57 protein-coding genes (1 of these 57 running past the window's edge) are annotated in these 55475 nt (G+C 67.3%); 24 read left to right on the top strand and 33 right to left on the bottom strand.

Features of this window, described 5'->3' with window-relative positions; all coding sequences use genetic code 11:
- The 3 genes in view from hemW to rph are tightly spaced (at most 4 nt apart) and all read right to left on the bottom strand, a layout consistent with a single transcriptional unit that may run on beyond the window.
- Nucleotides 1-882 carry the 5' portion of a radical SAM family heme chaperone HemW gene (gene hemW / locus BMZ69_RS19985; protein ID WP_244543448.1) on the bottom strand. The gene continues 321 nt to the left of window position 1, outside the view, so 882 of the gene's 1203 nt are visible here — the first part of the coding sequence; its start codon is at nt 880-882; its stop codon lies beyond the left edge, outside the window.
- Entirely contained in the window at nt 879-1526 is a 648-nt protein-coding gene (gene rdgB / locus BMZ69_RS19990; RefSeq protein ID WP_092159891.1) for an RdgB/HAM1 family non-canonical purine NTP pyrophosphatase, read from the bottom strand. The genes hemW and rdgB overlap by 4 nt, the downstream gene beginning before the upstream one ends.
- A 4-nt stretch (nt 1527-1530) precedes the next feature.
- Nucleotides 1531-2247 carry a ribonuclease PH gene (gene rph / locus BMZ69_RS19995; RefSeq protein WP_092159893.1) on the bottom strand — a complete coding sequence of 239 codons (717 nt, stop codon included), beginning with the start codon at nt 2245-2247 and terminating at the stop codon, nt 1531-1533.
- A 139-nt stretch (nt 2248-2386) separates the two neighbouring features.
- On the opposite strand from rph, the gene hrcA reads away from it, so the two are divergent.
- Both hrcA and BMZ69_RS20005 read left to right on the top strand, forming a co-directional pair.
- A complete protein-coding gene (gene hrcA / locus BMZ69_RS20000) occupies nt 2387-3469 on the top strand; it encodes a heat-inducible transcriptional repressor HrcA (RefSeq protein WP_092159895.1) in 1083 nt (360 codons plus the stop codon).
- A 93-nt stretch (nt 3470-3562) separates the two neighbouring features.
- On the top strand, nt 3563-4120 hold the full coding sequence (locus BMZ69_RS20005; RefSeq protein WP_092159900.1) for an ankyrin repeat domain-containing protein: 558 nt from the start codon (nt 3563-3565) through the stop codon (nt 4118-4120).
- 170 nt (nt 4121-4290) lie between these two features.
- Here BMZ69_RS20005 and BMZ69_RS20010 read toward each other — a convergent pair whose 3' ends face one another.
- The 9 genes from BMZ69_RS20010 to BMZ69_RS20050 all read right to left on the bottom strand — a co-directional run bounded on the left by BMZ69_RS20010 (nt 4291) and on the right by BMZ69_RS20050 (nt 12931).
- On the bottom strand, nt 4291-4635 hold the full coding sequence (locus BMZ69_RS20010) for a cupin domain-containing protein (RefSeq protein WP_092160054.1): 345 nt from the start codon (nt 4633-4635) through the stop codon (nt 4291-4293).
- Nucleotides 4636-4645: 10 nt separating this feature from the next.
- Entirely contained in the window at nt 4646-5260 is a 615-nt protein-coding gene (locus BMZ69_RS20015) for a LysE family translocator (RefSeq protein ID WP_092159912.1), read from the bottom strand.
- A gap of 121 nt (nt 5261-5381) precedes the next feature.
- Nucleotides 5382-6509, bottom strand: a complete 1128-nt coding sequence (gene recF / locus BMZ69_RS20020; RefSeq protein ID WP_244543449.1) for a DNA replication/repair protein RecF — start codon at nt 6507-6509, stop codon at nt 5382-5384.
- A 15-nt stretch (nt 6510-6524) separates the two neighbouring features.
- Nucleotides 6525-7643 (bottom strand): DNA polymerase III subunit beta, encoded by a 1119-nt coding sequence (dnaN, locus tag BMZ69_RS20025; RefSeq protein ID WP_092159918.1) that lies wholly within the window; start codon nt 7641-7643, stop codon nt 6525-6527.
- Between the two features lie 137 nt (nt 7644-7780).
- A complete protein-coding gene (dnaA, locus tag BMZ69_RS20030) occupies nt 7781-9295 on the bottom strand; it encodes a chromosomal replication initiator protein DnaA (protein WP_092159921.1) in 1515 nt (504 codons plus the stop codon).
- A 785-nt stretch (nt 9296-10080) separates the two neighbouring features.
- Entirely contained in the window at nt 10081-10347 is a 267-nt protein-coding gene (gene rpsT, locus BMZ69_RS20035; protein ID WP_092159923.1) for a 30S ribosomal protein S20, read from the bottom strand.
- Nucleotides 10348-10515: 168 nt separating this feature from the next.
- Nucleotides 10516-10911 (bottom strand): RidA family protein, encoded by a 396-nt coding sequence (locus tag BMZ69_RS20040; protein WP_175506891.1) that lies wholly within the window; start codon nt 10909-10911, stop codon nt 10516-10518.
- On the bottom strand, nt 10908-11903 hold the full coding sequence (locus BMZ69_RS20045) for a threo-3-hydroxy-L-aspartate ammonia-lyase (RefSeq protein ID WP_092159925.1): 996 nt from the start codon (nt 11901-11903) through the stop codon (nt 10908-10910). The genes BMZ69_RS20040 and BMZ69_RS20045 overlap by 4 nt, the downstream gene beginning before the upstream one ends.
- 254 nt (nt 11904-12157) lie before the next feature.
- A complete protein-coding gene (locus BMZ69_RS20050) occupies nt 12158-12931 on the bottom strand; it encodes an enoyl-CoA hydratase (RefSeq protein WP_092159927.1) in 774 nt (257 codons plus the stop codon).
- A 180-nt stretch (nt 12932-13111) separates the two neighbouring features.
- On the opposite strand from BMZ69_RS20050, the gene BMZ69_RS20055 reads away from it, so the two are divergent.
- The gene (locus BMZ69_RS20055; RefSeq protein WP_092159929.1) at nt 13112-13585 is read left to right on the top strand and encodes an SRPBCC family protein; all 474 of its coding nucleotides are present in this window, start codon (nt 13112-13114) and stop codon (nt 13583-13585) included.
- Here the strand turns inward: BMZ69_RS20055 and BMZ69_RS20060 are convergent, their stop codons facing one another.
- The 4 genes from BMZ69_RS20060 to BMZ69_RS20070 are packed head-to-tail and all read right to left on the bottom strand — an operon-like array spanning nt 13586 to nt 16170.
- Complete coding sequence (locus BMZ69_RS20060; RefSeq protein ID WP_092160057.1) at nt 13586-14167, bottom strand: chloramphenicol phosphotransferase CPT family protein; 582 nt, start codon at nt 14165-14167, stop codon at nt 13586-13588.
- A 7-nt stretch (nt 14168-14174) separates the two neighbouring features.
- Nucleotides 14175-15065, bottom strand: a complete 891-nt coding sequence (gene mutM / locus BMZ69_RS20065) for a bifunctional DNA-formamidopyrimidine glycosylase/DNA-(apurinic or apyrimidinic site) lyase (protein ID WP_092159931.1) — start codon at nt 15063-15065, stop codon at nt 14175-14177.
- Entirely contained in the window at nt 15065-15487 is a 423-nt protein-coding gene (locus BMZ69_RS31255) for a PIN-like domain-containing protein (RefSeq protein WP_139219120.1), read from the bottom strand. Before BMZ69_RS31255 ends, mutM begins: the two co-directional genes overlap by 1 nt.
- Nucleotides 15484-16170 (bottom strand): hypothetical protein, encoded by a 687-nt coding sequence (locus BMZ69_RS20070; RefSeq protein ID WP_092159933.1) that lies wholly within the window; start codon nt 16168-16170, stop codon nt 15484-15486. Before BMZ69_RS20070 ends, BMZ69_RS31255 begins: the two co-directional genes overlap by 4 nt.
- 130 nt (nt 16171-16300) lie before the next feature.
- Here BMZ69_RS20070 and ubiE point away from each other — a divergent pair, with 130 nt between their 5' ends.
- From ubiE to BMZ69_RS20085, 3 genes are all read left to right on the top strand, one after another.
- Entirely contained in the window at nt 16301-17062 is a 762-nt protein-coding gene (gene ubiE / locus BMZ69_RS20075) for a bifunctional demethylmenaquinone methyltransferase/2-methoxy-6-polyprenyl-1,4-benzoquinol methylase UbiE (protein WP_092159936.1), read from the top strand.
- A gap of 148 nt (nt 17063-17210) precedes the next feature.
- Nucleotides 17211-18770 (top strand): 2-polyprenylphenol 6-hydroxylase, encoded by a 1560-nt coding sequence (ubiB, locus tag BMZ69_RS20080; RefSeq protein ID WP_092160058.1) that lies wholly within the window; start codon nt 17211-17213, stop codon nt 18768-18770.
- A 180-nt stretch (nt 18771-18950) separates the two neighbouring features.
- A complete protein-coding gene (locus BMZ69_RS20085; RefSeq protein WP_092159938.1) occupies nt 18951-19589 on the top strand; it encodes a L,D-transpeptidase in 639 nt (212 codons plus the stop codon).
- On the opposite strand, the gene BMZ69_RS31260 is transcribed toward BMZ69_RS20085, so the two are convergent.
- Nucleotides 19586-20470: an aldose epimerase family protein gene (locus tag BMZ69_RS31260; protein ID WP_139219122.1), complete on the bottom strand. Its 885-nt coding sequence runs from the start codon at nt 20468-20470 to the stop codon at nt 19586-19588. The two genes, BMZ69_RS20085 and BMZ69_RS31260, sit on opposite strands and share 4 nt — an antisense overlap.
- Before the next feature lie 183 nt (nt 20471-20653).
- Between BMZ69_RS31260 and BMZ69_RS31265 the strand changes: the two genes are divergently transcribed.
- The 3 genes from BMZ69_RS31265 (at nt 20654) to BMZ69_RS20100 (ending at nt 24144) form a co-directional block, all read left to right on the top strand.
- A complete protein-coding gene (locus BMZ69_RS31265; RefSeq protein WP_175506892.1) occupies nt 20654-21550 on the top strand; it encodes a 2-dehydro-3-deoxygalactonokinase in 897 nt (298 codons plus the stop codon).
- On the top strand, nt 21547-22455 hold the full coding sequence (locus tag BMZ69_RS20095) for a ribokinase (protein WP_092159942.1): 909 nt from the start codon (nt 21547-21549) through the stop codon (nt 22453-22455). The genes BMZ69_RS31265 and BMZ69_RS20095 overlap by 4 nt, the downstream gene beginning before the upstream one ends.
- Nucleotides 22456-22644: 189 nt before the next feature.
- Complete coding sequence (locus BMZ69_RS20100; RefSeq protein WP_092159944.1) at nt 22645-24144, top strand: phosphomannomutase/phosphoglucomutase; 1500 nt, start codon at nt 22645-22647, stop codon at nt 24142-24144.
- A 34-nt stretch (nt 24145-24178) separates the two neighbouring features.
- Here the strand turns inward: BMZ69_RS20100 and BMZ69_RS20105 are convergent, their stop codons facing one another.
- Nucleotides 24179-24724, bottom strand: coding sequence for a pilus assembly protein N-terminal domain-containing protein (locus BMZ69_RS20105; RefSeq protein ID WP_092159946.1), 546 nt, complete (start codon nt 24722-24724; stop codon nt 24179-24181).
- 427 nt (nt 24725-25151) lie between these two features.
- Here BMZ69_RS20105 and BMZ69_RS20110 point away from each other — a divergent pair, with 427 nt between their 5' ends.
- The 10 genes from BMZ69_RS20110 (at nt 25152) to BMZ69_RS20155 (ending at nt 34258) form a co-directional block, all read left to right on the top strand.
- The gene (locus BMZ69_RS20110) at nt 25152-25316 is read left to right on the top strand and encodes a Flp family type IVb pilin (RefSeq protein ID WP_092159947.1); all 165 of its coding nucleotides are present in this window, start codon (nt 25152-25154) and stop codon (nt 25314-25316) included.
- 242 nt (nt 25317-25558) lie between these two features.
- Nucleotides 25559-25723: a Flp family type IVb pilin gene (locus BMZ69_RS20115; RefSeq protein WP_092160059.1), complete on the top strand. Its 165-nt coding sequence runs from the start codon at nt 25559-25561 to the stop codon at nt 25721-25723.
- Nucleotides 25724-25900: 177 nt separating this feature from the next.
- Complete coding sequence (locus tag BMZ69_RS20120) at nt 25901-26413, top strand: A24 family peptidase (RefSeq protein WP_092159948.1); 513 nt, start codon at nt 25901-25903, stop codon at nt 26411-26413.
- Nucleotides 26414-26538: 125 nt separating this feature from the next.
- On the top strand, nt 26539-27315 hold the full coding sequence (cpaB, locus tag BMZ69_RS20125; RefSeq protein WP_092159949.1) for a Flp pilus assembly protein CpaB: 777 nt from the start codon (nt 26539-26541) through the stop codon (nt 27313-27315).
- Nucleotides 27312-28802, top strand: coding sequence for a type II and III secretion system protein family protein (locus BMZ69_RS20130; RefSeq protein WP_244543450.1), 1491 nt, complete (start codon nt 27312-27314; stop codon nt 28800-28802). The genes cpaB and BMZ69_RS20130 overlap by 4 nt, the downstream gene beginning before the upstream one ends.
- 28 nt (nt 28803-28830) lie before the next feature.
- Nucleotides 28831-29565 (top strand): CpaD family pilus assembly protein, encoded by a 735-nt coding sequence (locus BMZ69_RS20135; RefSeq protein WP_244543451.1) that lies wholly within the window; start codon nt 28831-28833, stop codon nt 29563-29565.
- Entirely contained in the window at nt 29562-30815 is a 1254-nt protein-coding gene (locus BMZ69_RS20140) for a CpaE/TadZ family protein (protein WP_092159956.1), read from the top strand. The genes BMZ69_RS20135 and BMZ69_RS20140 overlap by 4 nt, the downstream gene beginning before the upstream one ends.
- Before the next feature lies 1 nt (nt 30816).
- Nucleotides 30817-32271 carry a CpaF family protein gene (locus BMZ69_RS20145; protein WP_092159958.1) on the top strand — a complete coding sequence of 485 codons (1455 nt, stop codon included), beginning with the start codon at nt 30817-30819 and terminating at the stop codon, nt 32269-32271.
- Between the two features lie 16 nt (nt 32272-32287).
- Entirely contained in the window at nt 32288-33268 is a 981-nt protein-coding gene (locus BMZ69_RS20150) for a type II secretion system F family protein (RefSeq protein WP_092159960.1), read from the top strand.
- Nucleotides 33269-33280: 12 nt separating this feature from the next.
- A complete protein-coding gene (locus BMZ69_RS20155; protein ID WP_092159962.1) occupies nt 33281-34258 on the top strand; it encodes a type II secretion system F family protein in 978 nt (325 codons plus the stop codon).
- Between the two features lie 123 nt (nt 34259-34381).
- Here the strand turns inward: BMZ69_RS20155 and BMZ69_RS20160 are convergent, their stop codons facing one another.
- Nucleotides 34382-35227 (bottom strand): tetratricopeptide repeat protein, encoded by an 846-nt coding sequence (locus BMZ69_RS20160; protein ID WP_210188051.1) that lies wholly within the window; start codon nt 35225-35227, stop codon nt 34382-34384.
- A gap of 139 nt (nt 35228-35366) precedes the next feature.
- On the opposite strand from BMZ69_RS20160, the gene BMZ69_RS20165 reads away from it, so the two are divergent.
- From BMZ69_RS20165 to BMZ69_RS20175, 3 genes are all read left to right on the top strand, one after another.
- A complete protein-coding gene (locus BMZ69_RS20165; protein WP_210188055.1) occupies nt 35367-36755 on the top strand; it encodes a leucyl aminopeptidase family protein in 1389 nt (462 codons plus the stop codon).
- 190 nt (nt 36756-36945) lie between these two features.
- Nucleotides 36946-37296 carry a MarR family transcriptional regulator gene (locus BMZ69_RS20170; RefSeq protein WP_092159964.1) on the top strand — a complete coding sequence of 117 codons (351 nt, stop codon included), beginning with the start codon at nt 36946-36948 and terminating at the stop codon, nt 37294-37296.
- 39 nt (nt 37297-37335) lie between these two features.
- Nucleotides 37336-38193, top strand: a complete 858-nt coding sequence (locus BMZ69_RS20175) for a C40 family peptidase (protein ID WP_092159966.1) — start codon at nt 37336-37338, stop codon at nt 38191-38193.
- A 57-nt stretch (nt 38194-38250) separates the two neighbouring features.
- On the opposite strand, the gene BMZ69_RS20180 is transcribed toward BMZ69_RS20175, so the two are convergent.
- The 10 genes from BMZ69_RS20180 to BMZ69_RS20225 all read right to left on the bottom strand — a co-directional run bounded on the left by BMZ69_RS20180 (nt 38251) and on the right by BMZ69_RS20225 (nt 48309).
- Nucleotides 38251-39195 (bottom strand): 2-hydroxyacid dehydrogenase, encoded by a 945-nt coding sequence (locus BMZ69_RS20180; protein WP_092159968.1) that lies wholly within the window; start codon nt 39193-39195, stop codon nt 38251-38253.
- Between the two features lie 14 nt (nt 39196-39209).
- The gene (gene deoA, locus BMZ69_RS20185; RefSeq protein WP_092159970.1) at nt 39210-40517 is read right to left on the bottom strand and encodes a thymidine phosphorylase; all 1308 of its coding nucleotides are present in this window, start codon (nt 40515-40517) and stop codon (nt 39210-39212) included.
- Complete coding sequence (deoC, locus tag BMZ69_RS20190; protein ID WP_092159972.1) at nt 40517-41278, bottom strand: deoxyribose-phosphate aldolase; 762 nt, start codon at nt 41276-41278, stop codon at nt 40517-40519. The genes deoA and deoC overlap by 1 nt, the downstream gene beginning before the upstream one ends.
- A 2-nt stretch (nt 41279-41280) precedes the next feature.
- Nucleotides 41281-42093 carry a purine-nucleoside phosphorylase gene (locus BMZ69_RS20195; protein ID WP_092159974.1) on the bottom strand — a complete coding sequence of 271 codons (813 nt, stop codon included), beginning with the start codon at nt 42091-42093 and terminating at the stop codon, nt 41281-41283.
- A 61-nt stretch (nt 42094-42154) separates the two neighbouring features.
- Entirely contained in the window at nt 42155-42565 is a 411-nt protein-coding gene (locus tag BMZ69_RS20200) for a cytidine deaminase (protein WP_092159976.1), read from the bottom strand.
- Complete coding sequence (locus BMZ69_RS20205; RefSeq protein WP_092159979.1) at nt 42566-43537, bottom strand: ABC transporter permease; 972 nt, start codon at nt 43535-43537, stop codon at nt 42566-42568.
- 3 nt (nt 43538-43540) lie between these two features.
- On the bottom strand, nt 43541-44641 hold the full coding sequence (locus BMZ69_RS20210; protein WP_092159981.1) for an ABC transporter permease: 1101 nt from the start codon (nt 44639-44641) through the stop codon (nt 43541-43543).
- A 217-nt stretch (nt 44642-44858) separates the two neighbouring features.
- On the bottom strand, nt 44859-46391 hold the full coding sequence (locus BMZ69_RS20215; RefSeq protein ID WP_092159982.1) for an ABC transporter ATP-binding protein: 1533 nt from the start codon (nt 46389-46391) through the stop codon (nt 44859-44861).
- Between the two features lie 13 nt (nt 46392-46404).
- Complete coding sequence (locus BMZ69_RS20220) at nt 46405-47406, bottom strand: BMP family lipoprotein (RefSeq protein WP_092159983.1); 1002 nt, start codon at nt 47404-47406, stop codon at nt 46405-46407.
- 132 nt (nt 47407-47538) lie between these two features.
- The gene (locus BMZ69_RS20225; RefSeq protein WP_092159984.1) at nt 47539-48309 is read right to left on the bottom strand and encodes an SDR family oxidoreductase; all 771 of its coding nucleotides are present in this window, start codon (nt 48307-48309) and stop codon (nt 47539-47541) included.
- A gap of 128 nt (nt 48310-48437) precedes the next feature.
- On the opposite strand from BMZ69_RS20225, the gene BMZ69_RS20230 reads away from it, so the two are divergent.
- The gene (locus tag BMZ69_RS20230; protein WP_092159985.1) at nt 48438-49223 is read left to right on the top strand and encodes a HesA/MoeB/ThiF family protein; all 786 of its coding nucleotides are present in this window, start codon (nt 48438-48440) and stop codon (nt 49221-49223) included.
- A gap of 1 nt (nt 49224) precedes the next feature.
- On the opposite strand, the gene gshB is transcribed toward BMZ69_RS20230, so the two are convergent.
- The 3 genes from gshB to rsmI all read right to left on the bottom strand — a co-directional run bounded on the left by gshB (nt 49225) and on the right by rsmI (nt 51546).
- Nucleotides 49225-50172, bottom strand: a complete 948-nt coding sequence (gshB, locus tag BMZ69_RS20235; protein WP_092159986.1) for a glutathione synthase — start codon at nt 50170-50172, stop codon at nt 49225-49227.
- Between the two features lie 70 nt (nt 50173-50242).
- The gene (locus BMZ69_RS20240) at nt 50243-50623 is read right to left on the bottom strand and encodes a YraN family protein (RefSeq protein WP_092159987.1); all 381 of its coding nucleotides are present in this window, start codon (nt 50621-50623) and stop codon (nt 50243-50245) included.
- Nucleotides 50620-51546 (bottom strand): 16S rRNA (cytidine(1402)-2'-O)-methyltransferase, encoded by a 927-nt coding sequence (rsmI, locus tag BMZ69_RS20245; protein ID WP_092159989.1) that lies wholly within the window; start codon nt 51544-51546, stop codon nt 50620-50622. The genes BMZ69_RS20240 and rsmI overlap by 4 nt, the downstream gene beginning before the upstream one ends.
- A gap of 170 nt (nt 51547-51716) precedes the next feature.
- On the opposite strand from rsmI, the gene BMZ69_RS20250 reads away from it, so the two are divergent.
- Nucleotides 51717-52928 carry a penicillin-binding protein activator gene (locus tag BMZ69_RS20250; RefSeq protein ID WP_092160064.1) on the top strand — a complete coding sequence of 404 codons (1212 nt, stop codon included), beginning with the start codon at nt 51717-51719 and terminating at the stop codon, nt 52926-52928.
- 134 nt (nt 52929-53062) lie between these two features.
- On the opposite strand, the gene BMZ69_RS20255 is transcribed toward BMZ69_RS20250, so the two are convergent.
- On the bottom strand, nt 53063-55351 hold the full coding sequence (locus BMZ69_RS20255; RefSeq protein WP_092160066.1) for an NADP-dependent malic enzyme: 2289 nt from the start codon (nt 55349-55351) through the stop codon (nt 53063-53065).
- Nucleotides 55352-55475 lie beyond the last annotated feature (124 nt).

Raw genomic sequence — 55475 nt, forward strand, 5'->3', positions numbered from 1 at the left:
CGCCGTCACCAGCCGGCCATGGGCGCCAGGGCCGATGCCGGCATATTCGCCATAGTGCCAGTAGATCAGGTTGTGCCGGCATTCCGCGCCGGGCCGGGCATGGTTCGAGATCTCGTAGACCGGCAGGCCGTGCTTGCTCGTGATCTCCTGCGTCAGCTCGTAGAGCGCCGCGCCCGCATCGGGATCGGGAATGGCGAGCTTGCCGGCCTTGTAGAGCTGCTCGAACGCGGTGCCGGGCTCGATGGTGAGCTGGTAGAGCGAAAGATGCTCCGCCGCATGGCTGATCGCCAGCTCCAGCTCGGCCTGCCACAGCGCCGGTGTCTGGTTCGGCGAGCGGGCATAGATCAGGTCGAAGGAATAGCGCTCGAAATAGCGCCGCGCGATCGCGACGGCCTCGAGCGCCTCCTGGGCCGAATGCATCCGGCCGAGCGCCTTGAGGTCGGCATCGTTCAGCGCCTGCACGCCGAGCGAGACACGGTTGACGCCGGCGGCGCGAAAATCGCGGAAGCGCCCGGCCTCGACGCTGGTCGGATTGGCCTCCAGCGAGACCTCGCAGTTCGGGTCGACGCTCCAATGCTCGCCGATCGCGTCGAGGATCGCCCCGACCGTCGCGCCCTCCATCAGCGAGGGCGTGCCGCCGCCGAAGAAGATCGAGGAGACCGTGCGTCCCGGCGCCAGTTCGGCCCGCTGGGCGATCTCGCGGCGGAAGGCGGCGATGTAGCGGGCCTGGTCCGGCGGCTGGTGCCGGACATGGGAGTTGAAGTCGCAATAAGGGCATTTGGCCAGGCAGAACGGCCAATGCACATAGACGGCAAAGCCGGCATCCGCCGTCGGATGCCTGGGCACGCCGGGCCGCGCGGCAAGGGCGGCCGAAGGGCTCAAGCGGGCGCCCTCAGGCAGGCGGCGGCGAGCACATGGAAGGCGCGGGCGCGGTGCGACAGGCCGGGGGAGCCGTCCTGCGGGATGCCGTGCTTTTCTTCCGCGCTCATCTCGCCAAAGGTCTTGGCGTGGCCGGCCGGCTGGAAAATCGGGTCGTAGCCAAAGCCGGAGCTGCCACGCGGAGCCTCGACGATCGTGCCGAAGACGCGTCCCTCGAACAGTTCCTGATGACCGTCCGGCCAGGCGATCACCAGAGCCGAGACGAAATGCGCCTTGCGCTGCTCGGGCGTGGTCGCGCCACGCTTTGCCAGCTCAGCCTGCACACGGGCCAGGGCTGGCGTGAAATCCTTGCCCGGCCCGGCCCAATTGGCCGAGAACAGGCCGGGCGCGCCATCGAGCGCGTCGATGCAGACGCCGGAATCATCGGCGAGCGCCGGCAGGCCGGAGGCCTTCGCCGCCGCGACCGCCTTGATCGCAGCGTTCTCGGCGAACATGTGGCCGTCCTCGACCGGCTCGGGCAGGCCGAGCTCGCCGGCCGAGACCAGCTTGATCCCATAGGGCGCCATCAGCTCGCGCATTTCGCGCAGCTTGCCTTGATTGTGGGTCGCGATCACGACCTTGCCGGTGAGGAGGCGGGGTTCGCTCATGGCGTCAGGCCACCGCAGCCTTCTGCAGGGCGACCAGCTTGCCGACGCCGCCCTTGGCGAGCTTCAGCAGCGCCAGCAGCTCCTCCTCCGAGAAGGGGGCGCCCTCGGCGGTGCCCTGCACCTCGACGAGGCCGCCGGAGCCGGTGATGACGAAATTGGCGTCGGTCTGCGCCCCGGAATCCTCGACATAGTCGAGATCGATCACCGGATTGCCGGCGACGATGCCGCAGGAGATCGCCGCGACATGATCCTTCAGCGGATTGGCGCCCTTCAGCATGCCGCGCCCCTCCATCCATTTCAGCGCGTCGTGCAATGCGACCCAGGCGCCGGTGATCGAGGCGGTGCGGGTGCCGCCATCGGCCTGCAGCACGTCGCAATCGACGACGATCTGGCGCTCGCCGATCGCGGTCAGGTCGACTACGGCCCGCAGGCTGCGCCCGACCAGACGCTGGATCTCTTGCGTGCGGCCCGACGGCTTGCCGGAGGAGACCTCGCGGCGGGTGCGCTCATGCGTGGCGCGCGGCAGCATCGAATATTCGGCGGTGACCCAGCCCTTGCCGGTGCCGCGCAGCCAGGGCGGCCCCTTTTCCTCGACGGTCGCGGCGCAGAGCACCTTGGTCTCGCCGAAGGTCACCATGCACGAGCCTTCCGCATAGCGCACCACGCCGCGTTCCAGCGTGACCTTGCGCATCTCGTCGGCTGCGCGCTTCGAGGGTCTCATCGTGCCAATCCTGTGTTCCGGAGTCCGCGGCTTGTAGGCGCTTAAGCGGAGTGCGGCAAGGCGAGCAGGGGCATGGGGCTTGATCGGGCCGCCTTCGCCGGAGACAATAGGCTATGGCATCGAGGTTGTTCGCTAGGGAATGAGCGCCCATACCCGCCCGGATTCGCCCGGCGGCCTGGTCGAGATCGACCAGCGCTCGCGCGAGATCTTTCGTCAGATCGTCGACGGTTACCTGACCACCGGCGAGCCGGTCGGCTCGCGCAACATCGCCCGGCTGCTGCCGATCGCCCTGTCGCCGGCGACGGTGCGCAACGTCATGACCGATCTGGAGATGGCCGGGCTGATCTACGCCCCGCACACCTCGGCCGGGCGACTGCCGACCGAGCGCGGCCTGCGCTTCTTCGTCGACGGCATGATGGAGGTCGGCAACCTCACCTCGGACGAGCGCTCGCGCATCGAGGCGCAGATCCGGGCAGCCGCCAGCAACCGCTCGCTCGACCAGACGCTGACCGAGGCCTCGGCCTTGCTCTCGGGTCTGTCGCGCGGGGCCGGCGTCGTCGTCACCACCAAGGCCAATGCGCGCCTGCGCCATATCGAGTTCGTCAGGCTCGATGCCGGCCGGGCGCTCGCCGTGCTCGTCGCCGATGACGGCACGGTCGAGAACCGCATCCTGGCGCTGCCGGCGGGCCTGCCGGCTTCGGCGCTGGTCGAGGCCGGCAATTTCCTCAATGCCCGCATTGCCGGCAAGACGCTTGACGAGCTCCGGCGCGAGATCGCCGACAGCCGCGTCCTGATGGAGCGCGAGCTCGACGAGTTGACGGCGCGCCTCGTCGAAAGCGGCATCGCCACGACCTCCGGCCCCTCTGGCGACCGCCATCTGATCGTGCGCGGCCAGGCCAATCTGCTCGAGGATCTGAAGGCGCAGGAGGATCTGGAGCGCATCCGCCTGCTCTTCGCCGATCTGGAGACGCAGACCGAACTGATCGATCTGCTTTCGCGGGCCGAGGCCGGTGATGGCGTCCGCATCTTCATCGGCTCGGAGAACAAATTGTTCTCGATGTCGGGCTCCTCGATCATCGCCGCGCCCTTCCGCGACGGCGGCCAGCGCATCGTCGGCGTCGTCGGCATCATTGGACCGACGCGGCTGAACTATGCCCGGATCGTGCCGATGGTCGATTACACCGCCAAGGTGGTCGGGCGCCTGCTCGACAGCGGGCGATGAGGTGGCTGCTGCGGGCGGCCGCGATCCTGGCGGGAATGGTTTTGATGACGGGAACCGGAGAGGCGCAGACCGGGCTGCTCGAAGCCGCGGGGCGTGGCGACCTTCGCGGTGGACCGCCTGATCGCCGCCAAGGCCGATCTCGAACAGCGCGACGGACAACGCCAGACGCCGCTCCTGCTCGCTGTCGCCGGCAATCATGTCGCCGTCGCCAAGGCGCTGCTGGCGGCAGGCGCGAGCCCCAACGCCCAGGCGGCGAACCAGGACACGCCCTGGCTGCTCGCCGGCGCCAGCGGCCGCACCGAGATCATCGCGGCGATGCTGCCGCTCAAGCCTGATCTGACGATCCGCAACCGCTATGGCGGCAATGCGCTGATCCCTGCCTGCGAACGCGCCCATGTCGAGACGGCCAAGCTGCTGCTGACATCAGGCATCGACGTGAACCACGTCAACAATCTCGGCTGGACCTGCCTGCTGGAGATCGTGATCCTCGGCGATGGCGGCCCGCGCCATCAGCAGGTGGCGAAGCTCGTGCTCGATGCCGGCGCCGATCCCAACCTCGCCGACAAGGACGGCGTCAGCCCGCTCCAGCACGCCCGCAAGCGCGGTCAGAGCGAGGTCGCCAAATTGATCGCGGCAGCCGGCGGGCGTTGAGTGCACCGTCATTCCGGGGCGCGCCGCAGGCGCGAGCCCGGACCCATGACCACGCCGCTTTCCGTCACTACGAGCGCAGCGAAGCAATCCAGGGGGATGTAGAGCTTTGCCGCCCCCTGGATTGCTTCGTCGCTTTCGCTCCTCGCAATGACGGATCGGTCGGTGGCCCGCTATTCCAGCCAATCGGTGGCAAAGCGCTCGCTGGCGTGGATGTCGATCGATTCCAGCGTCTCCGGCCCGAGGCTGCGGAACTTGTGCGGCACGCCGGCCGGCACGACCAGGATCTCGCCCGGCCCGGCCTCCATCTCGCGGTCGCCGATCGTGTAGAGCGCCCGCCCGGCGCGCACGATGAAGGTCTCGGGATAGGGATGGCTGTGCAGCCTCGGTCCCTTGCCGGGCTCGGCCCGGACGAAGATCAGCGAGACCTCGCCGCCGAAGCCCTGTACCTCGCCATGCCATTCCCCCGGGGTCTCGGACCAGTCCTCGCGGCGAATGGCGCGTGCGTCTGCTGCCATGTCCGTCATCTCAGCCGCGCGCCGCGATTGCCGCCGCAGCGCCCGCCATCACCCCGCCGGTGACGCGGTTGATCCGGCGCATCGTCCGGGGGCTCGACACCAGCCGCCGCGCCCGGTCGGCCAGGAAAGCGTAGCCGAGCAGGGTGGTGTTGATGATCAGCGTGGTCAGGGCGACGATCTCGGCGAAGGCCAGCGGCGTGATCGCGTTGAGGTCGACCACCAGCGGCAGGATCGAGACGAAGAACACCATCACCTTGGGGTTGCCGAGCGTCAGCGCGACGCCCCCGAGGAAGAGGCGGATGCCTTCGCCACTCATCGGCGGCTGGTCCTCCAGGCTCTTCACCGGAGCGGTCCAGAGCTTCCAGGCGAGATAGATCAGATAGGCGCAACCCGCGTATTTGATCGCCAGGAACAGGCCGTGGAAGCTCTGCATCAGCACGGTGAGGCCGAGGACCGAGAAGGTCAGCCAGACCAGGTCGCCCGCCGCGATGCCGAGCACGAAGGGCACGACCCGCCGGAAGCCGGTCGAGAGCGAGCGCGCCACGATCGCGGCGATGCCCGGCCCCGGCGAGGCGACGGCGAGGAAATAGACACCGGCGAAAACCAGAAGCCCGGCGAGGTCCATCGAGCGCTGCTCCCTGAGATGACGTTGTTGGCGCGATGCTAGCAGCAAGCCGATCCCGCGTCTTATCGGCAAGCGTGATGGCGCTGATCACCGAATCTGACGCATCGCCGCCCCGTTGCTGTCAGGAGACGGGGCGGACCTCGCCCGGCGTGACCAGCAAACGCTGCGCTCCGTCAGGCAGATCGCCGAACAAAGCCGGGTCGGCGCCGGTCATCCAGACCTGGCAGCCGAGCTCAGCCAGCGTCCCGTAGAGCGCCGCCCGCCGGCGCGGATCGAGATGGGCGGCGACTTCGTCGAGCAGGACGAGCGGCGGCAGCTCGCTCATCGTCGCGACGAGGCGGGCATGGGCGAGCACCAGCCCGATCAGCAGCGCCTTCTGCTCGCCGGTCGAGCCCTGTCCGGCCGGGATGTCCTTGGCGGCATGGCGCACGGCAAGGTCCGAGGCTTGCGGTCCGGTGAGGGTGCGCCCGGCCGCCTTGTCGCGCGGGCGCATCTCCCGCAGCAGCTCGCGATAGCGGTCCTCGGCATCGAGCGCCGGCAGGGTGGCGACCAGCGCGTCGATCTCACCCTCCAGCGCGATATCGGCCTGCGGGAAGGGCGAGGTCTCGTCGGCCGTCTGCGCGATGATGGCGGACAGCCGCGCCACCGTCTCGGCGCGCGCCGCTGCGACGGCGACGCCGAGCTCGGCGATCTCGCGCTCGACTGCGTCGAGCCAGCGCTGCTGGTGAGGGCTGTCCTCGAGGATGCGGTTGCGCGAGCGCAGCGCCTTCTCCAGCGCGTTCGAGCGCGTGCCGTGGCCGGGATCGACCGCCAGCACCAGCCGGTCGAGGAAGCGGCGGCGATCGCCGGCGGCGCCCCTGAACAGCCCGTCGAGATCGGGCGTCAGCCAGACCAGCCTGACATAATCGCTGAAGGCGAGCGCCGAGCCGGCCGGAGCGCCGTCGATCCGGGCGATCCTGGCCCGCTTTCCCTCAGCATCCGGCGGCTCCAGCCCGATCCCGAGCCGTGCGCCGTCATCGGCGAGCCCGATCGAGACGGCGAAGCCGCCATCGCCGGGCAGGCGCACCATGTCGGCGAGATCGGCCCGCCTGAGGCCGCGGCCGGGGGCGAACAGCGAGAGCGCCTCGAGCAGATTGGTCTTGCCGGCGCCGTTCTCCCCGCACAGCGCAACGAGCCGGCCCTCGATCACGAGATCGAGGGCCGGATAGGAGCGGAAATTCTGCAGGGTGAGGCGGGCGACCGCGGTCAAGATGCGCTCGCGGGATCAGACCCGCATCGGCATCAGCACATAGAGGGCCGAAGCGCCTTCGCGGTCCTGGATCACCGTCGGCGAGCCCGGATCGGCGAGCTTGAGCAGGGCGGTGTCGCCGTCGAGCTGGGCGGCGATGTCCATCAGATAGCGCGCGTTGAAGCCGATATCGAGCGGGCCGGCATCGTAGTCGACCTCGATCTCCTCGGTCGCCGAGCCGGAATCGGGATTGGTCACCGAGAGCGTCATCCGGCCGTCGGCCATGGAGAGCTTCACGGCCCGGCCGCGTTCGGACGAGATCGTCGAGACGCGATCGACCGACGCAGCGAAATCGCCCTTGTCGACGGTCAGCAGCTTGTCGTTGCCTGAGGGGATGACGCGCTGGTAGTCCGGGAAGGTGCCATCGATCAGCTTCGAGGTCAGCACGACCTCGGCTGTGGCGACGCGGATCTTGGTGGCGGAGAGCTCGATCTGGACCTCGCTCTCGCCGTCCTCCAGCAGCTTCTGGATCTCGGCCACGGCTTTGCGCGGCACGATCACGCCGGGCATGCCGAGCGAGCCTTGCGGGGCGGCGGTGTCGACGCGGGCGAGGCGGTGACCGTCGGTCGCGACCGCGCGCAGCACCGGGCGTCCGTCGACGTCGATGGCGTGCAGATAGATGCCGTTGAGATAGTAGCGCGTCTCCTCGGTCGAGATCGCGAACTGGGTCTTGTCGATCAGGCGCTTGAACTCGCCGGCCGGCAGCACGAAGCGATGCGCCATCTCGCCGGCGGTGATGTCGGGGAAGTCGCTTTCCGGCAGCGCCTGCAAAGTGAAGCGCGAGCGGCCCGAGCGCAGCACCATCTGGCCGGTCTCGCCGGTGGTCTCCAGCGAGACCTGCGAGCCGTCGGGCAGCTTGCGGACGATGTCGTACAGGGTGTGGGCGGGAACCGTGGTCGCGCCGGGCTCGACGATGTCGGCCGGCACGGTCTCGACCACCTCGATGTCGAGGTCGGTCGCCTTCAGCTTCAGCCCGTCCTCGCTGCCGCGCAGCAGCAGGTTCGACAGGATCGGGATCGTGTTGCGCCGCTCGACGACACGATGGACATGCCCGAGCGACTTCAGGAGCGTGGAGCGTTCGACCGTAACCTTCATGGCGTCTTCTGGCATGCTGGCGCCCGCGGCGAGCCGGCAGGCAGAAAGGTGGCCCGCGACATTGCCGGACGGCCGGCCCACGCGCAAGGGCGCGTGAACCAGCCTGCACAGTTAACGCATGGAGGGATCGCCGCAGATCACTCCTGCAGCATGCGCTTCAGCAGGTCGACCTCGTCATGGAGCAGGCGGTCCTCGACGATCGCCTTCTCGATCTTGCGCACGGCATGCAGCACGGTGGTGTGGTCGCGCCCGCCGAAACGGCGGCCGATCTCGGGCAGGGAGCGCGGCGTCAGCGCCTTGGCGAGATACATCGCGATCTGGCGCGGCTTGACCACCGCCGCGGTCCGGCGCTCCGACAGGATGTCGGCGCGGCTGACATTGTAGCGGGTCGCGACCAGCTTCTGGATGTCCTCGATCTTGACCCGGCGCGGCTCGCGCGTCCGCACGAGGTCGCGGATCGCCGCTTCCGCCGTCTCCATCGTCACGCTCGCCCCGGTCAGCGTCGCATGCGCCAGGATGCGGTTGGCGGCGCCGTCGAGATCGCGGCCATTGGTCGCGACAACCTTGGCGACATAGGCGATCACGTCCGGATTGACGTGGAAGCTCGGATGGGCGGCCTTCAGCCCGTCGAGGCGGGTCGTCAGGATCTTGACCCGCAGCGCCTCGTCGAGTTCGCCGATCTCGACGACGAGCCCGCCGGCGAGCCGCGAGCGGATGCGCTCGTCGAGCGCCTCAAGATCGGCAGGGAGCCGGTCGGCGGCGACGACGATCTGCTTGCCGGCGTCGATCAGCGCATTGATCGTGTGGCCGAACTCCTGCTGGATCGAGCGGCCCTGGATGAACTGGACGTCGTCGACGATCAGGAGGTCGATGCCGCGCAGCTTCTCCTTGAAGGCGAGCGCCGTCTGCGACTTCAGCGCGGCGACGAAGCCGTACATGAAGCGGTCGGCGGTGAAATAGGCGACGCGCTTGCCGTGCTGGCGCGCATCCTGGGCGATCGCCTGGATCAGATGCGTCTTGCCGAGGCCGACGCCGGCATGGAGGTAGAGCGGGTTATAGGGAGTCGAGCCGGCCGGGGCCGCCGATATCCGCTCGGCTGCCGCGAAGGCGAGGGCGTTCGACTTGCCGACGACGAAGCTCTGGAAGCTCATGCGCCGGTCGAGCAGGGTGCCGCAGGCATCCATCGGATCGCGCTCGGAAGGCTGGTCGGCGGGAGTGACAACCGCAATCCCCGGGGCGGGTGCCGCCGGACGGGCTTGAGCCGGGCGGGCTCGGTGCGCCGAAAGGTCCTGGCTGGGCTCAGCGCTCTCGCGCGCCACCTGGCGCACCGAAAGGGCCACGCCGTTGGGCGCATCGAGCTCGGCCATGCAGTGGGCCCGCAGGCGCTCGGCGTAATGGGCTTCGAGCCAGCTCTTCAGGAAGCGGGTCGGTACGGTGAGATGGGCGACGCCCTCGACGATCGCGCCGATCTCGACGCGCGCGAACCAGCTGGAGAAGACATCCTCGCCGAGCTCGGCGCGCAGACGCCGGCGAACCCTGTCCCAGCATTCCTTGATCCCGGCAACACCGGCGGGCTCGTTCAGGACAAGTCCCGTCAACGCCGTGGTGGTGGTTGCCTCGGTCAAGTTGCCAATCTCCATCCGTTCGAACATTCCGATTGCCCCGTTCAAGATCGTGCGCACTTACCCGCCCACCGAAGAAAGCGTGGTTGTGCGATGTCAGGTTTCTAGGAAAAGCATCGCCCTCTCCGCCGGCATAAGCCGCGAAGCGAGGTCACTCCAACGCTCTTCATGGTAATGCCGCCAGGCTCGAAAATCCGGCCGCGGCCATCAGTCATTTCAACGCTTTTAAATCTTCAAGACAAACAAGCTCATTCTTCCAACCCCTTCCGGTTGTAAGTCAAAACATCAACAATTCTGTGGAGAGCCGGTTGGACATCGCTGTCCGCCCGCCGATGAAAAGGACCTTACAAGGCCGCCTCGAACGGGGGCAATATCCCCCTCAGCCGGCTTCGTGGCTGAGGGGCATTCCGACCCCTATCTGACCTACCGGAAGGTCGCTCGCAATCAGTTGGGGAAGTTAAGCTTTTCTTTACCGGGCGAGTCTCGTGCCGGCTCCGAATCTTTTTTTTTTCGGGCCGTCCACTGCCCCATCCGGGCCCCGGTGATTCACTCAACTGAATTGCTTTGCCCACTAAGATGATGAAAAATATGGAGGAATTTTGAGCGGCCTAAAGTCCCGTCCGGGACGATTTCCGACCTCCAAAACGATGCTGGTGTCAAGTCGGTAAAGTCGTGGAAAGATTGCGGAATCGGCGTTGACAGCGGGTGTTGCGCCGCAACGTCGGCCCCCTTTTTCCCAGGCTGTCCGGCAAAGAAAAACCCGGCCTTTCGGCCGGGTCGAAAACTGCGCAGAAATCCGCTCTGATGAACGGCGATCAGGAAGCCAGGGTGCTCACACGGTGAGCCAGGCGCGAGACCTTGCGCGAAGCGGTGTTCTTGTGAACCACGCCCTTCTGCGCGGCCCGCATGATCTCCGGCTGGGCGGCCTTCAGCGCCTCGGTGGCGGCGCCCTTGTCGCCGGAGGCGATCGCCTCCTCGACCTTGCGCAGGAAGGTGCGCATGCGGCTGCGGCGCGCCTTGTTCACTTCGGTACGCCGCGCGATCTTACGCGTGGCCTTCTTGGCCGAAGTCGTGTTGGCCATCGTAACGTCCTCGTCCTCATCGCGGCAGGCGCCTGGCAACTGCCGGCTTGCACGACCACGAAGCTTCAATGAAAATGCGAGCGACGGTCCTGCCGGAGCAAGACCGCCGCGAGGCCCGACCCTATAGTTCCTGCCGGGCCCGGCGTCAACGCGGAATCGTAGCCGCCTTCAATCCGTCTTGCGGCGGACCGCCACGGCCTCGATCTCGATGAGATAGCCATGGTGAAGTTCCGGTACCGGAACGACCGCGCGCGCCGGCCTGTGCGGCCCGAAAACCTCGGCATAGATCGCGTTGAAGTCAGGCCAATGCGCGGCGCCGACCAGATAGGCGGTGACTTTCAGCACATCGGCCGGACCACAGCCGGCGGCCGCGAGCACGGCAAGAAGATTATCGAGCGCCTGGCGCGCCTGCACCGCGAAGGGCTCGCCGGCTGTATGGCTGCCATCCGGGCGCGGCGCGAGCTGGCCGGAGACGAAGACGAGGTCCTTATAGGCGGTCGCCTGCGCGTAATGCCCGGCCGGGGGCGGTACATCGGGCGACAGGATCGTCTCGATCGCGCTCACGCGCCCTCGCCGACGAAGCGCGCGAAGCTGGCGAGATCGACATTGCCGCCGCTGAGGATGACGCCGACGCGCTTGCCCTCGACCGGCGCGGCGCCGGTGAAGGCGGCCGCCGCGGCGAGGCAGCCGGTCGGCTCGACCACGAGCTTCATCCGCTCGGCGAAGAAGCGCATCGCGGCGACCAGCGCCGCGTCCGGCACGGTGACGATGTCCTCGACGAGATCGCGGATGATCGGGAAGGTGTAATTGCCGAGGAAGGGCGTCTGGGCGCCGTCGGCGATGGTCTTGGGCACGTCGATTTTGACGATCTCCCCCCGGCGCAGCGATTGCTGGCCGTCATTGCCGGCCTCGGGCTCGACGCCGTAGACCTTGCAGCCCGGATTGAGCGCCTTTACCGCCAGCAATGCGCCGGCGAGGAGCCCGCCGCCGCCAAGGCAGACGAGCAGCACGTCGAGCTCGCCGGCGTCCTCGATCAGCTCCTTCGTCGCCGTGCCCTGGCCGGCGATGACCTCGGGGTGATCGTAAGGCGGGATCAGCGTCAGTCCGCGCTCGGCCGCCAGCCGGTCCCCCAGCTCGAGCCGGTCCTGGGTGTAGCGATCATAGGTGACGACCTCGGCGCCATAGCCCTTGGTCGCCGCCACCTTCGCCGCGGGAGCGTCGAGCGGCATGATGATCGTCGCTGGCGCGCCGAGCAGCCTGCTGGCATAGGCGATCGCCTGGGCATGATTGCCGGAGGAATAGGTCAGCACGCCGGCCTTGCGCTGCTCCGGCGTCAGCGCGGCGATGGCATTGTAGCCGCCGCGGAATTTGAAGGCGCCCATGCGCTGCAGGTTCTCGGCCTTGAAGACGAGATTGGCCCCGGTGCGCTCATTGGCGGTGCGCGACGTCAGCGCCGGCGTGCGATGCGCCACCCCGGCGATGCGCTTTGCCGCCGCTTCGACATCGGCATAGGTCGGCAGCGCGATGGCATCGGCGGAGCGGGCTGCGGCGGTCATGGGAAATCCTGCGTGCTCTGAAGACGAGCCCGCATGGTCCAGCAGCACCGCCGCCCTTTCAAGTGAAAGAAACTGGCGCCGGCCATGCGTGGCGCTGCCATTCGATACAGATCGTCCCGGGCGACCGAAGGGGGACCCAGGACCCATTCCGGAACCTCTTTCGGAAAGGCTCCGGAATGGATCCCGGATCGGCGCGGCTTTGCCGCTTGTCCGGGATGACCAGCGAGAGAGAGACGAGGCCGGCTGTATCGCGTTCAGCGGTTCTTGAACTCCGGCTTCCGCTTCTCGATAAAGGCGGCCATGCCTTCCTTCTGGTCATGCGTGCCGAACAGCGCCGAGAAGACGCGGCGCTCGAAGCGCAGGCCTTCGGCCAGCGTCGTCTCGAAAGCGCGATTGACCGATTCCTTTGCCGACAGCAGCGAGGGCAGCGACTTCGAGGCGATCTGCTCCGCCGCCTTGAGCGTCTCGGTCATGAGGTCGGCGAGCGGGACGATACGGGCGACGAGGCCGGCGCGCTCGGCCTCGGTCACGTCCATGAATCGGCCGGTGAGGCACAGGTCCATCGCCTTGGCCTTGCCGATCGCATGGGTGAGGCGCTGGGTGCCGCCGGCGCCGGGGATGACGGCCAGATTGATCTCGGGCTGGCCGAACTTGGCGTTGTCGGCGGCGATGATGAAGTCCGCCATCATCGCGAGCTCGCAGCCGCCGCCCAGCGCAAAGCCCGCGACCGCCGCGATGATCGGCTTGCGGCGCTGGCCGATCCGGTCCCAGTCGGCGAACTTGTCGTCGAGATAGGTGCCGGGATAGCTGCGCTCCTGCATCGCCTTGATGTCTGCGCCGGCGGCGAAGGCCTTTTCCGAGCCGGTCATGACGATGCAGCCGATCTCGTCGTCGCGCTCGAACCCGTCGAGCGCCGCGTTGATGTCGGCGATCAGCTGGACGTTCAACGCGTTCAGGGCCTGCGGCCGGTTCAGCGTGATGATGCCGACCTTGCCCTTCACCTCGACGAGAATGGTCTCATAAGCCATGGCGGCCTCCCGGATGATCTGTCGCGGCAGCTTTAGCGGCCGGGGCGGGGGGAAGTCCATGCGCGCCCGTGCAAGGTGCGCATAGGGCTGAATGACCACGGCAATTGATGGCACGAATTTTCGCCACCCCAGAGGCAGTTCGCGCGTTGATGGTTCGCAGCTGTCGAATAGGAGGTGCGCATGGCCGACAAAACCAGAACCGATACCGCCTCGCGCCTCGTCAAGGCTTCGCCCGGCGTGGTCTACAATGCCTTCGCCGATCCGGCCGTGCTGTCGCGCTGGCTGCCACCGAAAGGGATGCGGGCGAAGATCGAGCGCTTCGAGCCGCATCCCGGCGGCAGCTATCGCATGATCCTGACCTATGACGACCCGTCCGGCGCGTCCGGTAAGGCCAGCGCCGACAGCGATATCGTCGAAGGCCGCTTCGTCGCGCTCGATCCGGGCCAGCGCATCGTCTGGGAGGTCGGCTTCGTCTCGGACGATCCGGCCTTCGCCGGCACGATGACGATGACCTGGCGCTTCAAGGAGGTCCGCGACGGCACCGAGGTGACGATCCTCTGCGAGAACGTCCCGGCCGGCATCGGCAAGGCGGATCACGATGCCGGCTTGCGCTCGACGCTGGAGAACCTCGCCCGGTTCATCGAAAGCGCCTGATCAGGCGGCCGGCCCGGCCTCGGCGAGCAGGCTCTGGAAGGCTGAGGGCTTAGTGCGCGAATGCCAGGCGGCGATCAGCTTGTCGGCGTTGGCCTCGGGCGCGATGGCCGAATCCAGCTCGGCATCGTAGCGGCAATAGCTGTGGATCTGATGGAAGTCGCGGCGGGCATCGCCGATACGCCGGTCGCCGCGCGCGATCTCGCGACGGTCCAGCTCGGCGAGGTAGCAATGCAGGCCGACGAAGAAGACATCCTGCCCTGCGAGCAGGCGAACCAGCCGCAGCAGCCAGTCGCGGCTTTCCATGATGTGCTCGACGACCAGGTTGTTGCCGCAGCGGACATAGGCCAGCAGCGAGTGCTCGAAGCCCTCGAAGAAGGCGTCGCGCATCGAAGCCCATTGGAACTGGCCGCTACGGATGCGCGCCGTCGGGAGCACGCCGGAATCGCGCAGATGGTCGATCGAGATGTGCCAGAACGGCTCCTCGATCCGGGCCTGGACGGCGCGCGCCAGCGAGGATTTGCCGCTGCTGGAGGCGCCGTTGAGCAGGATGATCCTGCCGGGTGGGCGGGAAAAGTCGGGCATCATGTCCTCAGGCCCTCTTCTGGCAGCTCTCGCAATAGAAGGTCGAGCGGCCCGATTGCACCAGCCGCTTGACGAGATGGCCGCAGCCCGGCGTGACGCAAAGCTCGTCCTCGCGGTCATAGACCTTGAAGCGATGCTGGAAATAGCCCAGCGAGCCGTCGGCATGGGCGAAGTCGCGCAAGGTCGAGCCGCCGGCGGCGACCGCCTCCTCCAGCACCTCGCGGATGATCTGCGCCAGCAGATGCGCCTTCTCGCGTGGCTTGCCGGTCGGAGTCGCTAGCGAGCCTGCCTCGGCTTCGGGATGCAGGCCGGCGCGGAACAGCGCCTCGCAGACATAGATATTGCCGAGCCCGGCGATCAGGCGCTGGTCGAGCAGCGCCGCCTTGAGCGGCGCGACCTTCCCCGAGAACAATTTCGCCAGCAAGTCGCCGGAGAGCTCGTTGCCGAGCGGCTCGATACCCATTCCCAAAAAATGCTTGGAGGCTTCAAGCCCGGCGCGCGGCAGCAGGTCCATGAAGCCGAAGCGGCGGACGTCGTTATAGGTGACGCGGGCGCCCGAGTTCAGATGGAAGACGACATGGTCGTGGATCAGGTGCCGACCGATCTCGTTGTAATAGGCGCCGGGTTCGGTCGCTGGCGTTCCCGGTGCCTCGACGATGAAGCGCCCGCTCATGCCGAGATGCATGACCAGCGCCTGCCCGTCGTCGAGATCGGCGATCAAGTATTTCGCCCGTCGCGACAGCGCCTCGACCCGCCGCCCGGTCAGGCGCTCGGCGAAGCGCTCGGGCAGGGGGAAGCGCAGATCGGGACGGCGCTGCTCGACGCTGGCGAAGCGCTCGCCGAGCATGGCTGGCTCGAGCCCACGCCGGACGGTTTCGACCTCGGGAAGTTCAGGCATTAAATGGTCAGAGCCTTGAAACCAGATGAGCGTTTGACCGGTAGCTCAAACAACGAGCCTGGCGCAGCTGATTTGATAAAGTTCTCCATTTCTGGCCAGCGCCAAAGCAGGGTTGATGCATTTTGGTTCATGGGAGTCTTTTGAAAGCCTGACGCAAGTACGAACCCTTTCAATCCGCATCGCAGCCATGCCGCTCGGTTCGCCTTGTTCCGGCTAATCCTTAAGTCGTTCGTCAGAACGATCCAGTCAGCGGGTCGATCTTGATGCAGGCGTTCGATCCAATCGATATCGGGAGTATCATGGCGAAAACCATAGTCCGCCATATCTCGCACGTGCCGGGCGACGCCCCCCTGGGTATGGACATAAGCGTTGAGAACTTCGGCAAGCACGGGAGATGTGCAATTGTCGAAGAAAATTCTCACGCGGCCAAACCGCGTTCAAAATCAACAGCACGCTGTACAGCAGCCGGACTTACGCGAAAGAGCTGCGCGGCTCGACTGACGGAGCCTTCAGCTTCGGCCGCGGCGCTCAAAATCGACGTTGGTACGCCGACACTCTCGATAATCGGTTGCCCGAACTGCCTCTTCGGATCGAGGACGATGTCACTGGCTCGGCCTTTGGGCCACCATCTGGCAGCGATATCGGTATCGAAATCAATACCTTTCAAGCTCGGCTCGATCACCTTGTGCATGACATACTGGCCCCGCTTGAAGAGGTCGACAAGTGGCCGATCGTCTTCATCCTCGCCTAGGGCCTCCAAAAGTAAGGTTCGGCCATCCGTCCTAAAGCGAGACGTAGCGAATGGGTGGTCATGCTCGATCAGTTCGCGCGCTAGAACGAGAGCTCTGCGAACCTTCTGCGGACTTAACCCGGCGGCGATAAAGGCGGATGCCATCCGGCTTTGCACGAGATCGAGAAACCCTAGATAAAGCTTGTCGTCGTGCAGATCGACCTGACCGTGCCAAAGGGGGGCGTAAGTACGATTCCCGGAACCATGCCCCTTGAGCCAACGAGTCAGCTTCGCAGCCGGCACCTTGATCAGGCGCGCTGCTTCTGCTGGCGTATAAAGCCCTAGGCCAATGAGAGAGGTGTCGTGTTTGGTCAAAATGAACCCTCGGCCTGAAAACTAGAATCACGCGGCGAGGTCTAGGTCAACGCGCGACATCCAGAGCGATGGCGCTGACGGCGCGCTTTCGCTATTCATCGCCTCACCCGAACACAAGAGCCGCCCAACCGTGACAGCAGCCTCCGACACCACCCATTTCGGCTTCGAGAACGTGCCGCTCGGCGAGAAGCAAGCCAAGGTCGACGACGTCTTCCACAAGGTCGCTGGCCGCTACGACCTGATGAACGACCTGATGTCGGCCGGGCTGCACCGCGCCTGGAAGGAGGCGCTGCTGACGGCGCTGAAGCCGCCGCGCGATCGGCCCTTCCATCATCTCGACGTCGCCGGCGGCACTGGCGATGTCGCCTTCAAGGTGCTGGAGGAGGGCGGGCCGCAGACCGATGTCACCGTGCTCGACATCAATGCCGAGATGCTGGCCGTTGGCCGCGAGCGGGCGCAGAAGCGCTTTCCGGATGATGAGCGCATCCGCTTCGTCCAGGGCAATGCCGAGGAGCTGGCGCTGCCGGACAATAGCTTCGACGCCTATACGATCGCCTTCGGCATCCGGAACGTGCCGCGCATCGAGAAGGCGCTGGCCGAGGCCTATCGCGTGCTGAGGCGCGGCGGGCGCTTCCTTTGCCTCGAATTCAGCCATGTCGACGTGCCGCTGCTCGACAAGATCTACGAGGCCTATTCCTTCAACGTCATCCCCCCCATGGGCCGAATGGTGACGGGAGAGGCCGAGCCCTATCAGTACCTCGTCGAGTCGATCCGCAAGTTCCCGCGCCCGCAGGTCTTCGCCAATATGATCGCCGACGCCGGCTTCCGCCGCGCCAGCTTCACGCCGATGACCGGCGGGGTCGTGGCGCTGCATTCCGGCTGGAAGCTGTGAGTGAGGCGGCTGTGACAGCCTACCGCCGTCATGCTCGCTTTTGTGGCGAGCATCCGCGTCTTGAACACCGCACTACCCGAAGGAAGACGTGGATGGTCGGGGCAAGCCCGACCATGACGAGGAAGGCGCGTTCCGCGTTGCTATCGGCATGATCTCCGCGCTTGCCCATCTCGCCCGCTCGGCGCGGGTCGGCTTCGTGCTGGCGCGCGAGGGTGCGCTCGCCTTGGTCGACCCTTCCGTGCTGCCGCCGGCGGCGCGGGGCCTGATCGCGCTCGGCCGCCTGATCGAGCGGCGCGGCGCCGGTTCCTCCGCGACGAGGCTTGCCGCGGCGCTGACGCGGCTGGGCCCGTCCTATGTCAAGTTCGGCCAGTTCCTGGCGACGCGGCCCGATGTCGTCGGCATGAAGATCGCCGAGGATCTCTCGGCGCTGCAGGACCGGATGGCGCCCTTCCCAATGGCGCAGGCCCGTGCCGCGATCGAGGCCGCGCATGGCGAGCCGGTCGAGGCGATCTTCGCCGAATTCGGCGAGCCGGTCGCGGCCGCCTCGATCGCGCAGGTCCATCGCGCCCGCCGCAAGGATGGCAGCGAGGTCGCCGTCAAGATCCTCAGGCCCGGCATCCGCGACCGTTTTCATCGCGACCTCGCCGCGATGCGTTTTGGTGCCGAGCTCGCCGAGCGCCGCTCGCCCGAGGCCCGCCGCCTGCGCTTCGTCGCCATCGTCGAGACGCTGGCGCGCTCGGTCTCGATGGAGATGGACCTGCGCCTGGAGGCGGCCGCCCTCTCAGAATTCGCCGAGAATACCAAGGAAGACGCCGATTTCCGGGTGCCGGTGCCGGATTGGCAGCTCACCGCCCGCGAAATCCTGGTCGACGAATGGATCGACGGCATCCGCCTCTCCGATGTCGAGGCGCTGCGCGCCGCCGGGCACGATACGGTCGCGCTCGGCCGCAACGTCATCCAGTCCTTCCTGAAGCACGCGATCCGCGACGGCTTCTTCCATGCCGATATGCATCCGGGGAACCTCTTCGTCGATGCCGAAGGGCGGCTCGTCGCGGTCGATGGCGGCATCATGGGCCGGCTCGGCCATAAGGAGCGGCGCTTCCTCGCCGAAATCCTCTACGGCTTCATCACCCGCGACTATCGCCGCGTCGCCGAGGTGCATTTCGAGGCTGGCTATGTCCCGCCGCATCATTCGGTCGATGATTTCGCCCAGGCGATCCGCGCCGTCGGCGAGCCGATCCATGACCGGCGCGCCGACGAGATCTCGATGGCGAAGGTGCTGACGCTGCTCTTCGAGATCACCGGCCTGTTCGACATGGCGACGCGCACCGAGCTCGTCATGCTGCAGAAGACCATGGTCGTGGTCGAGGGCGTCGCCCGCACGCTCGATCCGCATCTGGACATGTGGACCACGGCCGAGCCGGTGGTTCGCGACTGGCTGACGCGCAATCTCGGCCCGATCGGGCGCATCGAGGACGCCGGCCGCAGCGTGCGCACCCTTGTCGGCAGCCTCGCCAACCTGCCGGAGACGGTCGGCCGGGCCGAGCGTGTGCTCGGGCAGCTCGAAGAGGCTTCGCGCCACGGCTTCTCGCTCGACGAGGCCAGCGTCCAGGCGATCGGCCGGGCGGAGGCCGCGCGCAACCGCTGGGGCAATTGGGCGCTCTGGCTGATCGCCGCGCTGCTCGCCTGGATCGTGATCTTCGATTAGCGCCGAGCGTTTTCACAAGCGCGGGATTGGAAACCATTTGAACGGTTTGCGCTTTACAAGCGCCGGCCCCTCGGGATTCCTTTAGGGCAAGGCCGGGGCTGACTTCGCTTGGCGCATGCGCCCGAGCGACAGCAACCAAAGAGCCGTTGTCTTCAGGTTGCGTCGTTCAGGAGTCGCCTCATGTCCCGCCTTCTCGGCATTCTCGCCTTTTTATGCGCGTCTTTCGCCGGCCTCGCGTCGGCTGAGGCCAAGCTCGATGTCCGCGTCGACATCGCCAACCAGCGCATGAGCGTCACCACCAGCGACGGCGAGGTCTACAACTGGGCGATCTCCTCCGGCCGCAAGGGCTTCCGCTCGCCCAACGGCGTCTATCGTCCCACCCGGCTCGAGCGCAGCTGGTACTCGCGCAAATATGGCGGCGCGATGCCCTATTCGGTGTTCTTCCGCGGCGGATACGCCATTCACGGTACCACCGCCGTCGGCGCGCTCGGCCGCCCGGCCTCGCATGGCTGCATCCGCCTGCACCCGGCCAATGCCGCCAAGCTGTTCGCTCTGGTCAAGAAGCATGGCTATGGCAGCACCCGCATCGCGCTGAACGGCGCCGCGACCGACAATCTTTCGCGCTTCGCCAAGGCGTCCTCTGGCAGCAAGCACAAGATCGCCAAGGCCAAGATCAAGACGCAGAAGGCCGTACTGACTGCCAAGCAGCAGCGCCAGGGCCCGGCTTGGGGCGAAGCACGCGAGCAGATGCTGCTCAGACCCGCCATCCCGGCCGGTGCGATCGGCTTCCAGCCGATGTCGGGGCCGGGCTGGCGCTAGATCGCCTCGGCGGCGATCCGCACCCAGCCTTCCAGCGTCTCGCCCGGTTGCAGCCGGGCGAGCGGCGAGGCCTCGCGCACGATCTTTTCGCTCGGCGCGCCGGCGGCATGGCTCTGCGGCTCGGCGCAGAGGAAATCGACACCGGCCGGCGCCCAGACCACAGGAGAGCGCAGCTTCTCGCTGGCACTCAGCGTGATCGCGAGGCCGGTGGAACGCGTCTCGATCCGGGCGGTGCCGTCCCAGCCGAGGAAGCTCCAGGCGGTCTCCGTGCCGCTGGCAAAGACCGGGTTGTCGGCATAGGGGCCGCCATCGCCGAAGACTTGCGTGCCGCTGGCGCGGAACTGGTCGCCGAAGATCAGCGCGCCGGTCGCGGTCATCGAGAGGCGCGTATCGGCGGCACAGGGAAACCAGGGATGCAAGCCCATGCCGAAGGGTAGAGCCTGGTCGGCCTCGTTGGTCAGCGACAGCGTGACGGTCATACCACTCTCGTCGAGTCGGATGTCCTGTCTCGCCAGGTAGCGATACGGATCCGAACCGGCCATACGGCGATGGACCAGCACGGTATGGCCGGCGTCCTGCCGCTCTACCTGCCAGACGGACTGCCAGCCGAAGCCATGGATCGTGCCGGCAGGATTGTTGGACGGCACGGTGAAGCGGGTATGACCGTCGTCGACCAGGCTGTCGAAGGCGCGGTTGGCGAAGGGCAGCATGGCCCAAGCTCCGAACTTGTTCGGCGTTTCCGTCTGCGGCACGGCCCCAGCCGGCGCGTGCAGCAGCGGATGCGTCCGGCCATCGCGCCCCTGCCAGTCCAGCGCGGCGATCGTGCCGCCGGCCTCGGGGGCGATGCGGGCCGAATAGCGGCCGGCCGAGAGGGTCAGCATGATCGTGTCCTTCACGACAGTCGGAGCTGCGTTTGCTCCCCTCGCCTCGATTGCGCCCGCAGGCCGCAGCGTCAAGAGCCGGTCGGGCTTGACCGGGCGGCGCCGGCCGGGGAGATTCCACGCCTCTTCGCTTCGCCTTGGCCGGAACGCCGGACGAGGCACGTCATCCCGCCGGAGCCCGCCATGCCCAAACCCCTGATCGCGCTCGACTGGGGCACGACGCGCGCCCGCGCCTTCCTCATCGGCGAGGATGGCGCGGTGCTGGGCAAACGCATCGCCGATCGCGGCATCCAGTCGGTGCCAGCGGGTGGTTTCCCGGCAGCCTTCGCGCAGATCGCCGGTGAATTCCGCAAGGCGCGGCCCGATGCAGCGGTTCTGCTCGCCGGCATGGTCGGCAGCCGCAATGGCTGGGTCGAGGCGCCCTATGTCTCCTGCCCGGCGAGTCCGGAGGAGATCGCGGCCGCCGGCCTTGCCGTCACGCTCGACGACGGCACCCGCGCGACCATCCTGCCCGGCCTGTCCTGCGACGAAGGGGCCTTCGACGTCATGCGCGGCGAGGAGACGCTGATCGTCGGCCTCGGCCTGACCGACGGCATCGCCTGCCTGCCCGGCACCCATTCGAAATGGGCCGAGGTCAAAGGCGGCCGCATCACCCGCTTCGCCAGCTTCATGACTGGCGAGATTTATGGCCTGTTGCGCGAGCATTCGATCCTGTCGCGCCTGGCGAGCGAGCCGAAGGATGGCGATGCAGCCGAGGGCACCAGGCGCGGGCTTGCCGCGGCGCAGCGGCCTGGCGGTCTGCTCAACGCGGCCTTCCACGCGCGCAGCGAGGTTCTGGGCGGACGCATGGAGAGCGGCGCGGTCGGCCCCTATCTCTCCGCCCTGCTGGTGGCGCAGGAGATCGAAGGCGCCCGCGTTTTGTTCGGCGGCCTCGACAACCTGCATCTCGTCGCGGACGGCGTGCTGGCCGGGAGCTACGGCCGGGCGCTCGCCGCCGCCGGGCTCGACCATGGCCTGACCACGCCCGAGGATGCTTTCGTCGCCGGCGTCACCCGGCTCGCCCGGGGCCTTGCGGCATGATCATCGTCTTCGGCTCGCTCAATGTCGATCTGGTGACGCCGGTCGAGCGCCTGCCCGGCGCCGGCGAGACCGTGCTCGGCCCGGGCTATGCGCTGCATCCCGGCGGCAAGGGCGCCAACCAGGCGCTGGCGGCGCGACGCGCCGGCGCCGAGGTGACGATGGTCGGGGCGGTCGGCCGTGACGGCTTTGCCGAGATCGCGCTCGGCCTGCTGGCGCAGGATGGCGTCGATCTCGCCCATGTCGCTGGTGTCGAGGTGCCGACCGGCGCGGCCTTCATCGCGGTCGATTCCGCCGGCTCCAACCAGATCGTGGTCGCGGCCGGCGCCAATGCGCTGGCCAGGGCCGAGGCCGTCGAGGCGCTGAAGCCTGGCGAGGGCGACCTGTTGTTGCTCCAGCGCGAGGTGCCGGAGGGCGAGTGCCTGCGGGCGGCGCGGGCGATGCGGGCGGGGGGCGGCCGGGTGATCCTCAATCTCGCCCCGGCTGGGGCGCCGGACCCGGCCCTGCTGGCGCTGACCGACATCCTGATCGTCAACGAGCACGAGGCGCTGATCCTCGCCGGCTCGCTCGGCTGGGCCGCGACCGAGCCAGATGCGATCGCCCAGCGCATCGACGGCGAGCGCGGCATCGCCTGCATCGTCACGCTCGGTGCCGCCGGCGCGGTCGGCTGGCATGGCGGCGTCCGGCGCCGCCTCGAGGCGCCGGTGGTCGAGGCGGTCGATACGGTCGCGGCCGGGGACAGCTTCGTCGGCGCCTTCGCGGCGGCCCTGCAGGCCGGTTTCGGTTTCTCCAGCGCGCTCCAGCGCGGTCTCGCGGCCGGGTCCCTCGCCTGCACGGTTGCCGGTGCCCAGCCGAGCGTGCCGCGGCGCGCGGCGATCGAGGCGCTGGCCGGCAAGAGCTTCCTGTAGGTCCAGCTTCCGGTCGGTCCGCTTGGCATTCCGCTTCGGCTGCGGATCGGCTATGCCGGCCTTGTGTTCCTGTTCCGTCATGCTCAGGCTGCATTCATGTAGCCTGTGGCCTGTCCGGTCCGTAGCCTCTCGCTGCATGATGTCCGTGTCGGCTCTGAAAGCCGGCGCTCCTCGAAGATGGATGGCCCGATGTTTCCGAAGCCCCTGCCCGAGCTCTTCCCGAACACCTTCGACTATGAATCGCTGCCGATGGTGAAGCCGACCGGCTTCCGCGAATACGATGCGCGCTGGTTCTTCGGGAAGGAGCTCAACCTGATGGGCGTCCAGGCCGTCGGCATGGGGCTGGGCACGCTGATCCGGCGCATGGGCGTCAAGCCCGAGATCGTCACCGCCCATGATTTCCGCAGCTATTCCTCCTCGATCAAGATGGCGCTGGTCACCGGCCTGATGGCGGCGGGCTGCAAGGTCCACGACATCGGCCTCGCCATGTCGCCCATGGCCTATTTCGCCCAGTTCGAGCTCGACGTGCCCTGCGTCGCCATGGTCACCGCCTCGCATAACGACAATGGCTGGACCGGCATCAAGATGGGCGCCCAGCGTCCCGTCACCTTCGGCCCCGACGAGATGGGGCAGTTGCGCGACATCGTGCTCGCCGGCGATTTCGACCTGCCGGGCGGCGGCTCCTACCAGTTCGTGCCCAATTTCCCGGCGCGCTACATCGCCGACCTGACCAATCGCCCGAAGATCACCCGCAAGCTCAAGGTCATCGCCGCCTGCGGCAACGGCACGGCTGGCGCCTTCGCGCCGCAGATCCTGGAAGCGCTGGGCTGCGAGGTCATCCCGATGGATGCCGAGCTCGACCACACCTTCCCGCGCTACAACCCCAACCCCGAAGACATGAAGATGCTGCACGCCATGGCCGACGCCGTGAAGCAGCACGGCGCCGACGTCGCGCTCGGCTTCGACGGTGACGGCGACCGCTGCGGCGTCGTCGACAACCATGGCGAGGAGATCTTCGCCGACAAGATCGGCGTGATGCTGGCCCGCGATCTCGGCAAGCTCAATCCGGGCGCGCAGTTCGTCGTCGACGTCAAGTCGACCGGCCTGTTCTCGACCGATCCGGAATTGCAGAGGCTCGGTGTCAAGACCGACTACTGGAAGACCGGTCACTCCTATATCAAGCGCCGTGTCCGCGACCTCAACGCCCTCGCCGGCTTCGAGAAATCCGGCCACTTCTTCTTCAACGCGCCGGTCGGCCGCGGCTATGACGACGGCGTCGTCACCGCCATCGCCGTGATCGACATGCTCGACCGCAATCCGGATAAGTCGATGGCCGAGCTCTATGCCGCCGTGCCAAAGACCTGGGGCACGCCGACCATGGCGGCCAAATGCGCCGACGAGGTCAAATACGGCGTCAGCGACAAGATCACCAAGCGGATCCAGGCGATGCAGGCGGCGGGCGAGACGATCGCCGGGCAAGCGATCGTCGACGTCATCACCGTCAACGGCGTGCGCGTGGTCAACGAGGACGGCACCTGGGGACTGATCCGGGCGTCCTCGAACAAGCCTGAGCTGGTCGTGGTCTGCGAAAGCCCGGTCTCGGAGGCGCGCATGCGCGAGATGTTCAAGGCGATCGACGGCGTGCTGCGCGAGAACCCGGAAGTCGGCGCCTACAACCAGACGATCTGACGAGCCCGTTCGCGAGCGAGCGGGGCGGGGAGAGTTACTTCTTCTCGGCCCCGGTCGCCGCGGCGTTGCGGGCGCCGCTCTGGCCGGTGGTGCTGTCGAAAAACGTCTTGGAATCGCCGAGCTGGGCGCTCGGCTGACAGGCCGGCGTGCAGGAATAGCTCTCGCGCTCGAGGCCGCGCTGCACGGTGAGGATCGAATCGCTGGCGGCGCCGACCCGGACAGTGGATTCGGCCAGCAGGGCGCCGGTTGCGTCGAGCGCGATCAGGTTGGTGACGCCGTAGCTCTTGCCGGTGACGATCATCACGCCGTTGCGCTGAACGGTGACATCCGCGATCGCCGGGTTGCCGACGATGACGGTTTGCGCCTTCTCCGGCAGACGCAGCACCTTGGCATGGTCGACCACCACCTGGACCGTCTCGGCTCTCGCCTCGCTGATATCGGCGCGGGCCTCCGGGGCCGGTGCGGGAATGAGCCGGGCCTGCGCGCGAGCGCTGTCGGCCGAGAGGCCCAGGCTCGCAGCCGCCGCGAGCCCGGCATGGATCAGCGTTGGGAAGGATTTGGAGAGCCGCGATCCCGGCATCGCAATGGACCTCGCGCGCGCCTCAAGGTTTCGAACGGAACGAGGTAAGCCGAAAATGATGAATGGATTACTAAGATGGCGATTTCCTGGGCCGATCCGCCTCCCAGGCCAGCCCTGGATGCGCGTTGCTCGGCAGTGAAAAACGCAGGTCGGATGCCATGACGCTGACGCTAACGAAGCGTCATGACTCGCTGTTCTAATTTGCATGTCGAGTTTTATTTGAAGTATCAAACAGATTATACCTCTCGTTAACTGAAAGGTCGCGCTAAAATCGTGTTAACCATTGGATGAAGACCTATAAAATTCGGCGAATTATTGGGTCGCTTTAACCGATCGGCAAGACGGGCTCGGTACTGTCACTCCTGTCGCTGACCGAAGCCAACTAGAGCGAAGGCAGCAGTCAAACGTGGTGCAAAGGAGCTACCCCATGAAGAATCTGTTTGCGCGCTTCGCCAAGGACGAGTCCGGCGCGACCGCCATCGAATACGGCCTGATCGCCGCCCTCATCTCGGTCGTCTGCATCGCCACCTGGCGCCTCATCGGGCCGGCGCTCGAGGTTCGCTACCAGGCGATCCTGGCCGCCATCAGCTAAGTTCACGGAACGGGTGCGCTGCTCCCGTCTCAAGCGCCCGGACATTGTTCCGGGCGCCCGCGTTTTGGGAGCATCGCGTAGTCTCCGTACAGCAGGGACCGGGATGCCGCTGTCTAGCGTGACGATTGGGAATGCCAAGCTCGCCCCGCAGACGCAGGAATTGTGGCGCTGCTTCCGTCTCCAATTTGGGGTCAACTCAAGATGACAGCGGCTGTCAGATCGCGATGTCCAAGGAGGTTGTCATGAGGGAGCTGTCTATGCGCTTCGTCAACGACGAATCCGGCGCGACTGCTATGGAATATGGCCTGATCGCATCGCTCATCTCGATCGTCTGCGTCGCCACCTGGCAACTCCTCGGACCAGCGATCGACGCGTGGTTTCAGGAAGTTCTCAGGCGTATTGTATAAGACTGGGTGCGAGAGGTCGCACACCGCGCAGGGGCGCCGGCAACCGCTCCGCTAGCCTCAGCAACCCTTTGGTGATCCGCCAGTCTCAATATGGTCCACACGAGGAGCGCAAGCGCCAACCTGCGGCGCTTTCATCCCCGCGGCAGCGTTGAAGCCCAGAACATCCGGATAGTCGACATGTCACTCTCGCTGATCATCGTCTTCATCGTCTTTCCGGTCGCGATGGCCTATGCGGCGGCTAGCGATCTCACGACGATGACGATTCCGAACTGGCTCTGCCTCTTGCTGCTCGGCGTGTTCGGCTTGGGCGCCGCTTCGACAGGATTGGGCTGGACGGCGGTCGCATGGCATCTGCTAGCGGGTCTGACCGTGCTGGCGGTCTGCTTTGGCATGTTCGCTGCCGGCTGGATCGGCGGTGGTGACGCGAAGCTTGCTGCGGTGACGGCTCTCTGGCTCGGCTTCGAGCAATTGCCACCCTATCTCTTCATCGCAGCGATCGGCGGCGGCCTCCTGACCGTGGCTATTCTCGCTTTGCGTGCCGCCCCGTTGCCCGCTCCGGCCAGCAACTGGGCTTGGGCGCAACGGCTTCATGACGTGAAGCAGGGGGTTCCCTATGGTATTGCGCTCGCTGCCGCTGCGTTGATCGTTCTGCCGGGCACCGCGATTTGGCGCGCTGCGATCGGCGTCTGAGCGCCTCGCTCCGCCGCGGTGCGGCCGATCCGCACAAAAAGATACCTCCGGTTAACCATAAGTTGACGATTCCAGAGCCACGATCCTGCTGAAGGCCGGCGTATGCCGGCCAAGGATCATGTGCCATGAGTCCCGCCCGTATCATCATTCTCGCCGTAGCGGTGGTCGCAGGGCTTGGAGCCGCTCTGTTGATCAGCCGCCCGCCGAAGGTCACGACGCCCTCGGTGACGAAATACGAGCCGGCGCCGACCGTCGAGGTCCTGGTCGTCGCAGCCGACGTGCCGCTCGGCAACAAGCTCGCTGCAAGCGACCTGAAATGGCTGGCCTGGCCGCTGGCAAGCCTGCCATCTGGGGTCATCCGGCGGCAGGACGCGCCCGCAGGCGAAAGCGAGTTCGTCGGGCAGATAGCCCGCACGCAGCTCTTTCCGTCGGAGCCGGTCCGGCGCGAGAAGCTGCTGAAGGCCGATTCCGGTTTCCTCTCGGCGATTCTGCCGCCCGGCAAGCGCGCGGTCGCGATCACCACCGATAATCGCGGTGCCAACACCGCCGGCGGCTTCATCCTGCCGAACGATCGGGTCGACGTGATCCGGACGAGCCGCGACGACAGCAACTCCAAGGACGGCTCTCCTCCCGTCAGCGAGACCCTCATCGCCAATGTCCGCGTGCTGGCGATCGGCCAGAGCGTGCAGGACAAGGATGGCGCGAGAGTCGTCGTCGGCGAGACCGCGACGCTCGAGCTCGATCCGAAGCAGGTCGAGGCCGTGACGCTGGCGCAGAAGACCAGCAGCCTCTCGCTGGCTCTGCGCAGTCTGCAGGACGCCGGAGACCAGAGCGTGCCGGTCGACGAAGGAGGGCTTACACTCGTGCGCTACGGCGTCGTCACCAAGGCGGTGAAGCCATGATTCCCTTGCCAAAAGCCGCTTTGACCTCGCATCGCCGCCGGCAGGGGTACACGCTCGCCCTGTCGCTTACGATCCTGCCGTTCATGCTGTCGGTTGCCTCCGGGCCGGCCCTGGCGCAGGCTAAGGGCGCCGCGCCTGTCCTGAACGTCGGCGCCAGCGAGCACGCGGTTTCCCGTCGCCTCGATCTCTCGATCGGCCGTTCGCTGATCGTCGAGCTGCCGCGCGACGCCAAGGAAGTCTTCGTCGCCAACCCCAAGGTGGCGAATGCCGTGGTGCGCTCCGCCCGCAAGCTCTTCGTCATCGGCATGGCCGACGGTTCGACCTCGATGTTCGTGATGGACGCCGAAGGCCGGCAGATCACGGCGCTGGAGATCGAGGTCGGCCGCGACCTCAACGTGCTGCGCACGACGCTCCGCACGGCGATGCCGGGCGCCGACATCCAGGTCAAGCCGGCCGGGAACTCGATCCTGCTGGTCGGCAATGTCGCGAGCGCTTCCGAAGCGACGCAGGCCATGGATATCGCCAATGCCTTCGTCGGCATCTCCGGCGAGGGCGCGAACGCGACCAAGGGCGCAGTCATCAACTCGCTGACCATTCGCGGCCGGGACCAAGTCATGGTCAAGGTCACGGTCTCGGAGGTCTCCCGCAGGGCGATCAAGCAGCTCGGCATCAACTCGACCGGCGAGTGGAAACTCGGCAAGTTCAACATCAGTCCGACGATCGACACGCCATTCTCGCTGCAGCCGCAGCAGCTGGCTGCCACCGCGATCGGCGCGGGCGTCGGCAACTCGACCAACATAACCATGCGTGCGCTTGAGCGTGCCGGCCTCTCGCGCGTCCTGGCGGAGCCGACCGTGACCGCGATCTCGGGCGAAAGCGCCAAGTTCACGGCAGGTGGTGAGATTCCGACCCCGAACGGCTATTCCTGCGACACCAGCAATCGCTGCGTGCTCAATATTGTCTACAAGCCTGTGGGCGTCTCCCTGAACTTCACGCCGATCGTGATGTCCGAGGGCAAGATCTCGATGCGCATCGCCACCGAGGTCACCGAGCTCGACTTCGAGAACCAGCTCCGTCTGAATCCGACCGAGAGCACCGCGGTCAACGCGCCAGGCTTCCGCGTCCGCAAGTCCGACACCACGGTGGAACTGCCCTCCGGCGGCACCCTGGCGACAGCGGGCCTGATTCAGCGTGTCTCGCGCCAGGCCATCAACGGGCTGCCGGCGCTGATGAATATCCCGATCATCGGCGCGATGTTCCGCTCGCGCGACTATCAGCGCGAGGAGACCGAGCTGATGATCGCGGTGACGCCCTACATCGTGAAGCCGGTGGGGCCGAACGGGCTGCAGCGCCCGGATGACGGTTTCGTCGACGCGCATGACGCCCAGACGATCCTGATGGGGCGGTTGAACAAAATCTACGGGTCGACGAGCGGCGGGCCTATCCCGCAGGCCTATAAGGGCCGCGTCGGTTTCATCGCTGATTGAAAACGAGGCCGCGACAAGGATGGCGATCGTGACCGTGACCAGCAAGCTGCACCACACAGGCCGCGCCGCCCTGCCTGCCGCATTGGGGCTTGCGCTCCTGCTCGGGGCCTGCGCCAAGGGCGACATCTCGAGCTCCGGCGTTCCTACCGACACCCGCGAGCGCCACCCGATCGTGCTGCGTGATGCGCCGCGCTCGCTCGACGTGTTCGTCGGCCGGGCCGGCGGCGGGCTGGATCCGCGCCAGGCCGTCGACGTCGCCCGCTTCGGCGAGGACTATCGCCGCAGCGGCAAGGGCGGTCTCGTCGCCGAGGTGCCGACCGGGGCCGGTCGCGATCTTGCGACCCATGACACGCTCGACGGCATTCGCCGCTCGCTCGCACGGGCCGGCGTCTCGCCCGGCGCCCTTTCGGTCAGGACCTATCGTATCGCCGATCCCGAGCTCGCCTCGCCGATCCGTCTGACCTACGCTTCCCTTCAGGCAGGGCTGCCGCATTCCTGTGGGCAATGGCCAACCGATCTCGGTGCGTCCAGCTACAGGACGGACGCGTCGAACGAGCCGTATTGGAACTTCGGTTGCGCCACCCAAGCCAATCTCGCCGCGCAGATCGCCGACCCGCTCGATCTGGTACGGGCGCGCAGCGAAGGTCGGCTGGACACGCAAAAGCGCATGGAAGCGATCAAGAAACTGCGCGACGGCAAGGATCCGTCGACACAATACCGTCAGGAGCAGAGTGCGATCAGCACGGCGGTCGGAGGCAAATGATGGCGTCCGATTTTGAAGCCGAAGTGGGAAGCGAGGAGATCGTCGCCCCGCTGCCGCGCGTCACCTTGCAGGCCTTCTGCGAGACTCAGGACGTCGCCGCCGCGATGCAAGCGGTGACTGCCGACCGGCGCATGGACAAGGTCCAGGCACGCATCCAGATGGGCGGGCCGGCCGCGGCGGTCGAGGCGTTCCGGGGTGCGCCGACGCCCAACGTGATCGTGCTCGAAACCGTCACCGAGCCGTCGGCGCTGATCGCCAATCTCGAGGCGCTTGCCGAAAGCTGCGATCCCGGCACCAAGGTGGTTGTGATCGGCCACGTCAACGACATCCAGCTCTATCGCGAGCTGATCCGGCGTGGCGTCAGCGACTATCTGGTCGCCCCGTTCGGGATTCTCGACCTGTTGCGCACCTTGTCGGAACTCTACGCCGCCTCGGGCACGGCGACGCTGGGGCGCACCGTCGCCGTCGTCGGCGCCAAAGGCGGTGTCGGCGCCTCCACCGTCGCGCACAATGTCGCCTGGGCGATCGCCCGCAATCTCGACGCCTCGACGGTGATCGCCGATCTCGACATTGCTTTCGGCACGGCCGGGTTGGATTTCAACCAGGACCCGCCGCAAGGTATCGCCGATGCCGTGTTCGCTCCGGAACGGCTCGACGCCAACATGCTCGACCGGCTCTTGTCGCGCTGTAGCGACAATCTGTCTTTGCTGGCCGCTCCGGCCATGCTGGATCGGACCGTCGACCTCGGCGAGGACGCGTTTGAGCTTCTGTTCGATCTGTTGCGCGGCAGCGTGCCCTGCATCGTGCTCGACGTGCCGCATCTGTGGACCGGCTGGGCCAAGCGCGCGCTGATCGGAGCCGACGAGGTCGCGGTCGTCGCGGCGCCCGAACTCGCCTCGTTGCGGAACGCCAAGAACCTGGTTGATCTGCTTCGCGCGGCCCGGCCGAACGACTCGATGCCGCGACTGATCCTGAACCAGGTCGGATTGCCCAAGCGCCCCGAGATCGACGCCGGCGAATTCGCCAAGGCGCTCGGGATCGAGGTGATGAGTTCGATCCCCTTCGACGCCCAGCTCTTCGGTACGGCCGCCAACAACGGCCAGATGATCGCCGAAATCCAGTCCGGTGGGAAGGTTGCGGAAGCCTTCGTCCAGATCGCCACCGTTCTGACCGGACGCGGCGAGCAGAAGCGCGGCAAGCGCAGCCTGCTCGAGCCGCTCGTCGCGAAGCTCATGCGTCGGAAGGCCTGACATGTTCGGCAAGCGGCAGGCAACAGCCTCAGCCACGGCCCAAACGCCACCGGCGAGCCCGGCGCTGTCGGCGCCGTCGCGCCCGGCCGAGTTGCGTCCGGGCGGGGCCGAGGCACGCAAGCCGTCACCTCCGCCGCCACCCGTGCCGGACGAGGCGCCGAAGTCCGACGAATACTACCAGATGAAGAGCATGATCTTCGGTGCTCTCATCGAAGCGATCGATCTCTCGCAACTGGCCAAGCTCGACGGCGAATCGGCCCGCGAGGAAATCCGCGACATCATCAACGAGATCATCTCGCTGAAGAACGTCGTGCTCTCCATCTCCGAGCAGGAAGAGCTGCTCGACGACATCTGCAACGACGTGCTTGGCTATGGTCCGCTCGAGCCGCTGCTGGCGCGCGACGACATCGCCGACATCATGGTCAATGGCGCCGGCCGGACCTTTATCGAGACCGGTGGCAAGATCCAGCTGACCGGCATCCGCTTCCGCGACAACGCGCAGCTGATGAACATCTGCCAGCGCATCGTCAGCCAGGTCGGCCGACGCGTCGACGAAGCTTCGCCGATCTGCGACGCGCGCCTCGCCGACGGCTCGCGCGTCAACGTCATCGCTCCCCCGCTCGCGATCGACGGGCCGGCCCTCACCATCCGCAAGTTCAAGAAGGACAAGCTGACGCTCGACCAGCTCATGCGCTTCGGCGCGATCTCGCCCCCCGGGGGGGAGATCCTGAAGATCATCGGGCGGGTTCGCTGCAATGTCGTGATCTCGGGTGGTACCGGCTCGGGCAAGACGACGCTGCTCAACTGCCTGACCAATTATATCGAGCACGACGAGCGCATCATCACCTGCGAGGACGCGGCCGAGCTCCAGCTGCAGCAGCCGCATGTGGTGCGCCTCGAGACGCGCCCGCCCAATCTCGAGGGATCGGGTGCAGTCACGATGCGCGATCTCGTTAAGAACTGCCTGCGCATGCGGCCGGAACGGATCATCGTCGGCGAGGTGCGTGGTCCGGAGGCTTTCGACCTGCTCCAGGCGATGAACACCGGCCATGACGGTTCGATGGGCACGCTGCACGCCAACACGCCGCGCGAATGCCTGAGCCGTATCGAATCGATGATCACCATGGGCGGCTTCAGCCTGCCGTCGAAGACCCTGCGCGAGATGATCTGCTCTTCGATCGACGTGATCATTCAGGCGCAGCGCATGCGCGACGGCTCGCGCCGCATCACCCACATCACCGAGGTGATGGGCATGGAGGGTGATGTGATCATCACCCAGGACCTGATGCTCTACGACGTGCTCGGCGAGGACCCGAACGGCAGGCTGATCGGCCGGCACCGTTCGACCGGCATCGGCCGGCCGCGCTTCTGGGAACGCGCGCGCTATTTCGGCGACGAGCAGCGGCTCGCCGCGGCACTCGACCAACTCGAGGCCGAGGGCACGGCCGAAGCCTGAGCGGGGAAGGCACATCATGGATTATGGCCAGATCGCCGCCGCCGTCCTCGCCGCCATCTCGGCGGGCGGGGTCGTCTATGCCCTGTTCTATCCGCGGCTCAGTGGCCAGGCCCGGGCCGAGCAGCGCCGCCGCGACTTCGCCGCTCCGGTCGCGGTCCGCGTTGCGGCGGATCGCGAGGCGCAGGGGCAGCTCAGGCGTGGACAGGTGGCGCAGAGCCTGAAGGATATCGAGAACCGCGAGAAGGCGCGCCACAGGCTCACGATCGAAGCTCGGATCGAGCAGGCGGGGCTATCCTGGTCGCGCAAGCAGTACTGGCTGGTCGGAGGCGGGGTCGGGCTCGTCCTGGCGATCGGGCTCCTCGCAATGTCGGGCAATCTGGGGCTGGCGCTGGTCGGTTTCCTGATCGGTCTCCTGGGCTTGCCGCGCTGGTATCTGGCGCATCGCGGCAAGAAGCGGATGCAACGCTTCATCAACGAGTTCCCGAACGCGCTCGACGTCATCGTGCGCGGCATCAAGTCCGGCCTGCCGCTGAACGATTGTCTTCGGATCATTGCCAACGAGGCCCAGGAGCCGGTCAAAACCGAGTTTCGTCTGATCGTCGAAGCGCAGACGCTCGGCATGTCGCTGAGCGAGGCCGCGGTCAAGCTCTACGAGCGCATGCCCTGCACCGAGGCCAACTTCTTCGGCATCGTCCTGGCGATTCAGCAGAAGACGGGCGGCAATCTCGCCGAGACCTTGGCGAACCTGTCGCGCGTCATTCGCGAGCGCCGCAAGATGCGCGACAAGATTCAGGCGGTTTCGATGGAGGCCAAGGCTTCAGCGGCGATCATCGGTTCCTTGCCGCCTGCTGTGGCAGGCCTCGTCTATGCGACGAGCCCTGGCTACATGGACGCGCTTTGGACCACGAGCGCGGGCCGCATCGCTCTGGCCGGCTGCGCTCTCTGGATGTGCATCGGCGTCCTCGTCATGCGCAAGATGATCAATTTCGATATCTGAGGAACCTTCGGCATGCTCTCGCTCCTGTTCGAGAAGCTCCTCGACACGAGATTCCTGCTCGCGCTGGTCGGCGGGCTCGCCGTAGCGGTCACGATCATGACGATAGCGGCGCCGCTGCTGGCAGGCGATATGCTGGGCAAGCGGATGAAGACGGTCGCCACCGAACGCGACCGGATTCGCGCGCGTGAGCGCGACCGTCTGGTCCGACAGAAGGAGAAGATCTCGCTTCGCCAGGAGCCGAAGGCGTTCATGCGCGATATCGTCGAGCGCTTCAAGCTCGGCGATTGGCTCGGCACCGAGAATGCCAAGAAGCAGCTCGCCACCGCCGGCTTTCGCGGTCAGCAGGCCGAAGTCGGCTTCCTGTTCTTCAGGCTGATCACTCCGATCGGCCTTTTCTTGTTCGCCCTGCTCTATCTCGGCCTGATCAATGACTTCGGTCAGTCCTTCGTCATGCAGATCGGCATTGCGCTCGGCGCCGCCTATCTCGGCATCAAGGCACCGGAAATCTACCTCTCGAACGCGACTGGCAAGCGCCAGCTCTCGATGCGGCGCGCCTTTCCGGATGCGCTCGACCTGCTGCTGATCTGCGTGGAATCGGGCATGTCGATCGAGCTCGCCTTCCGCAAGGTCTCAACCGAGATCGGCGGCCAGTCGGTGCCGCTGGCCGAGGAGTTTGCGCTCTGCACGGCGGAGCTCTCTTATCTTTCCGAGCGTCGGCAGGCCTACGAGAACTTGGCCGCGCGCACAGGTCTGGAATCGGTGAAGTCGGTGAGCACGGCACTGATTCAGGCCGAGCGCTATGGCACGCCGCTTGGAACGGCCTTGCGCACGCTGGCCCAGGAAAGCCGTGACCAGCGGATGAACGAGGCGGAGAAGAAGGCTGCGGCGTTGCCGCCGAAACTGACCGTCCCGATGATCATGTTCTTTCTGCCGGTGCTGTTCGTGGTGATCCTGACGCCGGCGATCATCAAGGCGCTCAACACGTTCTGATACGGCCGTCCTGATTCGGCCTAAACCCATAAGCTTGCGTCTGACTGGCTCAGCGTCACCGCGTAGGCGAACCGGAGAGACGACGGTTGTCGTCCGCGACCTTGCAAGAAAAGGGTGGAGGGTTCAGCCCGCCGGCTGCGCAGCCTTCTCGGGCGCTGCCGCGCGGGCGGCCGGTTTGGCCTTGCCGCCGCGCAGCATGTCCCAGCTGTTGGGCTGGCTGACCGAACGGCGCAGATAGGCGATCGTCGCTGCGGCGTCCGCCGAGCTCATATCCTGCCGGGCGATCTGCTCAGCGTCTTGGAAACGCCCCTGCAGGCCGAGGACCAGGACGAGGTTCTGGCGCACCCGGGCATCGGCCCGAGGCGTCGTTGCCGCCTCGCGCAGAACGCGCTCGGCATCCGGCAGACGCTTCGCCAGGGCGAGCGAGAGGCCGAGATTGGACATCACCGTCGGCTCGTTCGGCATGATCCTCAAAGCGGCCGAATAGAGCTGCTGGGCGCGGTCGTGCTCGCCGAGCTGGTCGGCGACGGTGCCTTGCGCCGACAGGATCCGCCAGTCCGGCTTTTCCGGCATATGGGCTCGGCCGAGCACGTCGTCGGCCTGCTTCAGCCGGCCATTGTCGGCGAGCGAGCGGCCATAGGCGCCGAGCAGCTCGCGATCCTCGCTGTGGATGATCACGGCGCCTTCCAGGATGGCGAGCGCCTGGGCGTTCTTGTCGAGGGCGCGCAAGGCGCGGGCGTAGAAGAAGGCGGCGTTGCGGTCCTTCTGGTTCGCCTCGTAGCGCTTGCTCCACTCGGCTTCCTCGCTGCGCCACTGCGCTTCGGTGCGCGGCTGGGTCTGCGGGGCGCTGATCGAGCCGGTGACGTCACCGCCGGCACTGCCGCGCATCTGGCAGGCGCCGAGCGCGAGGCAGAGGGCCGAGACCGCGGCGCGATGGCCGAAACGAAGGGTGAAAATGCGGATGGACATAGGCTCAGACTGCCTCGCCGATACGGGAAAGCTGTTGCCTGTGGTGATAAAACGTTAACCCTAATGGACTGTTAACCAGGGCGGACCGGAGCTGGCGGTGCATGCTGGCGCCGAAGGTTTCGCCATTCGAGGTTCGTTGATCGTGCATCCCTTGCTGCTGCCTGCCGGAACACCCGCCATCCCCGTCCATTGCGTCGCCAAGGCCGATTGGCCGGCTTTGCGCGACGGGCTTGCGCCGCTGGCTCACGGCTTCGCACAGGCGCAAGCTTTCGAGGCACGGCCTGGCCAGCATGTCCTGCTGCCGGACGCCGTCGGCGCACTTGCCGCCGTGATGCTCGGTGTCGAACCGGCTGGCCCGCGCCGGCGTGATCCCTTCGCACCCGGCCGCCTCGCCGCGACGCTGCCGCCGGGCAACTACGCCCTGGCCGGTGATATCGGCGATCCCAATCTCGCCGCGCTCGGCTGGCTGCTGACCGCCTATCGCTTCGAGCGCTACCGCAAGCCCAAGCCCGCCGGGGCCCGGCTCGTCCTGCCTGCGGGCGTCGATGGCGAGGAGGTGAGCAACCTTGCCGAGGCGAGCGCGCTGGCGCGCGATCTCGTCAACACCTCCGCCGCCGATCTCGGCCCGGCCGAGATCGAGGCGGCCGTGCGCGCGCTCGCCGAACCCCATGGCGCCGAGGTTTCCAGCACCGTCGGCGACGAGCTGCTCGCCACCAATTTCCCGATGATCCATGCCGTCGGCCGGGCTTCGCCCCGGGCACCGCGGCTGATCGATCTGCGTTGGGGCAAGGAGGGCGATCCGAAGCTGACGCTGGTCGGCAAGGGCGTCGCCTTCGACACCGGCGGGCTCAACCTCAAGACCGATGCCGGCATGCTGCTGATGAAGAAGGACATGGGCGGCGCGGCGGCGGCGATCGCGGCTGCCCGCATGATCATGCAGGCGAAGCTGAAGGTCCGCCTGCGCCTCTTGGTGCCCGCGGTCGAGAACGCCGTCTCCGGTTCCTCCTTCCGTCCCGGCGACGTGCTGCAGAGCCGCAAGGGACTGACTGTCGAGATCGGCAATACCGACGCCGAGGGCAGACTCATCCTCGCCGATGCGCTGGCGCTCGCCGACGAGGAGGCGCCGGAATTGCTGATCGATTTCGCCACGCTGACCGGAGCGGCCCGCGTCGCGCTCGGGCCCGATCTGCCGCCCTTCTACAGCCATGACGACGGCCTCGCCGCCGAGATCGCCCGCCTGAGCGCTGTGGTGAACGACCCGGTCTGGCGCATGCCGCTCTGGCCGCCCTATGACGGCATGCTCGAGTCCAAGATCGCCGATCTCAACAACGTCTCCGGCGGCGCCTTCGCCGGTTCGGTGACGGCGGCGCTCTTCCTCAACCGCTTCGTCGAGAAGAGCCGCTCCTACGCCCATTTCGATATTTATAGCTGGAACCCGTCGACCAAGCCCGGCCGGCCCGAAGGCGGCGAGTGCCAGGCAGCGCGGCTGACCTACGCGCTGGCGAAGCAGTTTTACGGGGCGCGCTGAGTGCTCGCCGTCATTGCGAGAAGCGTCAGCGACGAAGCAATTCAGGAAGACGTCGAGCTCGTTGGCCCCTGGATTGCTTCGCTCGGCTCGCAATGACGGGCACGCCCGTTAAGCCTGCTCGGCGACTCCGGTTGCGCACTGTTCCCGGTGCGATAATGATACGGCCCCGTAACGATCCGGGGACGGCACGGTGCTGGAGATCAAGCCGACGCAGGCGCTCAGGCTCTGGCGCGAGGTGCATCTCGACCTGGTGCGCGATACGCAAGCCGATCTCTCGGTGCGCCAGACCGCGATCCTGCTGACGATCTACCTGGAATTGCCGCCGCATACGGTACGTGGCCTCGCCGCCCGGCTCGGCGTCACCAAGCCGGTGATCACCCGCGCGCTCGACAGCATGGGCAAGCTCGGCCTCGTCAGCCGCAAGCGCGACGAATACGACAAGCGCAATGTCGTGATTCAGCGGACCGTCGCGGGCGCCCTGGCGGTCGAGCATCTCGCCGATCTCGTCACGGCGCGGGCCCGCGAACTGGGATCCGCCTGAGCGCTTCGTCCGTTAACCGGACGGCGCTAAAGTGCCACCATGAACACGAATCTCGACCGCCGCCTCACCCCCGCCCGCCCGGACCTCGCTGCCAGCCATCTCGACGGCCAGGTCGAGGCGCTGGCCTTCGCCGACCCGATCCCGATGCGGGTGGTGACGCCATCGGCACCGCTGCGGCGCGAGCCCCGGCCGGACGCGCCGCTCGACACCGAGGCGCTCGCCGGCGAGGCGGTACGGGTCTACGAGCAGCATGAGGGCTGGGCCTGGGGCCAGCTCGTCGGCGATTCCTATGTCGGCTACCTGCCTGAGGATTGCCTTGCCGGCGACGCGCCGGCTCCGACGCATCGCGTCTGTGCGCTCAGGACCTTCATCTATCCTGGTCCCTCGATCAAATTGCCGCCGCTGGAGGCGCTGTCGCTCAATGCCGGAGTCGCGGTGTCCGGCGAGAGCGGCGATTTCTTCACCACCAGCCATGGCGGCCACATCTTCAAGCAGCATCTTTGCCTGCGCGACCAGCATGAGCCGGATTTCGTCGCCGTCGCCGAGCGCTTCCTCAACGTGCCCTATTTCTGGGGCGGCAAGACCAGCCTCGGCCTCGACTGTTCGGCGCTGGTCCAGCTCTCGCTGGCGGCTGCTGGCATCGCCGCGCCGCGCGACTCCGACATGCAGGAGCGTGAGCTCGGCGAAGCTGTCGCCTTCGACGACGGCCTGAAGGGCCTTCGCCGCGGCGACCTCGTCTTCTGGAAGGGCCATGTCGGCATCATGACCGACCCCGACACGCTGCTGCACGCCACCGCCTATATGATGAGCGTGATCCGCGAACCCCTGCGCCCGGCGCGTGATCGCATCCTCGCCCGCAATGGCGGGCCGATCACCGCGATCCGTCGGCTGGGCTGAGCCTCCGCCGTTTTCCGGGGCTCTTTGCTTCGCGAAGCCCCGGAATGACGTCTTGCCTCAATAACCCCGGCTGGGATCGACGACGTTCTGCAGCTCGCCGCCGGCCTCCAGACGCCTGATCTGCGCCGCGATCTGGTCGGCGACCGTCTCGGGCGCCGACATCGCGGCATTGTGCGGCGTTATCGTCACGGCAGGGTGATCCCAAAGCGGCGAATCCTGCGGCAGCGGCTCGGTCTCGAAGACGTCGAGCACCGCTTCCCGGAGCTCGCCGGCATCCAGTGCTGCGAGAATGTCCGCCTCGATCTGCAGCTTCCCGCGGCCGGCATTGATCAGCGCCGGCCCGCCGAGCCGGCCGTCGCGCGCCAGCCTGGCGAGCAGCGGGCGGTTCAGGATACCTTCCGTCTCCGGCGTATGCGGCAGCAGCACGACCAGGATGTCGGTGCGGGTAAGGAAAGCCGCCAGGCCGTCCTCGCCGGAGAAGGTGGAGAGCCCCTCGATCGCCTTGGGCGAGCGGCTCCAGCCGGCGACGTCGAAGCCGATCACCTGCAGCTTGCGCGCCGCGTCCCGGCCAAGCTCGCCCAACCCCATGATCCCGACGCGAACCTCGCGCGCTGCCGGCTGGTTGCGGTCGTCGTCCCAGGACTTCTCGCGCTGCTGGCGCTCGTAGCGGCGCTGTTGGCGCAGCTGCATCAGGCAGTGCATGACGACGTATTCGCTCATCCGCGTCGTCAGGTCGGGATCGATCACCCGCGCGATCGGGACTTCCGGCAGGCGGCGGTCCGTGAAGAGATGGTCGACGCCGGCGCCGAGCGAGAAGATCGCGGCAAGATTGGGCAGGCCGGCAAGGCTGCCCTCGGGATGCTTCCAGCTCGCGACATAATGCACCGCGCGCCGGTCGAAGGGCTCGCCGAGCGTGACGATCGGCAACTCCGGCAGCAGCGCCGAAAAGCGCTCGCGCCAGCTCTCGACATGCCAGCCGGTGATCGCCAGAAGCAGGCTCATGGGTGGGAACTTTCCTAGGCAGGGATAATCAATGGCCCACGCGTAACAGCGGTCTCGCCGCGGCGATAGGCGCTCTTCAGGCGGATGCGGGCAGCGTCGAAGCCGGCCTCGCTGCGGGCATGGATGATGCCGAGCGGCCGGTCCGGCCCGACCCGGTCGCCAAGCCCGGCGAGCTCGGTGATCCCGACGGCATGGTCGATCTCGTCCTGCGGACGGGTGCGTCCGCCGCCGAGCGCGACCACGGCGAGGCCGACGCCGCGCGTGTCGATCGCCTCGACCAGGCCGGGCCGGTCGGAGAAGACCGGGCGGACGATCGGCGCACGGGGGAAGTGCCGCTCGGGATGCTCCAGCAGGTCGGCCGGGCCGCCGAGCGCCGCGATCATGTGGAGGAAGCGCTCGGCGGCCGCGCCGCTGGCGAAGGCGTCCTCGATCTTCGCGACCGCCTCCTCGCGCGTCGCCGCCAGCCGGCCGAGCAGCAGCATCTCGGCCGAGAGCGCGACCGTGACCTCGTGGAAACGCGGCTCGCGCCGCCGTCCGGTCAGATGATCGAGCGCATAGGCGACCTCGAGCGCATTGCCGGCAGCAGAGGCGAGGGGTTCGCTCATGTCGGTGAGCAGCGCCCGCGTCGGCAGGCCGGCGCCATTGCCGACATCGGACAGGCTCTGCGCCAGCGCCTCGGCCTTGTCGAAATCGCGCATGAAGGCGCCGGAGCCGAACTTCACGTCCATGGCGAGGCCGGAGAGCCCGGCGGCGAGCTTCTTCGACAGGATCGAGGCGGTGATCAGCGGGATCGATTCGACCGTGCCGGTCACGTCCCGGATCGCATAGAGCCGCTTGTCGGCCGGGGCGAGATCGGCGGTCTGGCCGATGATGGCGCAGCCGGCCTCGCGCACGACATGGCGGAAGAGATCGATGGCAGGCTGGGTGACATAGCCCGGCACGGCATCGAGCTTGTCGAGCGTGCCGCCGGTATGGCCGAGGCCGCGACCCGAGATCATCGGGACATAGCCGCCGCAGGCCGCGACCGCCGCTGCGAGCGGCAGCGAGACCGTATCGCCGACCCCGCCAGTCGAGTGCTTGTCGAGCGCCGGGCCCGGCAGGTCGCGCCAGTCCAGCACCGTGCCGGAATCGCGCATGGCCAGCGTCAGCGCGACGCGCTCCTCGGCGTCCATGTCGCGGAAGAAGATCGCCATCGCGAAGGCCGCCGCCTGGCCCTCGCTGACCGCGCCATCGGTCAGCCCCGCGATCATCTGGTGGATGTCCTGGGCGCTCAGGCGCTCGCCGTCGCGCTTGGCGGCGATGATTTCCTGCGGCAGGCGCATCAATAGGCTCCGTCGGTCCGTTCGGCCGGGGCCGTGCCGGCGATGATGTCGACGAGCACGCCGTAGAGGCCGCTGGCGCCGAAGCGGAAGGTTTCTGGCGTCGCCCAGCCCGGCCCCATGATCTCGTCGGCGAGGTCGAGATAGGCCCTGGCATCGGCCAGCGTGCGCAGGCCGCCGGAGGGCTTCAGGCCGACCGGTCTGCCCGAGGCCTTGATCGCTTCCAGCATGGTGCGGGCGGCCGCCGACGTGGCCGAGGTCTTGGTCTTGCCGGTCGAGGTCTTGATGAAATCGGCGCCCGCGGCGATCGCAAGCTCGGAAGCGGCGCGCACCGCGAGCTGATCGGGATACTCGCCGGTTTCGAGGATGACCTTGAGCGTTTTGTCGCCGCAGCTGCCGCGCGCCTCGGCGACCATCTCGCGGGTGATCTCGGCATCGCCGGCGAGGAAGGCGCGCCAGGGCAGCACCAGGTCGATCTCGTCGGCGCCATCCGCGATCGCCTCGGTGATGTCGCTGCCGATCAGGCTGCAATTGCTGTTGCCGGCCGGAAAGTTGATCACGGTCGCGATCCTGACCGGCGACGCCTTCAGCGTCTGGCGCGCCAGCTTGAGGAATTGCGGCCAGATGCAGATCGCCGCGACCGGGCCGGGCGCCGCAACGGCCCGTGCACAGAGCTGCAGCGTGCCGGTCTCGTTCGCCTGATCGGACAGATCCGTCAGATCGAGCAGGCGCAATGCGCGTAAAGCGAGATCGGCATCGGACATGGTCAAAGCTCGCTCAGGAAGGCGCGCAGCACCCGCCGCAGCGCCGTGGTCGCGGTCGCGGCGACGTCGCGCGTCTCGCCATGGCTGGGCGCGCCGCCCAAAATGCCGGCGCCCATATTGGTGACGATCGAGAGGCCGGCGACGCGCAAGCCGTAGCGGCGTGCCAGGATCACCTCCGGCACGGTCGACATCCCGACGAGATCGGCCCCGAGCGTCTTGGCCATCTTGATCTCGGCCGGCGTCTCGAAGCTCGGCCCGGAGAACCACATATAGACGCCCTCGCCCAGATTGGCGCCGCTCGTGGCAGCCGCTTTCTTCAGTCGGGCACGCAGATGCGGGTCATAGGCGTCGATCATCGGCACGAAGCGGCCGTCACCGGTATCGCCGACCAGCGGATTGGGGCCGTTATAGTTGATGTGGTCGGTGATCAAAGCGAGGCTGCCCGGCCGAAGATCGGGCCGCAGCGAGCCGGCGGCGTTGGTCAGCACCAGGGGCGGCGAGCCGAAGGCGGCGAGCATGCCGAGCGGCACGCGCATGATGGCGGGATCCCCGGTCTCGTAGAAATGCGCGCGGCCCTCGAAGACCAGCACCCGCTTGCCGTGCAGCACGCCATAGCTCAGCCGCTTGGCATGGCCGGAGACCGCGCCCTTCGGGAAGCCGGGAATCTCCTCGAACGGAATCGAGATCGGCTCGACCATGTCGTCGATGATGCGGCCGAGCCCGGTGCCGAGCACGATGGCGCAGTCGATGCCGCCATCGATGCCACGATCGATCAATACCGATGCCGCTTGGTCGAAAAGCGCATCCGCTGCCATGTTGTCTGCTCCATCGGCGCGTTGGCCGCGCTCATCGGGTCGCCGTGTCAGCGCCCGCAAATCAGGCCGGCAAATTGGCTGGTCCGAACGAGGCTGGCAACAGCTCGGCCAGAGAAAAGCGGGCGCGGATTCCGTCCGGCCCGGCGATGACGATCGGCACTTCCGGCGCGGCGAACTCGCGGATGCGCTGGCGGCAGGCGCCGCAGGGCGTCACCAGCTCGGCCCCATCGCCGACGACGACGATCGCGCGGATAGCACGCCCGCCTCCGGCGATCATCGCCGAGATCGCGCCGGCTTCGGCGCAGGCGCCGACCGGATAGGCGGCGTTCTCGACGTTGCAGCCGGGATAGACCTTGCCGTCGTCGGCCAGGATGGCCGCGCCGACCTTGAAGCGGGAATAGGGCGCGTAGGCCTTCTGTTGTGCGGCCAAAGCCGCGGTGAAGAGCGCCTCGAGATCGGGTTCGGCGGTCACTCAGCGTTCCTTGACATAAGGCAGGCCGGAGGCCTTGGGCGGCGTCGCCTTGCCGATGAAGCCGGCGAGCAGCACCACGGTCATCACATAGGGCAGGGCCTGGATCGCCTGCACCGGCACCTGGCCGATGCCGGGTAGGACGACGCCTTGAAGTCTGATCGCGACGGCATCGAGCAGGCCGAAGAGCAGGCAGGCGAACAAGGCCGGCCAGGGCCGCCAATTGGCGAAGATCACAGCGGCCAGCGCGATGAAGCCCTTGCCGGCCGTCATCTGCGGCAGGAACCCGGCCGATTGCGAGACGGCGAGATAGGTGCCGCCGAGGCCGCAGAGCGCCCCGCAGATGATCACCGCGGCATAGCGCAAACCGGCGACCGAGACGCCGGCCGTGTCGACTGCGGCCGGATTCTCGCCGACGGCGCGCAGGCGCAGGCCGAAGCGGGTGTGCTTCAGCGTCAGCGCCGTCAGAGTGAGGGCTAGCACGGCGAGATAGACCGGCGCCGCGTGGCCGGAGATGGCGATGTCGTAGATCGGGCCGAAGACCGGGATATCCTTCAGCGCCCCGACGAAAGGCAGGTCTAGTTCGGGAAAGCGGGCGGCCCCTTCGAGGTTTGGCGTGCGCCCGCCCTGGCCATACCAGGCATTGCCGAGGATGGCGGTGAGCCCGACCGCCAGCATGTTGATCGCGACGCCGGAGACGATCTGGTTGCCGCGCCAGGTGACCGCCGCGAAGCCATGGACCAGCGAGAGCGCGATCGCGGCGAGCATGCCGGCGCCGAGCCCGGCCCAGGCCGAGCCGCTATGGTAGGCGACGACGGCCGAGGCGAAGGCGGCGATCAGCATCTTGCCTTCGAGGCCGATGTCGACGACGCCGGAGCGTTCCGACCAGAGCCCGGCCAGCGCGGCGCAGAGCAGCGGGATCGACAGGCGGATCGTCGAATCCAGGATGACGGCGAGGGTCTGGACGATCTCCATCGCCTAGCCTCCCCGCCCGAAATTGAGCACGCTGGCGACGAGCCGCCGGAACAGGCCGTCGAGCGCCCCGGCGAAGAGGATGACGATGCCGCCGATCACCACGACCATGTCGCGGGTGATGGTCGGCTTGTCGAAGGAGAGCTCGGCTCCACCCTGATAGAGCACGCCGAAGAGCAGGGCCGCGAGGCCGACGCCGACCGGATGGCCGCGCCCCATCAGCGCGACCGCAATGCCGACGAAGCCGTAGCCGGCGGTAAAATCGAGCACGAGCCGGTGCTGCACACCCATGGCCTCGTTGACCGCGAGCCCACCGGCGAGCGCGCCCGAGATCGCCATCGCCACCATGATGATCCGCGCCGGCGGGATGCCGGCATAGGCGGCGGCGCGGGGATTGGCGCCGACGGTGCGGATCGCATAGCCGAGCCGCGAGCGGTAGATCAGCGCCCAGACCGCGACCAGCGACGCCAGCGCCAGCAGGAACGAAGTGTTGAGCGGCGTCGAGGGCAGCTTCAGCCCGAAGGCGTCGAGCAGCTCATGGATCGGCGTCAGCACCGCCTGCTTGGGGAAATCCGGGGTTTCGGGCTGCATCGAGCCGGTTTTCCCCATCACCTCGACCAGGAGGTAAACGATCAGCGTCGCCGCGATGAAGTTGAACATGATCGTGGTGATCACGACATGGCTGCCGCGCGTCGCCTGGAGATAGCCGGGGATGAAGGCCCAGAGCGCCCCGCCCGCCGCCGCGGCGAGGATGGCGAGCGGCACCAGCAATATGCCTGGCAGCGGCGCGAGCCAGAGACAGGCGAGCGCGGCGAAGATGCCGGCGACGGTCGCCTGGCCCTCGCCGCCGATATTGAACAGCCCGGCATGGAAGGCGACCGCGACGGCAAGGCCGGTGAAGATGAAATTGGTGGTGTAGTAGAGCGTGAAGCCGAGGCCTTCGAGGCTGCCGAGCGAGCCCTTGAGCAAGAGCGTCGTCGCCTCCAGCGGGCTTTCGCCGATCGAGAGCACGACGAGCCCGGCGACGATGAGCGCAGCGGCAACCGAGACCAGCGGCACCAGCGCGGTATCGGCCCAGCGCGGGAGATCGATCGGGGCGGCGCTCATGGCTGGATCGGCTTGGTCAAGGAAGCGCGACGCAAGCCCTCCCCCCTTGTGGGGGAGGGTTGGGAGGGGGGTATCGCACCCGCAAACCTCTGCGCGCCAGGTTGGACCGCTGTCGAGGGTGGCATACCCCCCTCTCTAACTCTCCCCCACAAGGGGGGAGAGGACCTGTTGGTGCCAGGGCTCTTGGTCGCGCCTTTCCCCATCGCGGCCACCACCATCACGCCGCCCGCTCGCTGACACCGGCCATCAGCAGGCCGAGATCGCGCTCATCGGTCGCCACCGCCTCGCGCTCCCCGGTGATCTGGCCGCCGCAGAGCGCCAGGATCCGGTCGGACAGCGCCATCACCTCTTCCAGCTCGACCGAGACGAGCAGGATCGCGACGCCCTGATCGCGCAAGGCGATCAGGCGGCGATGGATAAACTCGATCGCGCCGATATCGACGCCGCGCGTCGGCTGCCCGACCAGCAGCACCTTCGGCGCCCGCTCGATCTCGCGGGCGAGCACGATCTTCTGCTGGTTGCCGCCGGAGAATTTGGCGGTCTTCAGGCTGGGGTCGACCGGGCGGACATCGTAGTCCTGCATGCCGATGCGTGCATGCTGCTCGACCAATGTCGGCGAGAGGAAGGGCCCGCGCCCGAAGGCCGGGTCGTCATGATAGCCGAGAATCGCGTTTTCGGCCGCGGCAAAGGCGGTGACGAGGCCGGTCCGCAAGCGATCCTCGGGAATATGCATCAGGCCGAGCTTGCGCAGATTGGCCGGGTTGCGGTCGGCGACGTTGAGGATTTGGCCGCCGAGCCGGATCACCCCGCGCGCCGGCTGGGTCAGGCCGGCGAGCACGTCGAGCAATTCGCTCTGGCCATTGCCGGCGACGCCGGCGATGCCGACGATCTCGCCTTCATGGAGTGTCAGGCTCGCGTCCCGCAGCGTCTCGCAGCCGCGCTCGTCGACCACCGTCAGACCGGCTGCTTCGAGGACCGGCGCGCCGCGCTCGCGCGGGCTCTTTTCGACGCGCAGCAGCACGCGCCGGCCGACCATCGCTTCCGCCAGCTCGGCCGGGGAAGTCCGTTCCGTCTCGACATGGGCGACCATCTCGCCGCGCCGCATCACCGAGATGCGGTCCGTCACCGCCATGATCTCGCGCAGCTTGTGGGTGATCAGGATCACCGTCTTGCCCTGCGCCTTCAGCGCCCGCAGCAGTTCGAAGAGCTGGTCGGCCTCGGCCGGAGTCAGCACCGCCGTGGGCTCGTCGAGGATCAGGACCTCAGCCCCGCGATAGAGCGCCTTCAGGATCTCGACGCGCTGCTGCAGGCCGACCGAGAGCTCGCCCACGATCGCGTCGGGATCGATGGCGAGGCCGTATTCCTCGGAGAGGCGCGCCAGCTCGGCCCGCGCCTTGCCGATGCCGCGCTTGAGCAGCGCCCCGCCCTCGGCGCCGAGCACGACGTTCTCGACGACCGAGAGCGGCTCGACCAGCATGAAATGCTGGTGGACCATGCCGATCCCGGCGGCGATCGCATCAGAAGAAGAGCGGATGCGACGCGGCTCGCCGCGCACCCGGATCTCGCCGGCATCGGCCTCGTAGAAGCCGTAGAGGATCGACATCAGCGTCGACTTGCCGGCGCCGTTCTCGCCGACGATGCCGTGGATCGAGCCGGCGGCGACCGTGAGCGAGACGTCCTTGTTGGCCTTGACCGGGCCGAACGCCTTGCTGATGCCGCTGAGCTCGATGGCGGGATGCGGGCTCGTCACCGTTGGTGCAAGCTCACATCGTGCACTTGGAATCCGACATGTAGTCGTGGACCTTGACGGTGCCGGCGATGATGTCGGCGCGTGCCTTGTCGGCGGCGGCCTTCATCTCGGGCGTGATCAGCGCCTTGTTGTTGTCGTCGAGCGCCCAGCCGACGCCGTCCTCCTTCAACCCGAGCACCGAGACGCCCGGCTTCCAGGTGCCGTCGCGTGCCGCCTTGAATGAGCTGTAGGCGGCGACGTCGACGCGCTTCAGCATCGAGGTCAGCACCTTGCCGGGATGCAGCATATTCTGGTTGGAATCGACGCCGATGCCGAGCTTGCCGGCATCGGCCGCGGCGCGCAGCACGCCGATGCCGGTGCCGCCGGCGGCGTGGTAGATCACGTCGGCGCCGCGGTCGATCTGCGACTTGGCAAGCTCGCCGCCCTTCACTGGATCGTTCCAGGCGGCCGGGGTCGAGCCGGTCATGTTCTGGAAGATCTCGGCGTCCTTCTTGCCGGCCTTGACGCCCTGGACATAGCCGCAGGCGAATTTCCGGATCAGCGGGATGTCCATCCCGCCGACGAAGCCAACCTTGTTGGTCTTCGAGGCGAGGCTGGCGAGGAGGCCGACGAGATAGGAGGCCTCATGCTCCTTGAACACAACCGACTGCACGTTCGGCAGCTCGACTACCATGTCGATGATGGTGAACTTCAGGTTGGGGAACTCGGCTGCGACCTTCTGCAGGGCGGTCGCCTGCGAGAAGCCGACGGCGATGATCGGCGAATGGCCGTCGCGGGCAAACCGGCGCAGCGCCTGCTCGATCTGCGCGTCGTTGGTCGGCTCGAAATCGCGGAACTCGACGCCGGTCTCGGCCTTGAACTTCTCGGCCCCGGCGAAGACGCCTTCGTTGAAGGATTTGTCGAACTTGCCGCCCTTGTCATAGACGATCGCCGGCTTGATCGCGGTCTGGGCGACGGCCGCCATGGCCGAGAGGGCGACGCCCGCCAGAGCGAGCGCGAGAGATTTCAAACGCATCGAGCCGTTCCCCTGTCACATGCGGAATGGTTGCGCCATTCCTGCCTGTGATCACGATGGCACGGCTTGCGGGCGGGGCCAAGCGGGCTTGCGGGCCCGCTTGGCGATATATGTCATATATGAACAGTCGCCTCAGCCGCGCTGGATCGAGACGCCGCCATCGGCGAGGAAGGCCGTGCCGGTGACGAAGCTCGACGCGTCCGAGGCGAGGAAGAGCGCGGCACGGGCGATCTCCTCCGGCTGCGCCATCCGCTTCAAGGCATGGATGCCCTCGACGAAGGCGAGCACCTCGGGGCCGGCGCCCGGCGCATTGGTCGTCGCGGCCGGCGTATCGGTACCCCCCGGCAGCAGGGCGTTGACGCGGATGCGCTTGCCGCCGAGCTCGGCTGCGAGCGCCTTCGCGAGGCCGATCTGCCCGGCCTTGCTGGCGGCATAGGCCGACATGCCGGCGAGGCCGGCAGTATGGCCGACGAAGCTCGCGGTGAAGATCAGCGAGCCGCCGCCGCGCGCCTCCAGCGCCGGCGCCTGATACTTCGCGCCGAGGAAGGCGCTGGTCAGGTTGATAGCGATCACCTCGTGCCAGTTCTGGCTCGCCATCTGCCCGATCGGGCCGAGCTCGCCGATGATGCCGGCATTGTTGAGGGCGATGTCGAGCCCGCCGAAGCGCTCGGTCGCGGTGTCGACCAGGCGCTGCGCCAGCGCTTCCTCGCGGATGTCGCCGGCGACGGCGATCGCTTCGCCGCCTTCCGCCTCGATCTCGCCGACGAGTGCATCGAGCTCAGCTTGCCGCCGCGCGGTGACGACGAGCCTTGCGCCCTCCGCCGCGAAGAGTTTCGCCGCAGCCCGGCCGATGCCGGAGCTCGCGCCGGTGACGATCGCGACCTTGTCCTTCAGTGCCGTCATGTCCCGCTCCTTCGTTCAGACGATGAGGCGCGGGTGATCGCAGGCGCGTGGACGGTGCAGACACCCGCTTCCTGTCACCGCATCGCACCCGATTGCTGAGGCGGACGGATCGGCCTAGCTTGCCGGCCATGACGCTGAACGAAGCCGAGATCGAGCGCTATGCCCGCCATCTGGTGCTGCCGGAGATCGGCGGCCCCGGCCAGGCGAAGCTCAAGCGCGCCCGCGTTCTGGTGATCGGCGCCGGCGGCCTGGGCGCACCATTAATCCCCTATCTCGCGGCGGCCGGCGTCGGCACGATCGGCATCGTCGACGACGACCATGTCTCGCTCTCGAATCTGCAGCGGCAGATCATCTTCGGCGCGGAGGATATTGGGGCACGCAAGGTGGTCGCCGCGGCCAATTTCGTCACGCGGCTCAACCCGCGGGTCGAGATCGAGGAATACGTTGCGCGGATCGACCCGCACAACGCGCGCGCGCTCGTCGCCTTCTATGACGTGGTCGCCGATGGCTCCGACAATTTCGCGACGCGCTATGCCGTTTCCGACGCCTGCTTCCACGAGAAGAAGCCGCTGGTGACGGCGGCGCTCGGCCGCTTCGACGGCTCGCTCACCACGATCCGCGCGCATGAGACGGCTCCAGACGGGAAGCCCAACCCGACCTATCGCTGCCTGTTCCCGGACGAACCGCCGCCCGGCACGGTCGCGCCCTGCGCCGAGGCCGGCGTGCTCGGTGCGCTCGCCGGCGTGATGGGCTCGCTGATGGCGCTGGAAGTGATCCGCGCGATCACCGGCTTCGGCGAGCCCCTCGTCGGCAAGCTCCTGCTCGTCGATGCGATGGCGATGCGCTTCGAGACGATGAAATACGGCTGGGACCCGGATAATCCGCTGAACGGGACGTCTGGCGTCGCCGCCTGAACTATTTTGCCGCGCGCTTGGCCTCGATCACCTCGAAAAGCTGGGCCGCCAGATCGGGACCGCCGAGCTTCTTGATGGCGCGCACCCCGGTCGGCGCGGTGACGTTGATCTCGGTCAGTCGCCCGCCGATCACGTCGATGCCGACCAGCAGCAGGCCCCGCTCCCTGAGCGCCGGGCCGATCCGCTCGCAGATCTCGAGCTCGCGCTTCAAGAGATCCGTCGGCCTGGCCGCGCCGCCGCGCACCATGTTGGCGCGCAGGTCCCCGACCGCCGGCACGCGATTGACCGCGCCGGCCGCCTTGCCGTCGATCAGGATGATGCGCTTGTCGCCTTCCGAGACTTCCTTGAGGAAGGCCTGGATCACCCACGGCTCGCGGAAGAGGTTGGCGAACAGGTCGTAGAGCGAGCCGAAATTCGGGTCGCCCTTGCCGGTCTTGAACACGGTCGCGCCGCCATGGCCGTAGAGCGGCTTCATCACGATGTCGCCGAACTCCTCGCGGAAGGCTTCGATCTCGGCGCGGTCGCGCGTGATCAGCGTCGGCGGCATCAGCTCGGGGAAATGCGTGACGAAGAGCTTTTCCGGGGCGTTGCGGACCTCGGTCGGGTCGTTGACGACCAGCGTCTTCGGATGGATGCGCTCGAGCATATGCGTCGAGGAGACATAGGCCATGTCGAAGGGCGGATCCTGGCGCAGCAGCACCACGTCGAGCGTCGAGAGATCGGTCCGCTCGGGCTGGCCGAGGGTGTAATGGTCGCCCTCGACGTCGCGCACCTCGACCGGGCTTATCACGGCGGTGACCTTGCCATCGCGCAAGGTGAGCTTGTCGGGGGTGTAGGTGAAGAGCCTGTGCCCGCGCGCCTGCGCTTCCAGCATCAGCGCGAAGCCGGTGTCGCCGGCGATGCGGACTTGTCCGATCGGGTCCATCTGGATGGCGACGTTCAGCGGCATGGCGGAAGCTCCGGTTGCGGCCGTTATATCGGCTGCGACAGCCCGCTCGTGCAAGTGGCTCAGCCTTGCGTCAGAGCACCAGCTCGAACACGCGGGGGACATGGCGGGGCAGCCGCCAGGGCGCGAGGAAGACCGCGTCGGCCCTGAGGTTACGTTGCATAGCCCAGGGATTGCGCGCCAGCCATTGCCGGATGCGGGCTTCGATCAGCCGGCGCTTGTCCGCCGTGATCGCGCTCGCCGCGTCGTCGAGCGACGCGCGGGCCTTGACCTCGACGAAGACGATATCGTCGCCGCGGGCCATGATCAGGTCGATCTCGCCGCCCTTGCCGCCGAAGCGGCGCTGCAGCAGGCGGTAGCCCTTGAGGCTGAGGAAGGCGACGGCGAGCCATTCGCCGCGGCGGCCGGACAGGCCGGAACGGCGCGCACGCCGGCTGCGCAGCGCCTCGCTCATGCCGTGCGCGTCAGTTCGAGGGCGCGGGCATAGACGACGCGGCGCGGCTGGCCGCTGGCGGCGGCGACCTGCGCCACCGCCTCCTTCAGCGAGACTTTCGCGAGCGCGACGCGCAGGGCTTCGTCGAGCGTGTCGCCCTGCGCGGCCGTGGCCACGGCGGAGGCGTCGGGCGGGCCGATCACCACGACGATCTCGCCGCGCGCCTCCTCGGCTTCGGCATAGTGGGCGGCAAGCTCGGCAAGGGCGCCGCGGCGGACGTTCTCGTAATATTTGGTCAGTTCGCGCGCGACCGCGCCGGAGCGTGTGCCGAGAACCGCAGCGGCGTCGGCCAGCATCTCGGCGAGCCGGCGCGGCGACTCGAAGAAGACGAGCGTGCCGGGAATGGCGGCAAGCTCGGTGAGGCGTGCCTTTCGTGCCGCGCTCTTCGGCGGCAGGAAGCCCTCGAAGAAGAAGCGATCGGTCGGCAATCCCGCCAGCACCAATGCCGCCAGCACGGCCGAGGGGCCGGGGATGCCGGTGACCGGCAAGCCTTCCGAGACGACCTCGGCGACGAGCTTGTAGCCGGGATCGGAGACGAGAGGCGTGCCGGCATCCGAGATCAGCGCCAGCTTGCCGCCGTGGCGCAGCTTGTCGAGGATCTTGGGGCGCATCTGCGCGGCATTGTGCTCGTGATAGGGCAGGAGCGGCGTCGCGATGCCGTAATGCGCCAGCAGCGTCTTCGAGGTCCTTGTGTCCTCGGCCAGCACGGCATCGGCGGCAGCCAGCGTCGACAGCGCCCGGAAGGAGATGTCCTTGAGATTGCCGATCGGTGTCGCGACGATGTGCAGACCCGGCGCCAGAGGTTCGGCCTCGGCCCGGAGCCCGAAGGCCGCATAGCTTGGGGCGCGACCTAGGGCGGGCGGGGCGGATACAGGGCCGGACATGGCGGCGAAACTGCCACAGCAGTCAGGAAGATGCCACTGCCGGCGCGGCAACCTAGAGTTAACAACTTGAAAATAGCCTTGCTGGCTGGCAGGACTTGTCCACGGTTTGGGACAAGATTCAGCTGGTGCGGGTTCGTCTCGCGCCTCGCCGAGGAGTGGAGACGAAAGCCGTGTCGCGTCAGAGCAAGCTCCTCACTCCGCCGAGCCGCCGCCTCATCCTGCTGTCTGGTGTCGGCGCGGCGCTCGCCGCCTGCAGCGGCGGAACCGGCGGCCTGCCCGGGTTCGACAGCTCCACAGCGCCGCAGGCGGGTGGCGCTGCCCAGCCGAGCGGCCCGACCATCGGCACCGGCTCGGTCAAGGTCGGCCTGATTCTACCGCTCACCGCCGAGGGCTCGGGCGCGACCGTCGGCAACTCGCTGAAGAACGCCGCCGAGATGGCGCTCGCAGAATTTCCCGGCGCCGACCTCACTTTGCTGGTCAAGGACGATCGCGGCACGCCGGACGGAGCCCAGGCCGCGGCGCAGGAAGCCTTCCGCGAAGGCGCCGAGCTGATCATCGGCCCGCTTTTTGCCCCCTCTGTGCAAGCCGTCGGCCAGGTCGCTAGGGGCGCCGGCCGCCCGGTGATCGCTTTCTCCAGCGACAGCAACGTCGCCACGCGCGGCGTCTACCTGCTCTCCTTTCCGCCCGAGAACGACGTCAACCGCGTCATCGCCTATGCTTCGGCGCAGGGGCGCAAATCCTTCGCGGCGCTGGTGCCCGAGACCGCCTATGGCAAGGTCGTCGAAGGCGCCTTTCAGCAGGCCGTCGCCAATCGCGGCGCTCGCGTCGTGGTGATCGAGCGCTTCGGCTCCGATCAGAACAGCATGCGCGCCGCCGCCACCCGCCTGGTGCCGGCGCTGCAGCAGGCCGATGCGCTGTTCGTCCCGGCTGACGCGGCTGCAATGCCGACGCTCGGCCTTGTCCTGCAGCAGGCCGGCTACGACCCGGCCAAGGTCAAGCCGCTCGGCACTGGCGTCTGGAACGATGCCGGCGTCGCCCGCGTCCCGGCGATCCAGGGCGGCTGGTTCGCCTCGCCCGACACCGCCGGTTTCAACGCCTTCTCCGGCCGCTACCAGAAGCGTTTCAACAGCGCCCCGACCCGTACCGCAACCTTGTCCTATGACGCGGTCTCGCTGGCAGCCGCGCTTGCGCGCACGCAGGGCAGCCAGCGTTTCTCGGAGAGCGTGCTGACCAATCCGTCAGGCTTCGCCGGCGCTGACGGCGTCTTCCGCTTCCGCCCCGACGGGCTCAACGAGCGCGGTCTTGCCGTGCTCGAATTGCGCAACGGCCAGATCGTCACGGTCAACGCTGCCCCGCGCGATCTCGGCCCGCGGACGAACTGACGGGCCGCACGCGCGTCATTTTCGGGCGGTGCGCAGCGCCGACCCGAGAATCTCCAGCAGGAAGAGGCGCCCCTTCAAGGGCTCCTTTTTGGTCATGAGATGCTCGGGTCTTCGCCCGAGCATGACGGCAGGTCTCACCCGCCGATGTTGAACGCCGCCAGCGCCGCCATGTTGACGATGTCGGAATCCTTGGCGCCGAGCGGGACGATCTGCACCGGCTTGTCGAGGCCGACAAGAAGCGGGCCGATCACGGTGGCGCCGCCGAGCTCCTGCAGCATCTTGGTCGAGATCGAGGCCGAGTGGAATGCCGGCATCACCAGCACGTTCGCCGGCCCGGTCAGGCGGCAGAACGGGTACTGCGCCATCAGGTCTCGGTTGAGCGCGACATCGGCCGACATCTCGCCATCGTACTCGAAGTCGACGCGCTGGCCGTCGAGGATGCTCACGGCATCGCGCACTTTCTCGGAGCGCTCACCGGCCGGGTGACCGAAGGTCGAGAAGGCGAGCATCGCGACTTTTGGCTCATAGCCGAGCCGGCGCGCCACGCCGGCAGCCTCGATCGCGATTTCCGAGAGCTCCTGCGCCGACGGCATCTCCGTGATCGCGGTGTCGGCGACCAGCACGGTGCGTCCGCGGGTGATCGCGATCGAGACGCCGATCAGGCGGTGGCCCGGCCGGTCGTCGATGACGCGGCGGATCTCTTCCAGCGCGATCGAATAGTTGCGGGTGACGCCGGTGACCATCGCATCGGCGTCGCCGAGCGCGACCATCGAGGCCGCGAAATGGTTGCGGTCCTGGTTGATCAGGCGCTGGCAATCGCGGAAGAGATAGCCTTGCCGCTGCAGCCGCTCGTAGAGATGCTGCGCATAGGCCGAATTGCGGTGCGAGAGCCTGGCGTTCTGGATCTCGATGCCCTTGGCGGCAAGGTCGACGCCGAGATGCTCGGCGGTCTCGTTGATCCGTTCCTCGCGCCCGACCAGGATCGCCTTGCCGAGCTCCTGGTTGACGAAGGAGGCGGCGGCGCGGATGACCTGCTCCTCCTCGCCCTCGGCGAAGACGACGCGCTTGGGATAGCGCCGGACGCGTTCGAAGATACGGTTGAGCGCGCCGGTGACAGGGTCGCGCCGTGCCGAGAGCTGCGCCCTGTAGGCGGTGGTGTCGACGATTGGCTTGCCGGCGACGCCCGTGTCCATCGCCGCCTTGGCGACCGCCATCGGCACGACATGGATCAGCCGCGGGTCGAACGGCACCGGGATGATGTAGTCCTTGCCATAGCGCGGGCGCGCACCCTGATAAGCGGCGGCGACCTCGTCCGGCACGTCCTCGCGCGCCAGCATCGCCAGCGCCTCGGCCGCGGCGATCTTCATCTCCATATTGATCGTGGTGGCGCGCACGTCGAGCGCGCCACGGAAGATGAAGGGGAAGCCGAGCACGTTGTTGACCTGGTTGGGATAGTCCGAGCGCCCGGTCGCCATGATCGCGTCTTCGCGAATCGCGTGGACCTCCTCCGGGGTGATCTCTGGATCGGGATTGGCCATGGCGAAGATGATCGGGTTCTCCGCCATTGACGCGACCATTTCAGGCGTCACCGCGCCCTTCTGCGACAGGCCGAAGAAAGCGTCAGCCCCCTCCAGCGCCTGCGCCAGCGTGCGCCGGTCGGTGACCGCCGCATGCGCCGATTTCCACTGGTTCATGCCCTCGGTGCGGCCCTGATAGATCACACCCTTGGTGTCGCAGAGGATGACGTTGTCGGGCTTGAAGCCCATCGCCTTGAGCAGCTCGATGCAGGCGATCGCGGCGGCGCCGGCGCCGTTGATGACGAGCCTGGTCGACTTGACGTCGCGGCCGGTCAGGTCGAGCGCATTGATCAGGCCGGCGGCGGCGATGATCGCAGTGCCGTGCTGGTCGTCATGGAAGACCGGAATGTCCATCAATTCGCGCAGGCGCTGCTCGATGATGAAGCATTCCGGCGCCTTGATGTCCTCCAGGTTGATGCCGCCGAAGGACGGGCCGAGATAGCGCACGGCCTCGATGAACTTGTCGGCGTCCTCGGTGTCGACCTCAAGATCGATCGAATCGACATCAGCGAAACGCTTGAACAGGATCGACTTGCCTTCCATCACCGGCTTGGAGGCGAGCGCGCCGAGATTGCCGAGGCCGAGGATGGCGGTGCCGTTCGAGATCACCGCGACGAGATTCGCGCGGGCCGTGTAGTCATAGGCCCGGCTGTGGTCCTCGGCGATGGCCAGCACCGGCACCGCGACGCCGGGCGAATAGGCCAGCGATAGGTCGCGCTGCGTCGCCATCGGCACGGTCGGAATGATCTCGAGCTTGCCCGGCCGCCCCTGCGAGTGGAACAGCAGCGCCTCCTGGTCGGTGAAGGTCGGACGGGTGCGCTTGGTCGGCGGGGAGCGATCGTTCATGCGCTTGTTCTTTTTCACAGGCGTTTCCTCAGGGGGAAACGACCATAGGGCAGCGCTGCTTTCCTCGACAAGCGCGATTGCGCGACAGCAGTTTTACCGTGCCGGCAGGGCTCGCGCGAGTTCG

Origin of the sequence: Allobosea sp. CRIB-10 (assembly GCF_900112185.1) — a bacterium.
GTDB lineage: Bacteria > Pseudomonadota > Alphaproteobacteria > Rhizobiales > Beijerinckiaceae > Allobosea.

Coding starts and splice junctions, on each gene's coding strand:
- BMZ69_RS20160 (WP_210188051.1), bottom strand. CDS start 35,227: ATGTCCATCCGCATTTTCACCCTTCGTTTCGGCCATCGCGCCGCGGTC.
- BMZ69_RS20150 (WP_092159960.1), top strand. CDS start 32,288: ATGGATTATGGCCAGATCGCCGCCGCCGTCCTCGCCGCCATCTCGGCG.
- BMZ69_RS20110 (WP_092159947.1), top strand. CDS start 25,152: ATGAAGAATCTGTTTGCGCGCTTCGCCAAGGACGAGTCCGGCGCGACC.
- BMZ69_RS20085 (WP_092159938.1), top strand. CDS start 18,951: ATGTCCCGCCTTCTCGGCATTCTCGCCTTTTTATGCGCGTCTTTCGCC.
- gshB (WP_092159986.1), bottom strand. CDS start 50,172: ATGCCGCTGAACGTCGCCATCCAGATGGACCCGATCGGACAAGTCCGC.
- BMZ69_RS20230 (WP_092159985.1), top strand. CDS start 48,438: ATGACGCTGAACGAAGCCGAGATCGAGCGCTATGCCCGCCATCTGGTG.
- BMZ69_RS20195 (WP_092159974.1), bottom strand. CDS start 42,093: ATGGCAGCGGATGCGCTTTTCGACCAAGCGGCATCGGTATTGATCGAT.
- rph (WP_092159893.1), bottom strand. CDS start 2,247: ATGAGACCCTCGAAGCGCGCAGCCGACGAGATGCGCAAGGTCACGCTG.
- BMZ69_RS20045 (WP_092159925.1), bottom strand. CDS start 11,903: ATGACCGCCGCAGCCCGCTCCGCCGATGCCATCGCGCTGCCGACCTAT.
- BMZ69_RS20180 (WP_092159968.1), bottom strand. CDS start 39,195: ATGAGCCTGCTTCTGGCGATCACCGGCTGGCATGTCGAGAGCTGGCGC.
- BMZ69_RS20210 (WP_092159981.1), bottom strand. CDS start 44,641: ATGAGCGCCGCCCCGATCGATCTCCCGCGCTGGGCCGATACCGCGCTG.
- BMZ69_RS20255 (WP_092160066.1), bottom strand. CDS start 55,351: ATGAACGATCGCTCCCCGCCGACCAAGCGCACCCGTCCGACCTTCACC.
- BMZ69_RS20225 (WP_092159984.1), bottom strand. CDS start 48,309: ATGACGGCACTGAAGGACAAGGTCGCGATCGTCACCGGCGCGAGCTCC.
- BMZ69_RS20130 (WP_244543450.1), top strand. CDS start 27,312: ATGATTCCCTTGCCAAAAGCCGCTTTGACCTCGCATCGCCGCCGGCAG.
- BMZ69_RS20015 (WP_092159912.1), bottom strand. CDS start 5,260: ATGGACCTCGCCGGGCTTCTGGTTTTCGCCGGTGTCTATTTCCTCGCC.
- rpsT (WP_092159923.1), bottom strand. CDS start 10,347: ATGGCCAACACGACTTCGGCCAAGAAGGCCACGCGTAAGATCGCGCGG.
- deoA (WP_092159970.1), bottom strand. CDS start 40,517: ATGCGCCTGCCGCAGGAAATCATCGCCGCCAAGCGCGACGGCGAGCGC.
- BMZ69_RS20120 (WP_092159948.1), top strand. CDS start 25,901: ATGTCACTCTCGCTGATCATCGTCTTCATCGTCTTTCCGGTCGCGATG.
- BMZ69_RS20095 (WP_092159942.1), top strand. CDS start 21,547: ATGATCATCGTCTTCGGCTCGCTCAATGTCGATCTGGTGACGCCGGTC.
- BMZ69_RS20175 (WP_092159966.1), top strand. CDS start 37,336: ATGAACACGAATCTCGACCGCCGCCTCACCCCCGCCCGCCCGGACCTC.
- BMZ69_RS20100 (WP_092159944.1), top strand. CDS start 22,645: ATGTTTCCGAAGCCCCTGCCCGAGCTCTTCCCGAACACCTTCGACTAT.
- dnaN (WP_092159918.1), bottom strand. CDS start 7,643: ATGAAGGTTACGGTCGAACGCTCCACGCTCCTGAAGTCGCTCGGGCAT.
- hrcA (WP_092159895.1), top strand. CDS start 2,387: ATGAGCGCCCATACCCGCCCGGATTCGCCCGGCGGCCTGGTCGAGATC.
- BMZ69_RS20060 (WP_092160057.1), bottom strand. CDS start 14,167: ATGCCCGACTTTTCCCGCCCACCCGGCAGGATCATCCTGCTCAACGGC.
- BMZ69_RS20115 (WP_092160059.1), top strand. CDS start 25,559: ATGAGGGAGCTGTCTATGCGCTTCGTCAACGACGAATCCGGCGCGACT.
- BMZ69_RS20220 (WP_092159983.1), bottom strand. CDS start 47,406: ATGCGTTTGAAATCTCTCGCGCTCGCTCTGGCGGGCGTCGCCCTCTCG.
- BMZ69_RS20155 (WP_092159962.1), top strand. CDS start 33,281: ATGCTCTCGCTCCTGTTCGAGAAGCTCCTCGACACGAGATTCCTGCTC.
- BMZ69_RS20140 (WP_092159956.1), top strand. CDS start 29,562: ATGATGGCGTCCGATTTTGAAGCCGAAGTGGGAAGCGAGGAGATCGTC.
- dnaA (WP_092159921.1), bottom strand. CDS start 9,295: ATGTTCGAACGGATGGAGATTGGCAACTTGACCGAGGCAACCACCACC.
- BMZ69_RS31265 (WP_175506892.1), top strand. CDS start 20,654: ATGCCCAAACCCCTGATCGCGCTCGACTGGGGCACGACGCGCGCCCGC.
- BMZ69_RS20205 (WP_092159979.1), bottom strand. CDS start 43,537: ATGGAGATCGTCCAGACCCTCGCCGTCATCCTGGATTCGACGATCCGC.
- BMZ69_RS20010 (WP_092160054.1), bottom strand. CDS start 4,635: ATGGCAGCAGACGCACGCGCCATTCGCCGCGAGGACTGGTCCGAGACC.
- BMZ69_RS20050 (WP_092159927.1), bottom strand. CDS start 12,931: ATGGCTTATGAGACCATTCTCGTCGAGGTGAAGGGCAAGGTCGGCATC.
- deoC (WP_092159972.1), bottom strand. CDS start 41,278: ATGTCCGATGCCGATCTCGCTTTACGCGCATTGCGCCTGCTCGATCTG.
- rsmI (WP_092159989.1), bottom strand. CDS start 51,546: ATGTCCGGCCCTGTATCCGCCCCGCCCGCCCTAGGTCGCGCCCCAAGC.
- BMZ69_RS31260 (WP_139219122.1), bottom strand. CDS start 20,470: ATGCTGACCCTCTCGGCCGGCCGCTATTCGGCCCGCATCGCCCCCGAG.
- BMZ69_RS20105 (WP_092159946.1), bottom strand. CDS start 24,724: ATGCCGGGATCGCGGCTCTCCAAATCCTTCCCAACGCTGATCCATGCC.
- BMZ69_RS20055 (WP_092159929.1), top strand. CDS start 13,112: ATGGCCGACAAAACCAGAACCGATACCGCCTCGCGCCTCGTCAAGGCT.
- BMZ69_RS20145 (WP_092159958.1), top strand. CDS start 30,817: ATGTTCGGCAAGCGGCAGGCAACAGCCTCAGCCACGGCCCAAACGCCA.
- BMZ69_RS20240 (WP_092159987.1), bottom strand. CDS start 50,623: ATGAGCGAGGCGCTGCGCAGCCGGCGTGCGCGCCGTTCCGGCCTGTCC.
- ubiB (WP_092160058.1), top strand. CDS start 17,211: ATGATCTCCGCGCTTGCCCATCTCGCCCGCTCGGCGCGGGTCGGCTTC.
- cpaB (WP_092159949.1), top strand. CDS start 26,539: ATGAGTCCCGCCCGTATCATCATTCTCGCCGTAGCGGTGGTCGCAGGG.
- rdgB (WP_092159891.1), bottom strand. CDS start 1,526: ATGAGCGAACCCCGCCTCCTCACCGGCAAGGTCGTGATCGCGACCCAC.
- mutM (WP_092159931.1), bottom strand. CDS start 15,065: ATGCCTGAACTTCCCGAGGTCGAAACCGTCCGGCGTGGGCTCGAGCCA.